General features: G+C 68.0%; 56 protein-coding genes and 1 pseudogene (2 of these 57 cut by a window edge). 31 read left to right on the top strand and 26 right to left on the bottom strand.

All coding sequences use genetic code 11. The annotated features are described in order from the left end of the window. The 3 genes in view from EV138_RS33275 to EV138_RS33285 are tightly spaced (at most 20 nt apart) and all read right to left on the bottom strand, a layout consistent with a single transcriptional unit that may run on beyond the window. Positions 1-806, bottom strand: the 5' portion of a protein-coding gene (locus EV138_RS33275; protein WP_133983921.1) for a carbohydrate ABC transporter permease. It extends 115 nt beyond the left edge of the window; 806 of the gene's 921 nt are visible here — the first part of the coding sequence; its start codon is at positions 804-806; the stop codon falls past the left edge of the window. A 4-nt stretch (positions 807-810) separates the two neighbouring features. Beyond that, the gene (locus EV138_RS33280) at positions 811-2,127 is read right to left on the bottom strand and encodes an ABC transporter substrate-binding protein (RefSeq protein WP_133983923.1); all 1,317 of its coding nucleotides are present in this window, start codon (positions 2,125-2,127) and stop codon (positions 811-813) included. 20 nt (positions 2,128-2,147) lie between these two features. Beyond that, entirely contained in the window at positions 2,148-4,937 is a 2,790-nt protein-coding gene (locus tag EV138_RS33285) for a family 78 glycoside hydrolase catalytic domain (protein WP_133983925.1), read from the bottom strand. 180 nt (positions 4,938-5,117) lie between these two features. Here EV138_RS33285 and EV138_RS33290 point away from each other — a divergent pair, with 180 nt between their 5' ends. After that, positions 5,118-5,993, top strand: a complete 876-nt coding sequence (locus EV138_RS33290) for an AraC family transcriptional regulator (RefSeq protein WP_133983927.1) — start codon at positions 5,118-5,120, stop codon at positions 5,991-5,993. Here EV138_RS33290 and EV138_RS33295 read toward each other — a convergent pair. Next, complete coding sequence (locus EV138_RS33295; RefSeq protein WP_133983928.1) at positions 5,966-6,664, bottom strand: TetR/AcrR family transcriptional regulator; 699 nt, start codon at positions 6,662-6,664, stop codon at positions 5,966-5,968. The genes EV138_RS33290 and EV138_RS33295 overlap by 28 nt on opposite strands. Positions 6,665-6,754: 90 nt before the next feature. Between EV138_RS33295 and EV138_RS33300 the strand changes: the two genes are divergently transcribed. Continuing rightward, positions 6,755-7,990, top strand: a complete 1,236-nt coding sequence (locus EV138_RS33300; RefSeq protein WP_255513789.1) for an FAD-dependent monooxygenase — start codon at positions 6,755-6,757, stop codon at positions 7,988-7,990. On the opposite strand, the gene EV138_RS33305 is transcribed toward EV138_RS33300, so the two are convergent. After that, positions 7,909-8,367: a PGPGW domain-containing protein gene (locus tag EV138_RS33305; RefSeq protein ID WP_238158542.1), complete on the bottom strand. Its 459-nt coding sequence runs from the start codon at positions 8,365-8,367 to the stop codon at positions 7,909-7,911. The genes EV138_RS33300 and EV138_RS33305 overlap by 82 nt on opposite strands. A 99-nt stretch (positions 8,368-8,466) precedes the next feature. After that, positions 8,467-10,602: a peptidoglycan DD-metalloendopeptidase family protein gene (locus EV138_RS33310; protein WP_133983935.1), complete on the bottom strand. Its 2,136-nt coding sequence runs from the start codon at positions 10,600-10,602 to the stop codon at positions 8,467-8,469. A gap of 226 nt (positions 10,603-10,828) precedes the next feature. Between EV138_RS33310 and lpdA the strand changes: the two genes are divergently transcribed. Continuing rightward, positions 10,829-12,226: a dihydrolipoyl dehydrogenase gene (gene lpdA / locus EV138_RS33315; RefSeq protein WP_133983937.1), complete on the top strand. Its 1,398-nt coding sequence runs from the start codon at positions 10,829-10,831 to the stop codon at positions 12,224-12,226. Positions 12,227-12,277: 51 nt separating this feature from the next. On the opposite strand, the gene EV138_RS33320 is transcribed toward lpdA, so the two are convergent. The 4 genes from EV138_RS33320 to EV138_RS33335 are packed head-to-tail and all read right to left on the bottom strand — an operon-like array spanning position 12,278 to position 14,931. Further along, positions 12,278-12,841 carry a hypothetical protein gene (locus EV138_RS33320; protein ID WP_133983939.1) on the bottom strand — a complete coding sequence of 188 codons (564 nt, stop codon included), beginning with the start codon at positions 12,839-12,841 and terminating at the stop codon, positions 12,278-12,280. Further along, a complete protein-coding gene (locus EV138_RS33325) occupies positions 12,828-13,670 on the bottom strand; it encodes an alpha/beta fold hydrolase (protein WP_133983941.1) in 843 nt (280 codons plus the stop codon). The genes EV138_RS33320 and EV138_RS33325 overlap by 14 nt, the downstream gene beginning before the upstream one ends. A 57-nt stretch (positions 13,671-13,727) precedes the next feature. Continuing rightward, complete coding sequence (tsaA, locus tag EV138_RS33330; RefSeq protein ID WP_133983943.1) at positions 13,728-14,135, bottom strand: tRNA (N6-threonylcarbamoyladenosine(37)-N6)-methyltransferase TrmO; 408 nt, start codon at positions 14,133-14,135, stop codon at positions 13,728-13,730. Between the two features lie 28 nt (positions 14,136-14,163). Next, positions 14,164-14,931, bottom strand: a complete 768-nt coding sequence (locus tag EV138_RS33335) for a metallophosphoesterase (RefSeq protein WP_133983945.1) — start codon at positions 14,929-14,931, stop codon at positions 14,164-14,166. Between the two features lie 152 nt (positions 14,932-15,083). Here EV138_RS33335 and EV138_RS33340 point away from each other — a divergent pair, with 152 nt between their 5' ends. From EV138_RS33340 to EV138_RS33360, 5 genes are all read left to right on the top strand, one after another. Next, positions 15,084-16,442, top strand: coding sequence for a dihydrolipoyl dehydrogenase family protein (locus EV138_RS33340; protein ID WP_133983947.1), 1,359 nt, complete (start codon positions 15,084-15,086; stop codon positions 16,440-16,442). 45 nt (positions 16,443-16,487) lie between these two features. Then, the gene (locus tag EV138_RS33345) at positions 16,488-17,510 is read left to right on the top strand and encodes an energy-coupling factor ABC transporter permease (RefSeq protein WP_133983949.1); all 1,023 of its coding nucleotides are present in this window, start codon (positions 16,488-16,490) and stop codon (positions 17,508-17,510) included. Beyond that, entirely contained in the window at positions 17,507-18,274 is a 768-nt protein-coding gene (cbiQ, locus tag EV138_RS33350; protein WP_133983951.1) for a cobalt ECF transporter T component CbiQ, read from the top strand. Before EV138_RS33345 ends, cbiQ begins: the two co-directional genes overlap by 4 nt. Then, positions 18,271-19,041, top strand: a complete 771-nt coding sequence (locus EV138_RS33355; RefSeq protein ID WP_133983953.1) for an energy-coupling factor ABC transporter ATP-binding protein — start codon at positions 18,271-18,273, stop codon at positions 19,039-19,041. Before cbiQ ends, EV138_RS33355 begins: the two co-directional genes overlap by 4 nt. A 128-nt stretch (positions 19,042-19,169) precedes the next feature. Further along, entirely contained in the window at positions 19,170-19,955 is a 786-nt protein-coding gene (locus EV138_RS33360; protein ID WP_133983955.1) for an SGNH/GDSL hydrolase family protein, read from the top strand. Positions 19,956-20,188: 233 nt separating this feature from the next. Here the strand turns inward: EV138_RS33360 and EV138_RS33365 are convergent, their stop codons facing one another. Then, positions 20,189-20,749, bottom strand: a complete 561-nt coding sequence (locus EV138_RS33365; protein WP_238158543.1) for a MarR family winged helix-turn-helix transcriptional regulator — start codon at positions 20,747-20,749, stop codon at positions 20,189-20,191. Positions 20,750-20,804: 55 nt separating this feature from the next. Here EV138_RS33365 and EV138_RS33370 point away from each other — a divergent pair, with 55 nt between their 5' ends. From EV138_RS33370 to EV138_RS33380, 3 genes are all read left to right on the top strand, one after another. Further along, entirely contained in the window at positions 20,805-21,527 is a 723-nt protein-coding gene (locus tag EV138_RS33370; RefSeq protein WP_133983957.1) for an SDR family NAD(P)-dependent oxidoreductase, read from the top strand. A gap of 54 nt (positions 21,528-21,581) precedes the next feature. Next, on the top strand, positions 21,582-22,631 hold the full coding sequence (locus EV138_RS33375; protein WP_133983958.1) for a LacI family DNA-binding transcriptional regulator: 1,050 nt from the start codon (positions 21,582-21,584) through the stop codon (positions 22,629-22,631). Positions 22,632-23,152: 521 nt separating this feature from the next. Continuing rightward, on the top strand, positions 23,153-23,455 hold the full coding sequence (locus tag EV138_RS33380) for a hypothetical protein (RefSeq protein ID WP_133983960.1): 303 nt from the start codon (positions 23,153-23,155) through the stop codon (positions 23,453-23,455). A gap of 61 nt (positions 23,456-23,516) precedes the next feature. On the opposite strand, the gene EV138_RS33385 is transcribed toward EV138_RS33380, so the two are convergent. Beyond that, entirely contained in the window at positions 23,517-23,864 is a 348-nt protein-coding gene (locus EV138_RS33385; RefSeq protein ID WP_133983962.1) for a YciI family protein, read from the bottom strand. A gap of 71 nt (positions 23,865-23,935) precedes the next feature. Further along, the gene (locus EV138_RS33390) at positions 23,936-24,628 is read right to left on the bottom strand and encodes an NAD(P)-dependent oxidoreductase (RefSeq protein WP_133983964.1); all 693 of its coding nucleotides are present in this window, start codon (positions 24,626-24,628) and stop codon (positions 23,936-23,938) included. 76 nt (positions 24,629-24,704) lie between these two features. Here EV138_RS33390 and EV138_RS33395 point away from each other — a divergent pair, with 76 nt between their 5' ends. Beyond that, positions 24,705-25,304, top strand: a complete 600-nt coding sequence (locus EV138_RS33395; RefSeq protein ID WP_133983966.1) for a TetR/AcrR family transcriptional regulator — start codon at positions 24,705-24,707, stop codon at positions 25,302-25,304. A gap of 136 nt (positions 25,305-25,440) precedes the next feature. Here EV138_RS33395 and EV138_RS33400 read toward each other — a convergent pair whose 3' ends face one another. Beyond that, positions 25,441-25,899, bottom strand: a complete 459-nt coding sequence (locus EV138_RS33400) for a carboxymuconolactone decarboxylase family protein (protein WP_133983968.1) — start codon at positions 25,897-25,899, stop codon at positions 25,441-25,443. Between the two features lie 99 nt (positions 25,900-25,998). Here EV138_RS33400 and EV138_RS33405 point away from each other — a divergent pair, with 99 nt between their 5' ends. The 4 genes and pseudogenes from EV138_RS33405 (at position 25,999) to EV138_RS33415 (ending at position 29,736) form a co-directional block, all read left to right on the top strand. Next, positions 25,999-27,354: a hypothetical protein gene (locus tag EV138_RS33405; protein WP_133983970.1), complete on the top strand. Its 1,356-nt coding sequence runs from the start codon at positions 25,999-26,001 to the stop codon at positions 27,352-27,354. A gap of 379 nt (positions 27,355-27,733) precedes the next feature. Next, positions 27,734-28,396 (top strand): annotated as a pseudogene (locus EV138_RS38645) (ice-binding family protein); the annotation flags it as partial. Positions 28,397-28,464: 68 nt separating this feature from the next. Further along, positions 28,465-28,917 (top strand): hypothetical protein, encoded by a 453-nt coding sequence (locus tag EV138_RS38340; protein WP_238158545.1) that lies wholly within the window; start codon positions 28,465-28,467, stop codon positions 28,915-28,917. A gap of 90 nt (positions 28,918-29,007) precedes the next feature. Further along, positions 29,008-29,736, top strand: coding sequence for a class F sortase (locus EV138_RS33415; RefSeq protein ID WP_133983975.1), 729 nt, complete (start codon positions 29,008-29,010; stop codon positions 29,734-29,736). Between the two features lie 13 nt (positions 29,737-29,749). On the opposite strand, the gene EV138_RS33420 is transcribed toward EV138_RS33415, so the two are convergent. From EV138_RS33420 to EV138_RS33430, 3 genes are all read right to left on the bottom strand, one after another. Then, positions 29,750-30,535, bottom strand: a complete 786-nt coding sequence (locus tag EV138_RS33420; protein WP_133983977.1) for a sugar phosphate isomerase/epimerase family protein — start codon at positions 30,533-30,535, stop codon at positions 29,750-29,752. A gap of 146 nt (positions 30,536-30,681) precedes the next feature. Further along, on the bottom strand, positions 30,682-31,836 hold the full coding sequence (locus EV138_RS33425; protein ID WP_133983979.1) for a mandelate racemase/muconate lactonizing enzyme family protein: 1,155 nt from the start codon (positions 31,834-31,836) through the stop codon (positions 30,682-30,684). Next, positions 31,833-32,819 carry a hydroxyacid dehydrogenase gene (locus EV138_RS33430; RefSeq protein WP_133983981.1) on the bottom strand — a complete coding sequence of 329 codons (987 nt, stop codon included), beginning with the start codon at positions 32,817-32,819 and terminating at the stop codon, positions 31,833-31,835. Before EV138_RS33430 ends, EV138_RS33425 begins: the two co-directional genes overlap by 4 nt. 106 nt (positions 32,820-32,925) lie before the next feature. Here EV138_RS33430 and EV138_RS33435 point away from each other — a divergent pair, with 106 nt between their 5' ends. The 4 genes from EV138_RS33435 to EV138_RS33450 are packed head-to-tail and all read left to right on the top strand — an operon-like array spanning position 32,926 to position 36,187. Then, positions 32,926-33,831: a LysR substrate-binding domain-containing protein gene (locus EV138_RS33435; RefSeq protein ID WP_133983983.1), complete on the top strand. Its 906-nt coding sequence runs from the start codon at positions 32,926-32,928 to the stop codon at positions 33,829-33,831. Between the two features lie 34 nt (positions 33,832-33,865). Next, positions 33,866-34,819: an SDR family NAD(P)-dependent oxidoreductase gene (locus EV138_RS33440; protein WP_133983985.1), complete on the top strand. Its 954-nt coding sequence runs from the start codon at positions 33,866-33,868 to the stop codon at positions 34,817-34,819. After that, positions 34,812-35,666, top strand: a complete 855-nt coding sequence (locus EV138_RS33445) for a putative protein N(5)-glutamine methyltransferase (RefSeq protein ID WP_133983987.1) — start codon at positions 34,812-34,814, stop codon at positions 35,664-35,666. The genes EV138_RS33440 and EV138_RS33445 overlap by 8 nt, the downstream gene beginning before the upstream one ends. Positions 35,667-35,689: 23 nt before the next feature. Further along, complete coding sequence (locus EV138_RS33450; RefSeq protein ID WP_133983989.1) at positions 35,690-36,187, top strand: GNAT family N-acetyltransferase; 498 nt, start codon at positions 35,690-35,692, stop codon at positions 36,185-36,187. A 135-nt stretch (positions 36,188-36,322) separates the two neighbouring features. On the opposite strand, the gene EV138_RS33455 is transcribed toward EV138_RS33450, so the two are convergent. The 3 genes from EV138_RS33455 to EV138_RS33465 form a co-directional block, all read right to left on the bottom strand. Then, positions 36,323-38,527, bottom strand: coding sequence for an elongation factor G (locus EV138_RS33455; RefSeq protein WP_133983991.1), 2,205 nt, complete (start codon positions 38,525-38,527; stop codon positions 36,323-36,325). A 171-nt stretch (positions 38,528-38,698) separates the two neighbouring features. Beyond that, the gene (gene pyrH / locus EV138_RS33460) at positions 38,699-39,412 is read right to left on the bottom strand and encodes a UMP kinase (protein ID WP_133983993.1); all 714 of its coding nucleotides are present in this window, start codon (positions 39,410-39,412) and stop codon (positions 38,699-38,701) included. Positions 39,413-39,460: 48 nt separating this feature from the next. Next, the gene (locus EV138_RS33465; protein WP_133983995.1) at positions 39,461-40,099 is read right to left on the bottom strand and encodes a maleylpyruvate isomerase N-terminal domain-containing protein; all 639 of its coding nucleotides are present in this window, start codon (positions 40,097-40,099) and stop codon (positions 39,461-39,463) included. An 87-nt stretch (positions 40,100-40,186) separates the two neighbouring features. On the opposite strand from EV138_RS33465, the gene EV138_RS33470 reads away from it, so the two are divergent. Next, positions 40,187-41,140, top strand: coding sequence for a cyclase family protein (locus EV138_RS33470; protein ID WP_202867034.1), 954 nt, complete (start codon positions 40,187-40,189; stop codon positions 41,138-41,140). A gap of 61 nt (positions 41,141-41,201) precedes the next feature. Here EV138_RS33470 and EV138_RS33475 read toward each other — a convergent pair whose 3' ends face one another. Continuing rightward, positions 41,202-42,158, bottom strand: coding sequence for a tyrosine-type recombinase/integrase (locus EV138_RS33475; RefSeq protein WP_133983997.1), 957 nt, complete (start codon positions 42,156-42,158; stop codon positions 41,202-41,204). Between the two features lie 125 nt (positions 42,159-42,283). Continuing rightward, positions 42,284-42,829 carry a putative immunity protein gene (locus EV138_RS33480; RefSeq protein ID WP_133983999.1) on the bottom strand — a complete coding sequence of 182 codons (546 nt, stop codon included), beginning with the start codon at positions 42,827-42,829 and terminating at the stop codon, positions 42,284-42,286. 61 nt (positions 42,830-42,890) lie between these two features. Between EV138_RS33480 and EV138_RS33485 the strand changes: the two genes are divergently transcribed. Together EV138_RS33485 and EV138_RS33490 are read left to right on the top strand one after the other, a co-directional pair. Next, the gene (locus EV138_RS33485; protein WP_133984001.1) at positions 42,891-43,406 is read left to right on the top strand and encodes a putative immunity protein; all 516 of its coding nucleotides are present in this window, start codon (positions 42,891-42,893) and stop codon (positions 43,404-43,406) included. 131 nt (positions 43,407-43,537) lie between these two features. Next, a complete protein-coding gene (locus EV138_RS33490) occupies positions 43,538-44,140 on the top strand; it encodes a dihydrofolate reductase family protein (protein ID WP_133984003.1) in 603 nt (200 codons plus the stop codon). Between the two features lie 50 nt (positions 44,141-44,190). On the opposite strand, the gene EV138_RS33495 is transcribed toward EV138_RS33490, so the two are convergent. After that, positions 44,191-45,012: an NmrA family NAD(P)-binding protein gene (locus EV138_RS33495; protein WP_133984005.1), complete on the bottom strand. Its 822-nt coding sequence runs from the start codon at positions 45,010-45,012 to the stop codon at positions 44,191-44,193. Between the two features lie 82 nt (positions 45,013-45,094). Between EV138_RS33495 and EV138_RS33500 the strand changes: the two genes are divergently transcribed. The 4 genes from EV138_RS33500 (at position 45,095) to EV138_RS33515 (ending at position 49,204) form a co-directional block, all read left to right on the top strand. Further along, entirely contained in the window at positions 45,095-46,012 is a 918-nt protein-coding gene (locus tag EV138_RS33500; RefSeq protein WP_133984007.1) for an AraC family transcriptional regulator, read from the top strand. Between the two features lie 54 nt (positions 46,013-46,066). Continuing rightward, complete coding sequence (locus EV138_RS33505; protein ID WP_202867035.1) at positions 46,067-47,500, top strand: serine hydrolase domain-containing protein; 1,434 nt, start codon at positions 46,067-46,069, stop codon at positions 47,498-47,500. A gap of 151 nt (positions 47,501-47,651) precedes the next feature. Beyond that, a complete protein-coding gene (locus EV138_RS33510; protein ID WP_133984665.1) occupies positions 47,652-47,975 on the top strand; it encodes a YciI family protein in 324 nt (107 codons plus the stop codon). After that, positions 47,972-49,204, top strand: a complete 1,233-nt coding sequence (locus EV138_RS33515) for an RNA polymerase sigma factor (protein WP_133984009.1) — start codon at positions 47,972-47,974, stop codon at positions 49,202-49,204. The genes EV138_RS33510 and EV138_RS33515 overlap by 4 nt, the downstream gene beginning before the upstream one ends. A 16-nt stretch (positions 49,205-49,220) precedes the next feature. On the opposite strand, the gene EV138_RS33520 is transcribed toward EV138_RS33515, so the two are convergent. Continuing rightward, positions 49,221-49,901 (bottom strand): hypothetical protein, encoded by a 681-nt coding sequence (locus EV138_RS33520; RefSeq protein WP_133984011.1) that lies wholly within the window; start codon positions 49,899-49,901, stop codon positions 49,221-49,223. Between the two features lie 117 nt (positions 49,902-50,018). On the opposite strand from EV138_RS33520, the gene EV138_RS33525 reads away from it, so the two are divergent. Both EV138_RS33525 and rox read left to right on the top strand, forming a co-directional pair. After that, complete coding sequence (locus tag EV138_RS33525; RefSeq protein ID WP_133984013.1) at positions 50,019-50,726, top strand: VOC family protein; 708 nt, start codon at positions 50,019-50,021, stop codon at positions 50,724-50,726. A 7-nt stretch (positions 50,727-50,733) separates the two neighbouring features. Further along, the gene (rox, locus tag EV138_RS33530) at positions 50,734-52,191 is read left to right on the top strand and encodes a rifampin monooxygenase (protein ID WP_238158546.1); all 1,458 of its coding nucleotides are present in this window, start codon (positions 50,734-50,736) and stop codon (positions 52,189-52,191) included. A 184-nt stretch (positions 52,192-52,375) separates the two neighbouring features. On the opposite strand, the gene EV138_RS33535 is transcribed toward rox, so the two are convergent. Beyond that, entirely contained in the window at positions 52,376-53,431 is a 1,056-nt protein-coding gene (locus EV138_RS33535; protein ID WP_133984015.1) for an aldo/keto reductase, read from the bottom strand. 130 nt (positions 53,432-53,561) lie between these two features. Between EV138_RS33535 and EV138_RS33540 the strand changes: the two genes are divergently transcribed. Together EV138_RS33540 and EV138_RS37515 are read left to right on the top strand one after the other, a co-directional pair. Next, on the top strand, positions 53,562-54,506 hold the full coding sequence (locus tag EV138_RS33540; RefSeq protein ID WP_133984017.1) for a helix-turn-helix transcriptional regulator: 945 nt from the start codon (positions 53,562-53,564) through the stop codon (positions 54,504-54,506). A 166-nt stretch (positions 54,507-54,672) separates the two neighbouring features. After that, positions 54,673-55,656 (top strand): LppU/SCO3897 family protein, encoded by a 984-nt coding sequence (locus EV138_RS37515; RefSeq protein WP_166678844.1) that lies wholly within the window; start codon positions 54,673-54,675, stop codon positions 55,654-55,656. Between the two features lie 42 nt (positions 55,657-55,698). On the opposite strand, the gene EV138_RS33550 is transcribed toward EV138_RS37515, so the two are convergent. Continuing rightward, on the bottom strand, positions 55,699-56,236 hold the 3' portion of the coding sequence (locus EV138_RS33550; RefSeq protein ID WP_133984019.1) for a helix-turn-helix domain-containing protein. It continues 5 nt past the right edge of the window; 538 of the gene's 543 nt are visible here — the last part of the coding sequence; its start codon lies beyond the right edge, outside the window; its stop codon occupies positions 55,699-55,701.

Consider the following 56,236-nt stretch of genomic DNA (forward strand, 5'->3'; position numbering starts at 1 on the left):
TACTGCTTGTAGATCACCGACGCGATGACATCGGAGGTGAACCCGGGGCCACCACGGGTCATCGCCCAGATCAGCTCGAAGGACCGCAGCCCACCGATCAGCGACAAGATGATGACCGTGACGGTGGCCGGCCTGGACAGCGGCAGGACGATCCGGCGGAACGTCTCCCACGAGCTCGCGCCGTCCACCCGCGCGGCTTCCAGGTACTCGCGCGGGATCGACACGATGCCGGCGATGTAGATCAAGGTGGCCAGCCCGACGCCCTTCCAGATGTCGACGGCCGCGACCGACAGCAACGCGTACTTCGGATCCGTCAGCCAGCCCGGTCCGTCGATGCCGAGCGCCGACAAACCCCCGTTGATCAGACCGTGATCGGGATTCATCAGCACGGTGAAGGTGATGCCGACGCCGATCGTGGAGACCAGGACCGGGAAGAACACCACCGACCGGAGGTAGCCGCGGGCAACGATCTGCGAGGTGAGCAGCACGGCCAGCAACAACCCGAGGACGACCTTGGACCCCGACGTGACGACGGCGAAGATCAGCGTGTTGGTGAAACCCTTGACCAGTTGCGGCTCGGAGAAGAACAGCTTGAAGTTCTCCAGGCCGATGAACTTCGATTCGAACAGGCTCCAGCGGGTCAGGCTGAAGTAGAGCGAGGCGAAGGTCGGGACGATGAACAGGACGCCGTAGATGATCGCCGAAGGCAGGTAGAACCAGCCCGAGTACGGCGTGTAGACCTTGGCCGCGGACGCCCGCGTCGCCGCGGGCGTCTCGGCACGGGTACGGATCGAGGTCAGCGTCACGACCTCACCAGCCCGCCAGCCCGAGCTGCTGGGCCTGCTTCTTCACGTCTTCGTCGTACCGGGCGGCGCCGTCCTTGGCCTTGCGGATACCGGAGCCGACCTCGACGGTGATCTGCTCCAGCGACGGGCCCTTGACCGGCGACACGAACTCCAGCGCGAGGCTGGACGCGCCCTGCTTGTCAAGGTACGGCTGCATGTCCTTGATCGCCTGCGGTACGTCGGCCGGCAGGTCGCAGCCCTTGACGGCGTACGGGCCGGTCGGCGCACCCGCGGCGGTCTGGGACTTGCAGCCGTCCGGGCTGGCGATGAAGGCGAGGAACTTCTTCGCGGCGTCAAGTTTGGCGCCGGTGGTCGTCTTCGGGATGTAGTTGGCGCCCGGCGTCCACACGGTCAGGCCGTTCTTACTCGCGTCGTCACCAGGCAGCGCGAACAGGCCGACGTTCTTGGCGGCGTCGGGGTAGGTGGCGACCATGTTGGCGACCACACCGGACAGGATCGGGTACTGCGCACCCTTGCCCTGGGCAAGCATCCGCAGACCGTCCGGCAGCTTCGCCGAGGCGAAGTCCTTGTTCTCGTAGCCGGCGTCGTGCACGGCCTCGGTGTGCTCGAAGCCCTTCAGCGCCGCCGGTGAGGTGGCGTACTTCGCCTGGTTCTTCGTGTACTTGTCGGCGAAGTCCGGTTCGACGGCCGCGACGTTGTGGAAGTCGCCGAGCACGAACAGCTGCGAGGTCCAGGTCTCGCCGTAGGTCTGGATCACCGGCGGGATCCCGGCCGCCTTGATCTTCGCGCTGTTGGCCATGAACTCGGCCCAGGTGGCCGGCGGCTTCAGCCCGAGCCGGGTGTAGATCGGGATGTTGTAGAGCACCGCGCCGCCCATGAAGCCGCCGACCGGTACGCCGTACACCTGCCCGTCGGCGGTCACGGTCTTCTTGAAGTTCTCGTCCAGGTCGCCGATGTAGCCCTGGTCGCTGAGCGGGACCAGGTTCTTCTGCGGGGCGATCGCCTGGAACAGCGACCCGGTGTTGTAGTTGAACACGTCCGGCATGTCGCCGGTGGACAGCCGGGTCTTGACGATGTTGTCGCCCTCGGTGCCGGCCGGGCGGGTCTCGGTCTTGATGGTGATGTCGGGATTCTTCGCGGAGAAGTCCTTGACCAGTTGTTCGGCCGTCTTGACGTCCTGGTCCTGGTTGCCGATCAGGTAACTGATGCTGACCTTGCCGTCGCCTCCGCTGTCACTGGATCCGAGGCTGCCGGCGCTGCAGGCCGTGAGGGCGAGCAGGCCGATCAGGGCCAAAGCTGTCGATGGTGGGCGGATCGTCATGATGGGACCTCCAGAGACGGTTACTGCGTGGCGAGCAAGGAGTCGAGGCGGGTCTGTACTGCGTCGATGTCACCGCTGGCGTGCCAGCCTCCGGCGACCTGGACGAGAGTTGTCGCGGGCGCGTCGAGGTAGCGCTCGAGCCGCCCGGCGAGCTGGGCGTCGTCGGTGATCACACCCGCTTCCACGGCCGTCTCGATGAGGGCGTTCCAGCTGGCTTCGTGGTCGATGAACTGCCGGATGGTGGCGTCGGCGGGAAGCGCGGCCGGTTCGGCGTACGGATCGTCGACCGTCCACTCGTGGTCTCCGTGCCGTACCTCGATCGGCTCGCTGCTCCCGGGCAGGTGCACAGTCGCGGTGCTGCCGACCGGCACGGTGACGGCCAAGTGGAAGGAGCCGCCGTTGCGTTCCCACGCGACCCGGGCTTCGCCGTACGGCGTGAGGTGGCGCGCCGCCGCACGGGTGAGCTGGGATGCCGGCAGTGGGTGCACCACGATGCTGCTGTAGCCGGCTGATCCGGGCGCGAGCCCGGCGACTCGGCGGTGCATCCAGTCCGCGACCGCGCCGAGTGCGTAGTGGTTGAACGAGGTCATCTCGCCGGGGTTGATGCTGCCGTCCGGAAGCATGCTGTCGTAGCGCTCCCAGATCGTCGTCGCGCCCATGGTGACCGCGTAGAGCCACGACGGGCAGCCGGTCTGCAGAAGCAACCGGTACGCCAGGTCGGGCTCACCGACGTCGGTCAGCGCGTCGGCCATCAACGGAGTACCGACGAACCCTGTGCTGATCCGGAAGCCCGCGGTCCGTACGAGATCCGCCAAGCGAAGCCCCGCCCGCCGACGCTGCGCCTCCGTCGGCAAGAGCGCCCACTGCAAGGCCATCGCGTACGTCGTAGGCGCATCGCTGAGCACACGGCCGCCCTCAGTCGCGTACTCCGCTGCGAAGGCGGCGCGCACTCGCGCGGCCAGGTCGGCGTACTCCTTCGAGCTGTCACCAGTCAGCTCGGAGGCTTCGGCGACGATCTGCGCGGACCTCGCCAAGTGAGCGGTCGCGAGCACGTCGGGATCGGCCTTCGCCCGGAACGGGTTGTCCGGCGGCGCGGCCGGGTCGAGCCAGTCACCGAACTGGAAACCACCGGTCCAGAGGAGATCGTCACCGGCGAGGTCGGTCATCCGGTCCACCCAGGCACGCATGCTCGGCAGCTGCCGCGCCAGCAGGTCCAGGTCGCCGGTGCGCTGGTACAGCACCCAAGGCACGACGACTGCCGCGTCGCCCCACGCCGCCGTCGACGGCGAGGCGTCCCGCAGTACGTCGGGAATCACGAAGGGGACCGAGCCGTCCTTCTGCTGCTCCGCCGCGAGGTCTGCCAGCCAGCTGTCGAGGAAGCCCGCGCTGTCGAAGAGGAAGGTCGCGGTGGGGGAGAAGACCTGGATGTCCCCGGTCCAGCCCAGCCGCTCGTCGCGCTGCGGACAGTCGGTGGGCACGTCGACGAAGTTGCCGCGCATCCCCCAGACGACGTTCTCGTGGAAGCGGTCGAGCAGCTGGTCGGACGACTCGAACCATCCCGTACGGCGAAGGTCGGAGCTGATCACCACCGCCTCGAGGTCACCAGCGGCGAGGTCGGGTACGCCGGTGACCTCGGCGTACCGGAAGCCGTGGAACGTCAACTCTGCTTCGAGAACGGTCTCGCCGGGGCCGGCCAGGACGAACGAGTCGGTCGCCTTCGCGGTGCGCAGCGGACGGACGCCGAGCTCGTCGTTCTCGAGCACCTCGGCGTGCCGGACGACGATCTCGTCGCCCGCACTCCCGCCGCGGACTGTCAACCGGACGTGGCCGACGAGGTTCTGACCGAAGTCCACGAGCGTCTTGCCGGCCGGTGAGGTCCAGATCTTCAGTGCGGGCACGACCTCGACGACGCGGACCGGCGGGCCGTCCGGTGCGACGAGAAGGGTGAGGTCCGCGTCGAGGACCTCGACGCCGGTCGCGGGTGCGGGCTGATGGGTGAGGTCGACGCGCTGGCCGTCGTACAGGTCGTCGGCAACGATCTGGCTCTCGCGGGCGGTCCAGCTGCCATCGGTGGCGAGCGTGTGGACTGTGCCGTCAGCGGTGGTCACCTCGAGCTGGGCGAGGACGGCCAGCCGGTCGCCGTACACGGCCCGTTGGCCGTGGAAGCCGAGGCGGCCGCGGTACCAGCCGTTGCCGAGCAGGAAGTCGAGCTGGTTCGCGCCCGGCCGGACGAAGTCGGTGACGTCGTGGGTCTGGTAGCGAAGGCGGTGCTGGTAGGCCGTCCAGCCGGGGGCGAGGTGCTCGTCGCCGACACGGTGGCCGTTGAGTTCCGGGACGTAGACGCCGTGGGCCGTGGCGTAGAGGCGCGCCTGCACGATGTCGTCCGGCAGGTCGATGCTGCCGCCGACGATCGGGGCGGGGGAGCCGATGGCGCCGATCTCGCGCGGGGTGACGAAGCGGGCGGTCCAGTCGCCGGGCGATAACAGACCTGCCTCGACGACGGCCGGATCACTCCAGTCGCTCCACTCGTCGCCGCCGCGGACGCGGATACGCACCTGGGCGGACTCCCGGGAGCCGAGTGGGTGGCTCGGCCAGGGCACCAGCACCTGGTCGGCGGAGCTGATGGCGTGCTTGGTCTGCGGTACGCCGGGGCGGGTGATCTCGATCTCGTAGCCGGACTGGGTGTAGTCGGGATCCGCGGCCGGCACCTGCCAGGACAGGCGGGGCGAGCCGGTCCCGAGGCCGAGAACGGGTCCCTCGTCGGTGCGATGCTCGAAGCGGACAAGGACGGGTGCGGCAGGACGCTGCATGGACACTCCCGGTATGAAACGATTCATTCAAGGGCTGTCGAAGGGCTGGGTCGAGATTTTCGGAAGGGGGTGGCGGGAAGGATTCGCCTGCCCCGATCTTGCGGCGGGTCCGCGGCCGGGGATAGTCCGCAGTGCACCCGACCTAGCACAAAATGCACTTTGGCCCCTATCGTGCGGTTGATGGAGGAGCCACCGGTCGACATCAGGAGGACCCTGGTCCATCTCGTCGACGGGTCGCTGGCGTTCGCCGGTCGCTATGTCCACGAGGGCGGGCACCCGGTGCACACGCACAGCTTCTTCGAGGTCGTCGTGGTGCTCGGCGGGCGCGGGGCGCACAACTGCCTGGCGGCTCGGCAGGAGTTGCAGGTCGGCGACGTGCTCCTGCTCCGGCCGGGGGTGTGGCACGGGTACGAGGACTGTGACCGGCTGGAGATCTACAACTGCTGCTTCTCCGCCGACCTCCTGCGACGCGAGCTCGCGTGGACGCGCGAGGACCCGCTGCTCGGGCATCTGCTGTGGACCTTGCCGTACACGGCCGAGCGCCGCGGCGTACTGGCCACTCGGCTGGATCCCGATGCCCTGGCGGAGTGTGTGGGACACCTGGACGGCCTGCAGGATCTACGGCATCGGCCGGCGAATCTGCATCACGGCGACATCATCGGCTGGCTGTCGCTGTTCCTGAGTCGGCTGGCCCGGGCGGCCGGTGACGGCCGGGTCAGCACGGGGCAGCTGCACCCCGCAGTACTGGATGCGTTGCAGTTGATGGAAGCCCGGCCCGCTTATCAGTGGACGTTGACCGAGCTGGCGCTGGAGCTGCATCTCGCGCCGGGGTATCTGGTCCGGATCTTCAAGGCCGCCACCGGGCTTCCGCCGATGGCCTACCTGTCCAGGTTCCGCGCCGAACTCGCCGCCGATCGCTTGCTGCACACCGACGAACCGATCAACCGGATCGGCGAATCGGTCGGCTGGCCCGACCAGAACCACTTCGCCCGCCGCTTCAAGTCCCACTACGGCCTCAGCGCCACCAACTACCGCTCCCGCTTCACCCGCGCCTGAATCAGCACCTCGAGGCCGTCGAGGATCCGGTCGAGGCCGAAGGTGAAGCCCTGGTTCTCGCTTCCTTCGAGCGAGGTCAGGGCGCCGGCCAGCGCTGGGAAGCGATCCGGATCGGCGGCGATCATCGTGGCGAACGCGGTGGTGATCGTCTCCTCGGTGAGGCCGGCCGTGCCGCCGGGCATCGAAACCGTCTGCAGCGCGAGGGTGCGGACGTGTCCGGACAGCACCAGGATCGAGTCGAACTGCTCGCCGCCGGTCAGGCCGGTGCCCGCCAGCGCCTGAAGCCCGCGGTCCAGCCAGGCGGCTTCGTTCGGGCCGATCGGGCGGCGGCCGATGGTGGACAGCATCAGCCACGGGTGCCTGCTGAAGCCGTCGAAGAGGTCCGTCGACCAGGCGCGCAGAGCCTCGCGCCAAGCCAGACCGGGGCGCTCCGGCGGGACACCCATGGCCAGGTCGCTCATCACCGCGATCAGCTCGGCCTTGCCGGGGACGTAGCGGTAGAGCGCCATCTTCGTGACCGGCAGTTCGGCCGCGATCCGTTGCATCGACACGGCATCCAGACCCTCGGCATCGGCGATCCGGATGGCCGCCTCGGCGATGCCGGTCAAGGTGACCGCCGGCTTGGGCCCCCGGCTCGGTGGCTGCGGGGTGCCCCAGAGCAGTTCCGTCATCGTCGTCCTTCCGTTTCCGACCGAACTGTGTCTACCATACACTTTATTGTGTCCGCCGGACACAGATTGGAGTTCGCAGTGAAGGTACTGGTGTCAGGTGCGAGTGTCGCGGGGCCGTCGGTGGCGTTGTGGCTGGGGCAATGTGGCCATCAGGTGACCGTGGTGGAGATTGCGCCGGCCTTGCGCCGCGGTGGTTACGCGGTGGACTTCCGGGGTGAGGTGAACAAGGCCGTGCTGCGCAAGATGGGCGTGCTGGAAGACCTCCGGGCCGCGCAGACGGGCGGGACGGCGATGCGGTTCGTCGACGCGTCGGACCGGCAGGTGATGCGGCTGCCGGTGGAGTTCGCGGGTGGCGAACTGGAGGTGTTGCGGGCCGATCTGTCGCGGATCCTGTTCGAGCACAGTCGCGACATCGCGGAGTACCGCTTCGGCGACTCGATCGCGAGCCTGGCCGAGCACGCCGGGGGAGTGGAGGTGCGCTTCAGGAGTGGCATCGAGGAGACGTACGACCTGGTGATCGGTGCGGACGGGATGCATTCCGCGGTACGCCGGTTGGCGTTCCCGGCGCAGGCAGTGACCGAGCGGCATCTCGGGTACTACGTGGCGGGCTGGGAGGTGCCGAACACGTGGGGTTTGACCGGGGACACCTTGCTGTACAACGTGCCTGGGAAGCTCGCGAGTGTCGGGCCCGATCGCCGGGATCCCGGGCTCGCGCAGACCTTGTTCGTCTTCAAGTCGCCCGTGCTGAGCTACCACCGGCATGATCTGGACGAACAGAAGGCGATCCTGCGGCGCGCGTTCGGCGGGCTCGGCTGGCGGGTCCCGGAGCTGCTCGATGCGTTGCCTGCAGCAACGGAGTTGTACTTCGACGCGATCGGGCGGGTGCACGTGGATCGGTGGTCGACTGGGCGGACGGTTCTGCTCGGGGACGCCGGTTACGGCGCGACCTTCGGTGCACTGGGGACCGGTACAGCCGTCGTCGGCGCCTATGTCCTGGCAGGGGAGCTGGCGGCTGCCGATGGCGACTACGCGGCCGCGTTCGCGCGGTACGAGGCTCGGCTGCGCAAAGCGGTTCAGGCGACGCAGGACGGCAGCCGGGCCGGTCAGTTCATGGCGCCTGCGAGCCGGTTGGGGATCGCCGCTCGCAACCGGATGCTCAACACCCGCTTCTTCCTCGACCAGATGCTGAAGATGGCTCAGCGGATGAGCAACCTGATCGACCTTCCGGCGTACCCGGAGCTGGATCAGCTCAGCAGTGGGAGCTTGCGCAGGAACGACTCCCAGGAGTCCGGGAACCAGCCCGGGACGCCGAGGACGGCCAGGTAGAGCCAGATGGCCACCACCACGCAGACGACCAGGGCCAGGGTGCCGAGGGCTTTCAGCCAGGCCGGCTGACGGCCGGTCCAGGCGGTGAGTTGTTTGACCCAGTCCTTGACCTTGAGCAGGACGCGCTGGGCCCATTCGAACTCGCTGGCCAGGACGGCGAGGCCGGCGATGAACAGCGGGATACCACCGGGACCGGGCAACCACCCGGTCAGCGGAGCCGCGATGATGAGCAGGGTGCCGAGCACACCGACGCCGATCCGGTAGAACAGCAGCTTGCGCGGGTTCGCACGGATCTTGCGCCGCCACTCCCAGCGATCGTCCTGGGCGTCCAGCGTGATGTTGTCGTCCGTGCGGTCCGGACTGGTCTGCTCGGCCACATCCAAAGCCTACGTGGTCGAAGGACTAGGTCCACGGAAGCGTCGACAGACCCGCCTTTCCTGAGCTCAGCCACCCGCCGGGCTCAGGCTGTCGGCGGTTCAGGCGTTGGCCGGCTTGCCGAACTCCCAGTGCCACGGCTCTTCGCGCCCGCCGCCCTGGTTGGCCCAGGACGGGTGCACCCAGCCGAAAGCAGGGGCGTGGGACAACATCCATTGGTACTGCGCGGTCCCGAAGTGGTCGATGCCGCCGCACAGGTCGACGGCCACCCCCCAACCGTGGTTCGACGTACCGGGCAGGGCGGCCAGGGACGGCTTGCGACCGTACAGGTCGACCTGCGAGGCGTACGAGCGATAGGAGTCCGTGATGCACAGCGTCTTGCCGAACTGGCCCTTGTAGGCGCTCGCGAGCTGCTGGTACGCCGCGGCCGCGTCGCAGCGCAGCATGTGGCCCGAGCCGCCGCTGATGCCGCACAACTTGTCGGCCGGGATCATGCCGTTGCTGTAGCCACCCCAGCCGGTGCTGGTGCTACCGGTCGCGAGGAACGGCATCGGGTTCACCGTGTCACCGCCGAGGTGGACCTCGAAGTGCAGGTGCGGCCCGGTCGAGTTGCCCTCGGTGCCGACGGCACCTATCTGTTGGCCCGCGACGACGTGCGCGCCGTCGGCGACGGTGATCGTGCTGAGATGCGCATACAGCGTCTCGAGCCCGTTGCCGTGGTCGATCCGGACCAGGTTGCCCGCCCACGCCGGGTGCTCGATCCGCACCGTTCCGGCGGTGACCGCGCGAACCGTCGTACCGACCGGGGCCACGAAGTCCTGGCCGGTGTGGAAACCGGAGGCCCACAGCGGTCCGGCCTGGCCGAACGGCGTACCGATCTCGTACTGGCCTTCGGAGATCGGCCACGTCCAGGCACCGGTGCCGACGTCGTAGGAGGTGGCGGTGTTGCCGCAGCGGAACTGGTACGCCTGGGTGGTCGACGCGGGCGGCCGCTGGGGTTTGGTCGGCTGGCCGAGCGTCGGGCGCAGGGCGGCGTACAGGTTGTCGGGGACGTTCGTGACGGTGACGGAGCCCTTGGCCTCGTCGGCGGCGATCATCTCGTTGCCGTCGAGGGCGACGCCGATGTGGAACAGGCCGATCGACCGGTTGCCGATCAGCAGCAGGTCGCCCGGCTGGATCGATGCCGTCGGCACCTTCTGGTAGTTCGGGTAGACCTTGCTGATCAGGTTCGGCAGTTTCGCGTACGGCTGCCAGGCGACCCTGGCCGCGCCGAGGCAGCCGAACTTGTCGGGGCCGGTGGCGCCGACGCCGTACGGCTTGCCGAGCAGGCTGAAGGCCTGGTTGACCGCGCGGATCGTCTCGGCGGACAGCACTCGGACCGTGCGGCCGCCGGAGACGACGGAGGCTGCGCCGGGGACGTTGTGGCCGGCGGCGACGTACGGCTTGAGGCCGGCCGGGAGCTTGGCGGGGTTCCTCATCGTGCCGGCAGCGGGAGGGATCACCTTGGTCGCGGCGAGGTCGGTCAGGTAGGCCTGCCACTTGGCGAAGGCTGCCGCGTTCCGGCTGTTCTGCAGTTGGCTGGACATCTGACTCGCACCGGCCAGGTCGGCCATCTGGTCCTGCATGGCGACCGAGGCTTCGGCGGCCTTGCTCTTCACCTCGAGGCCGAGGGTGCGGGCCGTTTGAGCGGCCTGATCGGCCGCCGCGCGCTTCCTGGCCGCGTCGTCGGCCGCGGTGCCCGCAGCGTTCTGCGCGGCGGTCGCCGCCTGGTACTGCGAGACCTGGGTGCTGCCGAGCTGCCGGATGGCCGCTTGGCGGTCTGCGATCTCCTGCAGGTTCTCCGCGATCGGAGCGAGCGACCACAGCATCGACTCCGTGCCGATCACTGTGGGGATGCCCAATTGGTAGGCCTGCGCGGTGACGAGACCGAGCTTGCGGCGCTCCACGTCGGAGACGCTCTTCTTGCCGGCGGCGTACTGCTCGGCCTTCTTCGCTGCTGCTTCGGTGGTCTGGACTGCCTTCAGCGCGTTCGTGTAGGCGATGGTCGTCTTGGCGAAGTCCGCCTGGATCGCCGCGGCTTCGGCCTGGAGTTGCTCGAGCGACCGCTTCACGTCGGTGACGGAGGCGGGCGGTGGAGGCGTGGGGTCGTCGGCGTAGGCGGCGTACGAGGGCAGTGCGACGACTGCCACCAGTGCGCCGATCACGGCGAGCCGCAGTCTGCGGCGATTCCCCAGCATCAGGCCCCCATCGTTGCTCCCAGGAAGCGCCTCACGCGTGCACGGAAGGAGAGCAGCCCCCGCGCCCGGCCCAGCGTATGCGGGTACGGGAGCAGAAGGAAGGCCTTGTCACCGACAGTGACGATGAGGCAGGACACACTCCGTTTTGGTGACCGCCGTCACGCGCCGCCCGGGAGGGGTCGGCCGGTGGCGCGGGGCACTGGTGCGACCGACTAGCATTTCCACCATGGCCTCGCACTTTGACGTTGTTGTCCTCGGCGCCGGCCCGGGTGGGTACGTCGCGGCGATCCGCGCCGCCCAGCTCGGGCTCAAGACCGCCATCATCGAGAAGAAGTACTGGGGCGGTGTCTGCCTGAACGTGGGCTGTATCCCGTCCAAGGCACTGCTTCGCAACGCCGAACTGGCGCACATCTTCAAAGCCGAGGCGAAGACCTTCGGCATCAGCGGCGAGGTGACCTTCGACTTCCCGACCGCGGTGCAGCGCAGCCGCAAGGTGGCCGACGGGCGCGTCAAGGGCGTGCACTTCCTGATGAAGAAGAACAACATCACCGAGTACGACGGCTGGGGCTCGTTCGTCGACGCCAACACCCTGGACGTCTCGCTGAACGACGGCCAGTCCGAGACCGTCACCTTCGACAACTGCATCATCGCGACCGGCGCGACCACCAAGCTGCTGCCGGGCACCCAGCTGAGCGACCGGGTCGTCACCTACGAAGAGCAGATCCTCACCGAGGAGCTCCCGGGCAGCATCGTCATCGCCGGCGCCGGTGCGATCGGTGTCGAGTTCGCGTACGTGCTGACCAACTACGGCGTCGACGTCACGATCGTCGAGTTCCTGGACCGGGTCGTGCCGCTCGAGGACGCCGAGGTCTCCAAGGAGCTCGCGAAGGCGTACAAGAAACTCGGCGTGAAGGTGCTGACCGGCACCCGGGTCGACTCGATCGACGACTCCGGCGACAAGGTCAAGGTCACCGTCACCGGCAAGGACGGCAACCAGCAGACGCTGGAGGCCGACAAGGTGCTGCAGGCGATCGGCTTCCAGCCGCGCGTCGACGGCTACGGGCTGGACAAGATCGGCGTCAAGCTGACCGAGCGCGGCGCGATCGACGTCGACGGGTTCCTGCGCACGAACGTGGAGAACATCTTCGCCATCGGCGACGTGAACGCGAAGCTGATGCTCGCGCACGCGGCCGAGGCGCAGGGCGTGATCGCGGCCGAGACGATCGCCGGGCACGAGACGATGGAACTCGACTACGTGATGATCCCGCGGGCCACGTTCTGCCAGCCGCAGATCGCCAGCTTCGGCTGGACCGAGGAGCAGGCCCGGCTGGAGGGCTTCGACGTCAAGGTCGCCAAGTTCCCGTTCACGGCGAACGGCAAGGCCCACGGCCTCGCCGACCCGAACGGCTTCGTCAAGGTGATCAGCGACGCGAAGTACGGCGAACTGCTCGGCGCCCACCTGATCGGCCCCGAGGTCACCGAGCTCCTCCCCGAGCTCACCCTGGCCCAGAAGTGGGACCTGACCACCAAGGAACTGGCCCGCAACGTCCACGCCCACCCCACCCTCTCCGAGGCCCTTCAAGAAGCCTTCCACGGCCTCGAAGGCCACATGATCAACTTCTGATCCCAGCCCGAAACCACGAACGGCCACCGGCTCCCCGGTGGCCGTTCGTCGTCATACCGGCCGTAGCCAGCTGCTGATCACGAGGTGCGGCCCGTACCGCGCACGCAGCTGCCCGGCCTGCTCCTCCGCAGCGGCGGCAACCACCAAGTGGAGTATCCCGCCCAAAGCCGACGACTGAAGAAGCTGGTCTCCGAGGTCGGTGCGCAAACTCTGCCGGAGCGTTTGAAGAGCCACTGGTTCCACCGGCACGAGCTCTGCCTCGTCAGGGGTCACCCTTCGCTCAGCAAACCCTCGGCCCTCCTCGCCCGGCATCGGCGGCTCGGTCAGAGTGAGAGCTTCACCGTCGTAGGTCCCGGTCAAGCGCAGCGTCGGCGTCATCACGGTCGTGTTGTGGACGACGGCCCCCTCGACCGTGCGCGGCTCCAGTCCGTTGACCGTTACGCCGGACCCTCCCGCGGGCGGGAGCGAGAGCTGGATGGTCCTACAGGCGAGCGGCGGACGCGGTGGCACCAGAAGCACCGGCGCATCGACGGTCCACAGTTGCCTCTCCATCGCACTGCCGTCCGTAGCTCCTAGCTGCTCCATTACCCGATAGTTGCCGTCAGTGACCTGCAAGGAAAGTGCTGACCTTCTTCACGAACTGAGTCGGGTCGTCGAGCCACGGGTAGTGGCCGGTTTTGGGCTGGACGGCGTACTGGGGGTTTGGGAAGACGTCGGCCAGGGCGGCTACCGCGGAGGGTGGGGAGTTGAGGTCGTACTCGCCGGCGAGGAGGAGGACCGGGTGGGGGAAGGCGGCCAACGCCGCGCGGGTGGTGGGTGGGTCGAAGGCGCCGTCGGAGACGAAGACGGCGAAGGCATCGGTGTTGCGGTGGTCCGCTTCGCCGGCGTGGTGGGCTTCGGCTGCCGCGTCCCAGCGGCCGTAGAAGAAGGGGGCGATGGACTTCATAGCGTCGGCCGTTGCGTTGCCGGCCATCATCGCGTTCAAGGCTGCTGATGCCTCGGGGTACCAGGGCTCGTCCTGGCGGAGCTCTGCGATCGCGGCCCGGGCGTCGCCCGGGACCTCGATGCCAGTGGCCAGGGCGCTCGGGGTGATGAGGGCGAGTTTGGCCACCCGGGCGGAGTGCTTCTCCAGATAGCGCTGCGCCAGGTTCGTCCCACCCGAGTGCGCCAGCAGGTCCAGTTGCTCGAGGCCGAGGTGTTGGCGCAGTGCCTCCACATCCCCGACGAGACGGTCGCACCGGTACGACGCGGGGTCTGCCGGTACGGCGGATCGCCCCGTTCCCCGCAGCTCGAACAGCACCAGTTGCCGATGCGCGGACAGCCCGCCGAGATCACCGAGGTACACCGTGTCCTGCATCCCACCGGGGATGCAGATCAGAGGTGGTCCCTCGCCGACCAGGTGGTAGCAGAGTTCTGTCCCATCGGGCGCGACAAAGGTAGGCACAGTCGCCCACCCTGTCAGCGCGCTCGAATCCCGTGCAACCGGATTGCGGCGACCAGCTCAGCGTTCGTCGCCCAGCACCGGTTTCACGTCGACGATCGGTGTGCCGTCGAGGGCTTCCAGGTCGCTGACCTGGATTCTGAGGCCGTCGATGGTGAGGATCCTGACGCGGTGCAGACCGACCGGGTTCGGCCGGTCGGGGGAGCGGGTGCTGAAGACGCCGGTCACCGGACGCGTGGAGTCGCCGCGGGGACGGACCGCCAGGACGGAGCGGTCGGCACGGTCGAACCAGGTGATGAGGAGGACCTCGTCCCCGACGGACAGGTGACTCAGCCCGTCACTCACCTCAGGCGTGAAGACGACCCATGCGTCCGGGCCGCCTTCATCTCCTTGACGGGGCGCGGTGGCCCGGTCGGTGAGCGGGGATTCCACGTGGCCGATCGGCCGCAGGACAAGCTGGTCTGACATCGAACTCAACCTCCGAATCGGTTAACCCTCAGCTCCAGGTTGACGGTAGGAAACGGTAAAGCGTGACGAGAGGTTGATCCGGAGTGTGGAGATGCAGCGCGAGGCCGGTCGGTGCTGCGAGGTCGACCAGGCCGGCGGCAGCGGCCGGTTCGAAGGGCAGCGGGGCCGTCGACCGGGTGCCGGGGGCAACGAGAAGCGGATGACCGGCGAAGGTGGTGGCGACGCCGTTGTGGACGTGGCCTGCGAGCAAGGCGGTGATCGGCTTGCCGCGCAGTACGTCGGCGAAGGCGTCACCGGACTTGAGGATCCACTGGTCCAGCACGGGGTGGTCCAGCTTGTTCGGCGGGTGGTGGAAGGCGACGAACAAAGGACCGTCGACCGGCTCGTCCAGTACGTCGGACAGCCACGCGAGCGACTCCTCGCTCAGCAGCCCGTAGTCCTCGCCCGGCACCGACGTGTCGAGCAGGACGAACCGCGCCGCACCGACGTCGTGCACCTGGTGAACGGGATGACCTGAACCGGCCGGCGTTCCGACGTACGACGCGAGGCCGGTCCGCAGCGGCGCGCTGACATCGTGGTTCCCAGGCAGCGCCAGCACCGGTACGTCGAGCGCCAGCTCGGCCGCGAACTCGGCGTACTCCTCGGCCAGCCCGTGGTCGGCGAGATCGCCGGTCACCAGGACGACATCGACCGGCCGGGAGAACTCGCGCAGGTAGGCCGTCACCTGACGCAGCCGGTCACGGGCATCAGCTGAACCGTCCAGGTGCGGGTCACTGAGATGGGCGATCACGAACATCAACGGCCTCCACGGCTCGAACTAATGGCAGACCGTCAACCTACCGTTAGACCAGCTCGCTGCCACCCGAATATTCACCGGCTGCCTCACGGCCCACTGACGCGCCGGGCCCAGACTTGGTCGGGCCGCCGAGGTCTGCGAGATTTGGCGGCATGGCTGAACAGGTGGATGTGGTCGTGATCGGGCTCGGCGTCGGTGGCGAGGAGGCGGCCGGCCGACTGGCCGAGGCGGGGCTGACCGTGGTCGGGCTGGATCCCCGGCTGGTCGGCGGCGAGTGCCCGTACTGGGGCTGCGTCCCGAGCAAGATGATGATCCGGGCCGCGAACCTGATCGCCGAGACCCGCCGCGTCGACGGCATGGCCGGCAAGGCGACTGTCGAGCCCGACTGGGCACCGGTCGCGCAGCGCATCCGCAAGGAGGCGACCGACGACTGGAACGACCAGGTCGCGGTGGACCGGCTGGTGAAGAAGGGCGTCACCTTCCTGCGCGAGCGCGGGACGATCACCGGCCCGGGTCGCGTGACGGCGGGCGATCGGGAGTTCGAGGCCTCCCGTGGCATCATCGTCGCGACCGGGACCGTGCCGTCGATCCCGCCGATCGAAGGGCTCGCCGGTACGCCGTACTGGACGAACCACGAGGCGATCGAGGCCGACACGCTGCCGGACTCGATCATCGTGCTCGGCGGCGGCGCGATCGGCCTCGAGTTGACCCAGGTGTTCGCGCGCTTCGGCGTACAGGTCACTGTGGTGGAGGGACTCGACCGGGTGCTCGCGCTGGAGGAGCCGGAGTCGAGCGAGCTGGCCCAGGCGGCGCTCGAGCGCGACGGCGTGACGTTCCGTACCGGCGTACAGGCCAAGCAGGTCGGCTACGACGACGGCACCTTCACACTGACATTGAGCGACGGCAGCACCGTTTCCGCCGAGAAGCTGCTGGTAGCAACGGGTCGGCGGGTGGACATCAAGGCGCTCGGTCTGGACACGGTCGGGATCGACCGTGACGCGCGGAGCATCGCCGTCGACGAGCACGTCCGCGCGGCCGACGGAGTCTGGGCGATCGGCGACGTCACCGGGGTCGGGGCCTTCACCCACACGGCGATGTATCAGGCGAACGTCGCCGTTTTCGACGTACTCCGAGCCGAAGGCGCGCCGCCGGCCGACTACCACGCGATGCCGCGCGTGACCTTCACGGATCCGGAGATCGGCGCGGTCGGGCAGACCGAGAAGCAGGCGCGCGACGCCGGCCTCGACGTCAGCACCGCGATCAGCCAGATCCCCTCGTCGTCGCGGGGCTGGATCCACAAGGCCGGCAACGAAGGATTCATCAAGCTTGTCGTCGACAACGACCGCGGCGTGCTGGTCGGGGCGACGAGTGCGGGCCCGACCGGTGGCGAGGTGCTCGGCGCGCTCGCGGTCGCCGTGCACGCAGCGGTCCCGGTTCACTCTCTGCAACAGATGATCTACGCATACCCGACCTTTCACCGTGCGATCGGAGATGCACTCAAAGCTCTGTAGCCCGCTCTGTTGCGATCGAGTCGCAACTGGCACCAGAATGTGGGCATGCACGTTCCCGACGGCTTCTTCGACGCGCCCACCTCGATCGCGACCGGACTGATTGCCGCCGGAGCCGTCGGGTTCAGCCTGCAGCGGGCCAACCGGGAGATCCGCGAGACCGGTCCCGCGCTGGCCGGCCTGACCGCGGCGTTCGTGTTCGCCGTGCAGATGGTGAACTTCCCGGTCGGCGCGGGCACGAGTGGGCACCTGCTCGGCGGTGCGCTGGCGGCCGCACTGGTCGGCCCGTGGACCGCGGTGCTGGTGATGTCGACCGTGCTGCTCGTGCAGGGTCTGCTCTTCGCCGACGGTGGCCTGACCGCGCTCGGGACGAACATCACCTTGATGGGTCTGGTCACCGTTGTCGTCGGCTACTTCGTCACCCGCGCGCTGCTGAAACTGCTGCCCAAGCGGGTCGGCAGCGTCGTCCCGGCGACGACGGTCGGCGCCTTGGTCTCGGTGCCGATCGCCGCGCTGGCCTTCACCGGTCTGTATGCGATCGGTGGCGCGGTCGACATCCCGCTCGGCAAGCTCGCGACGGCGATGGTCGGCTGGCACATCCTGGTCGGCATCGGCGAAGCGGTCATCACGGCGGCAGCTCTGAGCGCGGTGGTCGCGACCCGGCCCGATCTCGTCTACGCCGCTCGCCATCTGCAGCCGGACCTCGTCCTGGTCGATGCCGACGGCAACAGTTCCACGGTGTCACCGGATCGCCCGATCGCCGCCCGGCCTGCGGGCCGCAGCCTCGGAGTCGGCATCGCGGCCACCTTGGTGATCGCCGGTGTGGTCAGCCTGTTCGCCAGCGCGCACCCCGACGGCCTGGAGTTCGTCGGCGCGAGGCTCGGATTCGAGGGGGCGGCCAAGAGTTCAGCGGTCGCGGGCAGCCCGCTCGCGGACTACGGGGTCAGCGGGATCGGCAACAGCCAGGTGTCCGGCGCGCTCGCGGGCATCATCGGCGTACTCGTCACGATCGCTGTCGGGCTGCTGATCGCCAAGCTGGCGTCGCTGCGGTCCGCCCGCGCCCGCTCGTGAGCGGGTCGGTCGGCGACGGCCTGCTGGTGCCGGGGGACAGCCGCATCCACCGCCTCCCCGCGCAGGTGAAGATCGTCGCGCTGTTCGTCTTCGTGCTCGCCGTCGTCGCCACCCCGTCCACAGCCTTCTGGGCCTTCGCCCTGTACGCCGGAATGCTGGCCGGCTGCGTTCTGCTCGCCGGACTCCCGGCGCTGGTCGTGCTCAAGCGGCTCGCCGTCGAGACGCCGTTCGTCGTGTTCGCCCTCCTGCTCCCGTTCGTGGCGACCGGCCCGCGGGTCGACGTACTGGGCCTTTCGCTGTCCGAATCGGGCGTGCTCGGCTCCTGGAACGTGCTGGCGAAGGGAACCCTCGGTGTGGTCGCCGCGATCGTGCTCTCGGCCTCGACCGGTCCGCGCGATCTGCTCGCCGGACTGGAACGGCTGAAGTTGCCGTCGACCTTGATCGCGATCCTGTCCTTCATGGTCCGCTACCTGAGCGTCGTGTCGGATGACCTGCACCGGATGCGGATCGCCCGCGAATCGCGCGGCTACCAAGGCGGTCGCGCCGGACATCTCAAGGCCGTCGCCGGGGGAGTCGGCGCCCTGTTCGTCCGCAGCTTCGAGCGCGGCGAGCGGGTGCACCTCGCCATGCAGTCGCGCGGCTACAACGGCCGGATGCCGTTGCTTTCCCAGACCGGTGCCGCGCAGGCGCAATGGTTGCAGGGCCTGGCGCTCTCGCTGAGTGCTGTCGTCATCGCCGTGACTGCGAGGGTGGCCGGCCTGTGAGCGGTCCCTCGATCCACGTCGAACGTCTGGTCTTCGCCTATCCCGACGGCCGGCAGGCCTTGTTCGGCGTCGACTTCACCATCCAGCGCGGCGAACGGGTCGCCCTGCTCGGCCCGAACGGCGCCGGCAAGACGACGCTCGTGCTGCACCTGAACGGCATCCTGGGTTCAGTCGCGGGCGGCACCGGCAGCGGCCGGATCCAGGTCGGCGGCTCGGACCTCCACCGCGAACACCTGCCCGAGGTACGCCGGAAGGTCGGCCTGGTCTTCCAGGATCCCGATGACCAGCTGTTCATGCCGACCGTGCGCGACGACGTCGCCTTCGGACCCGCGAACCTCGGCCTGCGCGGACAGGAACTGGACGACCGCGTCCACGAAGCGCTGGTCCAGGTCGGGATGCAGGACCACGCCGACGTCGCCCCGCACCACCTGTCCTACGGGCAGCGCCGCCGGGTCGCCGTCGCGACGGTGCTCGCGATGCGCCCCGAAGTACTGGTGCTGGACGAGCCGTCGAGCAACCTGGACCCGGCCAGCCGGCGCGAACTGGCCGACATCCTCAATGGGCTCGACGTCACGCTGCTGATGATCACCCACGACCTGCCGTACGCGTTGCAGCTGTGTGAGCGGAGTCTGCTGATGGACGCCGGCCGGATCGTTGCCGACGGCGCCACTCGCGACCTGCTCGGCGACGCCGACCTGATGGCGGCGCACCGGCTCGAACTGCCCTACGGTTTCGACCCGCTCTCGGTGCCGGGCCCGGAGAAGTAGGCGTACGACGGCTACCAAATTCGCCAACTGGTGGTGAATTTCTCACCGAGGTCTTGTTTGTTACTCACTGGTCAGGGATGGTGACTCTCAGTTCACCGCACCCCTCTCAGTGCAAAGGCGGTCCGCCCATGAAACTCATCGCCGGCTTCGTCAGCGCGGCAGTCGTCGCCACCGCGCTCCTCAGCCCGACCATCGCGCAAGCGGCCGCCCCGGAGTACGTCGCCCTCGGCGACTCGTACGCCTCCGGGGTCGGCACCCGGGTCTACACCTCGGAGAGCGGCTCCTGCCAGCGCTCCACCCAGTCCTATCCGTACCTCGACGCGGCCCGGATCGGCGCGCACCTGACCTCGGTCGCCTGCTCCGGCGCCCGGGTCGCCGATGTGTCGGCCAAACAACTCACCCCGCTGAACAGCGGGGTCCGGTTCGTCACCGTGCAGGTCGGCGGCAACGATGCCGGGTTCTCGTCGGTGATCACCGAGTGCGCGCAGCCGGCCTGGCTGAGCAACTGCGACGGTGCGATCAACACCGCGCAGGCAACGATCAACAACACGATCCCGAGCCGGCTGAACGGGCTCTACGCAACCATCCGCAGCCGGGCGACGACGGCGAAGGTGGTCGTGGTCGGTTACCCGCGGCTGTTCAACGGCATCGACTGCAACGCGGCGACCTTCTTCAGCGGCACCGAGATGACCCGGCTGAACCAGACCGCCGACCTGCTTAATGCCAAGATCTCGGCCGCGGCGAGCGCTGCCGGGTTCAGTTTCGTCAACCCGACCACGGCGTTCATCGGCCACGCGGTCTGCGGCAGTCCGGAGTGGATCAACGGCCTGTCGAACCCGATCAGCGAGTCGTACCACCCGAACTCGACCGGCCACCAGGGCTTCGCCAACCTGGTCCAGCCGCAGTTGAGCTGACGCGGCCCGAACTGCGCGGCGCCTCCGGACGTGGTGTGATGCAGGGGTGCCGCGCAGGCCCGCCGCCGCTTCGGCGTACCGGGTAGCGCAGTGGCCTGGACCGTCCGCTGTCCGAGGCCGGCCCCGGAGGGGTGGCCGACGTCGGACGCCGGACGGTTCGCCGGTCCTGCTCCGAGTAGCCGCAACCCGGGGCCCCAGCGACACGTAGCCGGGGCCTCGGGCCTGCTCACAGACTACTCAGGTTTGGCCGCGGCAGCCGGAGCGAGCTTCTGCTGGACGTCGTCGAGCAGGTTCTGCAGCCGGCCGGCCAGCAGTTCGCGATCGCCGGGCGAGAGCGACGCGACCAGTTCGGATTCGCGAGTGAGTACCTGGTCGACCGTCCGCTCGACGAGGTCGTGTCCAGCCTTGGTCAGGGTCACGAAGACCGCCCGCGACCCGTTGCCCTCCGTACGCCGGGCGACCAGCCCGGCCTGCTCGGCGCGCCCGACTCGCTGGGAGATCGCGCCGGCGGTGACCAGCGTTCGCCTGGTCAGTTCACGGGTGCTCAGCTCGTACGGCGGTCCGCTGCGGCGCAGGACGCTCAGGAGATCGAGGGTCGCGGGGTCGATGCCAAGGTCGGCCAGCAGCCGGCGCCGGTCGTCGGCGAAGAGCTTGGCGAGTCGCCACAGGGGAGTGACGATCTCGATCGAGTCCGTGGGGGTGCCCGGGCGTTCGCGCTCCCAGGCACGCGCGATCTCGGCGGCCGGGTAAGGGCTCGGCATGTCGAGTGGATAGCGATCCCTTGGGGTACTCACTCTGGTGATGGTACGTTTAGGGCTAAACGTTTAGACCTAAACGAGGGAGTTCGGCGTGTCGAGAACGATCGTGGTGACCGGGGGAGCGACGGGGATCGGCCGGGCCGTGGCCGAGCGGTTCGTAGCCGGCGGTGACGACGTGGTGATCACCGGGCGGCGTGTCGAGGTGCTGGAGAAGGCGGCCGCGGACCTGGGCGTGCGGGCCGTGGTGTGCGACGGCACGGACCCGGCGCAGGTGGAGCAGTTCGCCGCCAGGGTGCCGGCGCGGGTCGACGTACTGGTGAACAACGCCGGCGGGAACACGGACTTCGCCGCCTCCGACCCATCCGGTGACCTCGCTCGATTGCGCGCGAACTGGCTGGCGAACCTCGAGGCCAATGTGCTCACGGCGGTTCTCATGACGACCGCCCTGGCCCCCAAACTCGCTGACGGCGGAGCCGTCATCCACCTCGGCTCGATCGCCGCGGCCAAAGGCGCGGGTTCGTACGGCGCGTCGAAAGCCGCTCTGGCGACCTGGAATCTGGACGTCGCCGCCGACCTCGGCCCGCGCGGCATCACCTCGAACGTCGTCGCTCCCGGCTTCACCGCCGAGACCGAGTTCTTCCGGGGCCAACTGTCCGGCAGCCGCCGCGAAACGTTGCTACAGGCAACATTGATCAAGCGGGAGGGCACTCCGTCGGACATCGCGGAGACGATCTGGTTCCTCGCCTCACCAGGCGCCCGCCATCTGACCGCCCAGGTCCTGCACGTCAACGGCGGGGCCCTCCCCACCCGCTGACCGTCCCCACCCCTCCGCGGACGGTGGTCTTTCCTCGTCGGTGACAATGGGCTCATGCGTGCCACCGTCAAGGACGTCGCCAAGCTGGCCGGGGTCTCACCGAAGACGGTGTCGAACGTGATCAACGGCGTCGTCTTCGTCCGCCCCGAGACCCGCGCCAGGGTCGAGCGGGCGGTCAGCGAACTCGACTACGTCCCCAACATGAGTGCCCGCGGCTTACGCAACGGCCGCTCGGGCATGATCGGCCTGGCCCTGCCCGACCTGCTCCGCCCGTACTCCGCGGAGATCACGCACCTCGTCGTCGAGCTCGCGCACGAGCGCGGCTGGGGAGTCCAGATCCAGCAGACCGCCGCCGAGCCGGAGCGCGAGTTCGAGCTGCTCTCGAAGGCACGCGCCCATCTGGTCGACGGGCTGATCCTCAACCCGATCAACCTCGGCGACAGTGCCGTGATGACCGCGGGCCCGCTGCCGCCCGTAGTACTGATCGGTGACGTCGATCAGGACGTGGTGAGTCAGGTCGCCATCGACAACGTGGGTGCCGCGCGGGACATGGTGCAGCACCTGCTCGACCAGGGGTGCCGTCGTATCGCGGCCGTCGGTACGCCGGAGTCGCCCAGTGGTTCGAGCGGCGCCGGCACCCTCGGCGGCTCGGCCACCATCGCCGGTACGGCGGCAGCCCGGCTCCGGACCACCGGCTACCACCAGGCGCTGGCAGACGCCGGCATCGAGCCCGACCCCGAACTGGAGGTCGCCCTCGATCGATGGAGTCCGGACGGCGCCAACCTCGTGGTCAGCCGGTTCCTCGCCGGCCATGAGCCACCGGATGCGTTCTTCTGCTTCACGGACTCGATCGCGATCGGCACGCTGTCGGCACTGTGGGCCGCGGGCGTCGCCGTACCGGACAAGTGTCTGGTCGCCGGCTTCGACAACATCCTGGAGAGCCAGTACGCCGTACCGCCGCTGACCACGATCGACTTCGACCGGCGGGCTTTCGTCCACTCGGCCCTGGAACTGCTCGCCGAGCGGATGGCCGACAAAGACGCGGTACCACGGCGGGTCCTGATCCCGCACCGCGTCGTCGCTCGCGCCAGCACGACTCGGTAAATCCGGAGTGGTAAAGCGATCATTTGTCCGCAAACGTTTGCGTCGGCGATTGCATCCATTGTGAAGCGCTTCTTCGCGCGGATTCCGGGGGCCGGCACCTGGTTCGACGACGCATTCGACGACAGCTCTTCGGCCGATAGTGTTGCCATTCTCACGCCGATAGCTGCCACGATAGCGATCTCGGGTTCATCAGCGCCTGCGGCACCTTCCGCACCGGTTGGATCGCGCCCGGCATCGTTTCCAGTTTTCCCACGGCAAATCAGCGAAGGAATTGCCGGGTCCAGGTTTCGGTGGTCGGCACTGCGATGGACAACAGTTTCGCCTACCGGGATTCCCGTGACGATCCCTTGAAATGATCGGCACCGTGAGCAAGGCTTCTCCGATCACCTTTGCGTCGTGAGGAGCGGGGTGTGCCAACTGTGCGCAGGTCTGCGCAGTGAGGATGTTGCGCGGCACTGTGGGCAGTTGTGTGTTCTGTCAACCAATGCCCGGGGGAACGAGAAGGGGGAACAGTGTCAGCGATGAAGCAGCTCGCCGAGCAGTGCCGTGGTGTGAGGAGTCACGGCACGACGCAACTCGGTAGGGCTTCGATCCAACCCGCGGTCTGTACCGGCATCCACGAGGTGAGCTCGTCGACACCGTCCGGACGGCCGCGCCGAGTCGCGGTGCTGAGGCTGAGCAACGGTCTCACCACCACGCTGCGTCTGGCTGAGGGTGCTCCGGCACCCGATCGTGGCGCGACAGTGTTCGTCCAGGGTGGCCGCGGGATGGGCGACCAGCCCGCATCAGGTGGGGTCACCCTCGCGTCGGGACTGACCAGCTGAAGTCAGTGGCTCGCCGGTCTCAGGTCAGCGCCGAGCTGGGACCGGCAAGCCTCTGGAACGGCTATTCCTCCTCCTCCGGGACCTCGCGGATCTCGATCGGGGAGTACGGCGCCTCCGGCAGCCTGGCGGCGATCTCGGTCGCCCGGTCGAGGCTGCACTCGAGCAGGTAGTAGCCCGCGAGCACCTCCTTGGACTCGGTGAAGGGTCCGTCCGTCACCGTCGACACACCGTCGTGGAGCTGGACGATCCGCGCGTTCCGCGTGGTGAGGCCGTGCGACTCGATGAACTCACCGGCCGCCTTGGTCTCCTCGAACAGCTCCCGGTGCCGTTCCATCACCGCATCCATCCCGTCGGCCTTCAACGCGGCCCAGGTCTCGTCGTTGCCGTAGATCAGCAACATGTACTTCATCTGCTCTCCTCCATCGGCCGGCTGTACCGGCGCATCGGCTGGTTGCACCGGCGACGTCGGAGCCGGCAGGTCTACTTCGACATGATGGCCTCCTGCCAGATCAACTTGGCCACGTTCGGCTTCACCGCGGTGGTGATGACCGCCATCGTCCGCCGGACGTAGGTGTCCTCGCTCAACTGCGCCAGCATCGCCGCCGCCAGATCCTCCCGGGCGGTGAACAAACCGTCGGCCTGGTCCTCGGCGACCTCGTACCGCGTGACCGCCTGGTTGCTGAACAGCCCCGACGGCCGCGCGATCGTCCAGTCGAGCCCACTGGCACGGACGAGCTCTTCCATCCGGCGCATGTCGTCGTGGGTGGTCCTGACGACGATGCGGTTCACCAGTGGATCCAGGACGTGGTTGAAGAAGAAGGCGTTGCTCGGCCGCCAGCCGGGCTCGAGGATCACCGAGCTCACCACGAGCAGTCGCTTCACGCCGTACTCGTGCATGGCGTCGACGATGCTGCCGGCCGCGGTCGAGTAGAGGCTGACCGGCTGCCGGCTCGGCTTGCCGCCGACCACTGAGAAGACCGCGTCGCTGCCGGCCACGGCCGCCCGAACCGCAGCCCGATCAGCCACATCGGCCTGTACTACGGTCAGTCCCGCGCGTGGCCGCACCTTCTCGGGGTGGCGAACCGCGGCCACCACCTCGTGACCGGCGGCCAGTGCTTGCTCGACCAGTTCGCGGCCGGTCGAACCGGCCGCGCCGAAGACGACGATGCGCATCTCACTCCCTTGCTGCCCCGGACGATCCGGTGACGTCCTTGACACTGCGCGGGGGAGGAGACAATATTCAACGCTGATGAATAAATCCCGAGGACGACCACGCGGCAACCCGGACACCAGGGCGCGGATCGCGGAGGTGGCCTACGACCTGTTCCTCGAGCACGGCTACCGCGGTACGACGGTCCGCCGGGTCGCGGCCGCCGCGGACGTGGATTCGGCGTTGATCAGCTATCACTTCGGGTCGAAGCAGGGGTTGTTCGGCGAGGCGATGCAGTTCCGCTGCGGGAAGTCGCCGGCGATGGCGCGTGCGATGCAGGGCGACCAGGCGGGGTTCGCCGATCGGCTGCTCGAGGCGGTGCTCGAGATGTGGGCCGACACCGAGCCGCTGGCCGAGCTGACCAGGATGGCACCGCAGGACACCGACGTACTCCAGGTGCTGCAGGAGTTCCTCGAACGGGAGATCCTCGGCCGCATTGCTGAATTTCTCCGCGGCCCCGACGCGACCGACCGGGCCACCGCGGCCGTCGCCGTCATCGGCGGCCTGATCTTCACCCGCTACCTGAACCCCCTCCGCCCGGCCGCCGCCCTGACCGACGCCGACGTACGCCGAATCCTCGCCCCAGCACTCCGAGCCGCCCTCAACCCACCACGCACCCGCCGACCGCTCAACGCCTGACAACTCGGCGGCCGCGGCAAGCCCCGGACGGGCTCATTCCGGGCAAGCCCCAGACGGTTCCTTCCCGGCAACCCGGACAGGCTCCTGCCCGGGTTGCCGGGCAGGAGCGGTTTCCTTCGGGGATCTGCCGGGGTGGTCAGGCCCAGGTGGCGCCGGCGGGGGCGCGGACCGTGGTGTTGAGCCGGTTGAACAGGTTGGTCAGGCTGATCATCAACACGATCGCGGCCAGTTGCGACTCCTCGAAGTGCTTCGCGGCCTCGGCCCAGATCTCGTCGGTCACGGCGTCGGGCCGGTCGGCGAGCCGGGTCGCCGCTTCCGCCATCGCCAGTGCGGCCCGCTCCGCGTCGGTGAACAGGTCGGACTCACGCCACGCGACGACCTGGTGCAGGCGCTCGTCGGTCTCGCCGTTCTTCTTGGCCGAGTGGATCCCACCGAAGATGCAGGCACTGCAGCCGTTGATCTGGCTGGCCCGCAGGTGGACCAGTTCCAGCACTGTCGCCGGCGCCCCGCTCTTGTACATCGCCTTGTAGATGTTCTGGATCCCCGTCATCGCGTCCGGCAGGATCTCCGCGGGGTTCTTCATCCGTGCAGTCATTCTCGTACTCCCTGGTTCGTCTGAGCTTGCACTGCACTGACGGATCGGCCGCGGAAGATGTGACACAACTTCTCCGGCGAAGTGCGCATCGAGTCAGATGTGAAGCAGATCAACAGATGGCAGCCCTCATCGCTGCGCAGACTGACCGTGACCGCCGCGCTGGCTGTGACCCTGTCGGCGTTCGCCGTGCCGGCCCTCGTCGTTCCAGCCCACGCCGCAACGACCGCCGACCCGGCACCGACCGGTGTCACCGTCGCCTGGGCCGACGCGGCACACACCCTGATTCGCGTGACCTGGAAGGAAACGGGATCCCAGCCGAACGTGATCACCTCCCAGTCGCCACTGGGTGGATCAGAGAAGCGGTACACGACCGCCACCGCGCCGAACCAGGTCGACGTACCGGCCGCCGGTCTCGCCACCACCGCACCCGGGCAGGCCGCAGTACGGATCGCTGTGTTCGTGGGTACGGAAGCCGGCGGGACCACCAGCCCGGCTGGGCTTTCCGCGCCGTTCGACACCCTGGATGGGCCGAAGGCGTTGATCGACTCGATCGCTCCTGTTGCCGCGGGCAAGTTCCTGGTGAAGTGGCATCCGGCGGTGGTGACCGACCCGAACCCGGGCGACCCGCTCGACCTGCCGGCCGTCGCACCGCAGTACGAGATCCGGGCGAACTACAACAACTTCAACGACTACGCGGTCGTGGCGCCGAAGACCACCGCGACCACGGCAACGTTCACTCAGCTCACCGGGCCGTCCTTCCGGTTCTCCGTCTTCACCTACAACGAGTGGGGGATCCAGTACTCCGACACTCAGCGAATCGACTACGAGAAGTGGGTCCGGGCGCTCATCCCGGCAGCCGCCGACTACGGCACGCTCACGACCATCACGGGGACGATCGAACGATGGAAGCAGGCCTGCGATCCGGGGCCGTGTTGGTCGATGCCGATGTCGGAGGACCCGCGTCCCGTCGTACTGCAGGCGCGCGCCACGACCGCGTCGGCGTGGTACACCGTCGGCAGTACGAAGACCGATGCCGTGGGCAACTTCAAGATCTCACCTCCCACGCTGGGCAGCCGGCAGTACCGGATCGTCGTACCGGACTTCTTCAACCATGAAGGCTTCGGCTACGGCTTGGTCAGCAACACCGTCACCACGGCAGCCCGGCCGCGGGTCAGTGGCCGGTTCCTGGATCCGACGGCCGGCTACGGCCAGAAGGTCACTGCGCACGTGGCGATCGCTCCACCTGCGTCCGTGCCGTCGACGCTCCAGCGATGGGACGGGACAGCGTGGCGCAACCTCAAGTACGTCCAGCTCACCAAGGGCGCCGGCAACTACACCTTCACCGCCACCCAACGCGGCCGCGTCGCCTACCGCTTCCTGGTCCCCGCCTTCACCTACGCCGGCCGCTCCCTGACCTGGCAGGTCTCCAACACCTTCGTCCTCACCACCAGCTAGTTGAGCCTGCGACAGCAGGCGAATGCGGCTCTGTAGTTGAATTCGGCAACCACTACGAATGGTTGCCGATCGCACCCGTCGAGTTATTGACAGGCCGGATTCGGTGACATAACGTCAGTTTCAGTTACGAATTGTGATCGGCGAATGCGGCCTCTCTGGACTGCTGCCGGTCGAACGGGGTGCGAACGCGTCATCAACTCGCGGCAGGACTGGGGATTCCTGCCGATGGCGGTCTCCCGATGTCCTGTTGCCGGCCCCTGCCCGGCCCTCGAGATGTCGTCCGGTGAGCCACGGACCCTCCTCCGCGAAAACAGCAGTGCGACTCGCCACGCCTCCTGTCGGATCAGGGTGGCTCATCGACGGATTCGAGGAATCGATCATGAAGTTCTTCAGGTATTGGCCGGCCGGGGGCCGCTGGCGACTGAGCGCGCTGGCGGTCGCGGCGGCGGTCGCAGTCTCCGGGGGTGGCTTCCTGGTCACCGGACGAGACGCGCAGGCCGCGGCCGTCGTGGTGCCGCTGGGCACTGCGCGGAGTTTCGTGGTCCTCGCAGGGGCGGGGATCACCAACACCGGGGCGACCACCCTGAACGGCGACATCGGCAGCTTCCCCAACCCGGCCATCACCGGCACCGGGACGATGACGATCACCGGCGTGAACCACGCCGGGGACAGCGTCACCCAAGGGGCGAAGGACGACCTGGTCACGGCGTACGACGTCGCGGCGGGGGAGAAGCCGCCGTCGCCGATCACGGACGACCTGGGTGGCAAGACGCTGACCCAGGGTGTCTACAACTCCGCCGGTTCGATCGGGTTGACCGGGACACTCACCCTGGATGCCGAGGGCGACGCGGGGGCGGTCTTCGTCTTCCAGGCCGGATCGACGCTCACCACGGCCTCCAGCAGTCGCGTGCTGCTGACCAACGGCGCCCGGTCCTGCAACGTGTTCTGGCAGATCGGCAGCTCGGCGACGATCGGTACCGCGACAAGCTTCCGCGGCACCATCCTGGCGCTGACCTCCATCACCCTGCAGACCGGAGCCACCGCGATCGGCCGCATGCTGGCCCGCAACGGCGCCGTCACCATGGACACGAACACCATCACCAGACCAAGGTGCACCCCCACCCCGCCCACCAGCCCACCCACGTCACCGCCAACCTCGCCGCCCACAACACCACCGACTTCGCCGCCCACGACCCCGCCGACAACCCCACCCACAACACCGCCGACGACCCCGCCAACCACACCTCCGACGACCCCGCCAACCACACCACCGACAACACCTCCAACCACCCCGCCAACCACACCACCGACAACACCTCCGACCACCCCGCCGACGACGCCGCCAACTTCTCCGCCAACTTCTCCGCCCACGACTCCGCCGACAACACCACCCACGTCGCCGCCCACCTCGCCGCCCACGACACCGCCGACGTCGCCGCCCACGACCCCTCCGACCTCACCGCCGACGTCCCCACCGACGTCACCGCCCACCTCGCCGCCGACGGTCTCGCCGACGCCTCCGCAGGTGACGAAGACGCCGCGTGGTCCGGTCGGCACGGGTGACGCCTCCGGCTGGTCGATGTGGCTGATCGAGCCTCCGTTGAGCCTGTGGTTCAACTGGATCACGCCGGTCACGCCGTGAGAACCGGCGCAGTGGCTCTGCTCGTCGCCGCGACCCTCGCACTGGCCGGTTGTAGTACTGAGCCGGGCACGGGGCCGACTCAAGCCGGCCGGACCTGGGCCGACGATCTGTCGGGCGAGCCCACTGCGCCGACCACCGTCCTCACGCCCACTCCAAAAGCACTCACCGGCAGCCGGTCGACGGGCACACCTCAACGCACGACGACCGGAACCACCCCAGTACGCCGCCCGGCGTCGCCCACCAACCCGTCCCAGCCACTACCCCCCGGTCTGGGACACCGGTGGCCGACTCCGATGCGGCCGTCCACCCCGATCCGGGTTGTCATCCCCGCGATCGGGGTGGATTCGGGCCTGATCCGGCTCGGCCTGAAATCCAACGGCGGTCTGCAGGTGCCGCCGGACGGATTCCCGGCCGGCTGGTTCACCGGTGGGCCGACACCGGGCGAGAAGGGGCCGGCGGTCGTCCTCGGCCACGTCCACTGGGCCGGCCGGCCGGGCGTCTTCGCCAGGCTGCGCGGCCTGCAGCCGGGCGACAAGATCACGATGACCCGGCAGGATCGCTCGGCGGCCGTGTTCCGGGTGGTCACGGTCAGGCAGTATCCGAAGTCGACCTTCCCGAGCGCGGCCGTGTACGGCGATCTCGACCACGCGGGTTTGCGGCTGATCACCTGCGGCGGTCTCGACCGGATTTCCGGTAAGTACGAGGCCAACCTCGTCGTCTTCGCCGACCTGATCGGCTAGCTGTCCACGGCCGTCAGCAGGACGACCGGGCGGCCCGCAGATCTTGTTCCAGACGGTCTTCGACCGAGACGGACAGATCGGAGTACTGGCCGGTGAGGCAGATCGGACCGGTGTAGTTCTGGGCCGCGAGTTGGCGGAAGACCGCCGACCAGTTCGCGAGGCCGTCGGTGGCCTGGACGAACCAAGGCTTCCAGGCCCCACCGATGTCGCCCGTCGCGTCGGTTCGTGTGTAGATCACGTTCTTCAGGTTGACCATCGCCAAGCGGTCGGCGACCAGAGGCAGCGTGACCGCCGGGTCGTCGCCGGCGAGGATGTCGTGAGCGGCGTCCCAGATCACCCGAAAGCGCTCTCTGGGCAATCCGTTCAGCAACTGGAGCACGCCGAGCGACGACGCCACGAACCGCCCATGGTGCTGCTGAACCCCGACCTGTACGCCGTACTGCTCGGCGAACCCGGCTACCTCTTCCAACCGTTCCCGCGTACGCCGAACCGACGCCGCGTAGCCGTCGTCGCCGAGCGGCGCCATGATCCGGATCAGCGGCACACCCGCTTCGGCGCAGGCCGAGAACACGCTCTCTGACAGCTCACTGGCGATACTGATCGGCTCGACTCCCTCGGCACGCAGTTGCCCGACGAACTTCGGTAACTCCGCTTCGGCGCTCGCTGGCGTGACGTAGGCGGTGTCCCTGACCGGGATCTCGGCCCCCGTGAAGCCGAGACCCGCGACCAGCCGCCCGAGTTCGTTGCCGGGGAGACCGGCCCAGGGTTTGGTGAAGACGGACCACAGATATCGAGTCATAGGTCAGCGGCCTCCGAGCCCGCTCATGGTGATGCCTTCGGCGAACCAGCGCCGCGAGGCCAGTTCGGTGTTCATCTGTGACTCCGGCCGGGGCGGTCGGTTTGAACATGGTGTGGCGGGACAGCTCGGTGTTCATCGGCGACTCCTCAGCTGAAAAGCAGGTCGATCGACTCGGCGCGGATCCGCTCCTCGTCGACTAGGACGCCAAGACCGGGCGCGGTGGGGACCGTGGCGACGGCCTTGGTGACGGTGAGACCTTCGACGTACAGGTCGGCGAGCAGCTCCGGGCCGTTGAGTTCGGCCGGAAGTGCGAGTTCGAGCTGGCTGAACAGGTGCAAGGCGGCGGCGAATCCGATACCGCAGTCGGTGAGTCCACTCGCGAGAATCTCCAGACCGCTGGAGAGCGCTACCTGAGCGGTCTTGAGCGCGTTCCGCAGGCCGCCGGACTTGCAGATCTTCACCACGACGAGATCGGCCGCCTGGAGCTGGATCGCCCGGGCCAGATCCTGGGCGGTGAAGCTCCCCTCGTCGATCGCGATCGGCAGGTCGATCAGCCCGCGCAGCCGCTGCATCGCCAAGGTGTCGGTGCTCGGCACCGGTTGCTCGACGCAATGGATCGTCCCGACGTCGCGCGTCCGGTCGAGCAGGTGCTTGAGGGCGCTCGGCCGGTAGGACTGGTTCGCGTCCAGCCACAGCGGTTTCGCTCCGGCTACCTCGGCCACCGCCTCGATCGCCGCGGCATCCACATCGGGATCGCCACCGATCTTCACCTTGTACGCCGAATAGTCGGCCGACTGCTGCGCATGCTCCCGGACGACCTCGGCTGCCCCGACGCCGATCGCAGAACAGAGCGGGATCTCGTCGTACACCTTGCCACCGAGCAACGCATGAACCGGTACGCCGGCCAGCTTGCCGGCCGCGTCATGCATCGCCAGGTCGACGGCGGCCCGGGCGAAGGGAAACCCGTTCGACACTGACGGGCTGAGCCGCTTGCTCGCGGTCGAGTGGAACAACTCGACATCGAAGGGTGTCAGCTCCAGCAGGATCGGCTCGAGGTGCCGCTTGATCACCACGGCGATCGTCTCGGCGGTCTCGTAGCTCCAGCTGGGGAGCGCCCTCTGCTCTCCCCACCCGACCACGCCGTCCTCGGTCGTCAGCTTCACGAACACGACCGCCGTCGCCTGATCCACAACCTGGTCGGGGGAGCCGACGGCACCGCTGCCGAGCACGAATTTCCGCGCGAACGGCACGGCAACGGGAAAGACCTCGACCGACCTGATCCTGGACGTTTCGGCGGTCATGCGGCGATCGACCAAACTGCTGGATCGACGAAGCTCGGGCCACGGATTCCGTCATCCAGCCACTTGACGACATCAGCGAGTACGTAACCGGCCAGTGCGAGATGCCCTTCGGTGGTGTCACCCGCGATGTGCGGAGTCAGCAACAAGTTGCTCGCAGCAAGCACTTCCGGCCCGAACTCCGGCGGCTCCGGGTCGTAGACATCCAGCGCCGCGAACAACCGCCCGTCAAGACACTGCTCCAAGAGCGCTTCCTGATCGATCGCCGGACCGCGCGAGGAGTTCACCACGATCGCCTGGTCCGGCAGCTGCTCGATGAGTTTGCGCGTCACCAGCCCCCGCGTCTCGGGAACGTCCGGAACATGGATCGACACGAACCGGCACCGCAGCGCCTCTTCCAGCGACGCGATCCGTACGCCGAGCTGCTTCGCCCGTTCGTCGCTCAAGTAGGGGTCGTAGACGAGCACGTCACAACCGAAAGGTTTGAGCAGAGTGATCAGCGCACGCGCAGTCGAACTCGCACCGAGGATGCCGACCGACTGGCCAGCCAGTTCACCGCCTCGGAACGTGCTCTGTTTCCACCCACCTTGGCGAACGGCTTGGTCGAACCGGGAAAGCCGCCGGACCAAGGTGAGCATCGAGGCCAAGCAGTACTCGCCGACCGACCAGGCGATCCGTGGTCCGGCCGAGAACACCGCGACCCCCTGCTCGAGAATCGCCGGATCGATCAGCTTCTTCACCGACCCGGCCGCATGCGCAACCACCTTCGGCCCCGCGCCGCCGGACCACCAGGCCTTCTCGAGCTGCGGCGTACCCCAGCTGGTCAGTACGACGTCGCAGCCCACCACGAGCTTCTCCACGGCGGCCGGAGAGAGATCTGCGCCGGCCCAGCTGACCTCGAACCGGTCGTCGAGCAACTGCCGGGCATCGGGTCCGCAGACATCGGCGACCCGGTCCGGCGTCATCACCACGGCTAGCTTCGGCAAGCTGACTCCTCGATCGACGGGGGGTTCGGCACCCCTGACGGTATGCGCTTTCCGTTATGCTCGTCCAAGCCCGTTTCCGCATCGATCGATACCGTGAGGGCATCGCATGGACCTCTCCCTCCAGCAGTTGAAGGGATTTGTCGCGGTCGCCGAGGAACAGCACTTCGGCCGTGCCGCCGAGCGGCTGTCGATGACCCAGCCACCGCTGACCCGGCAGATCCAGGGCCTGGAGCGCTCTCTCGCGGTCTCGCTGTTCGACCGGACCGGCAGGGGAGTGCGGCTGACCGCCGCGGGCACGGTGTTCCTCGAACACTGCCGCCGGATGCTCGCTCTGCTCGAGATCGCGCCCGAGGCCACCCGCCGGGCGGCCGACGGCCAGACCGGAACCCTGCGGATCGCGTTCACCGCGATCGGTGCGTACGCCGTACTGGCCGACTTCCTCACGACGGTCGGCAAACGCACGCCTGCCGTGACTTCCGAGTTGACGGAGCTGGTGAGTGCTGATCAGTTCGAGGCACTGGCCGGGCTGAAGATCGACATCGGCTTGGTGCGACCGCCCATTCCCGAGCAGTTCGAGTCTTTGCTGGTGCACTCCGAGGATCTCGTCCTCGCCGTACCGGCCGCGCATCCACTCGCCCTCGGGGACGGCCCGGCGTCGCTCGCCGAGGTGACCGACGACTACATCGGCTACAGCCCCGAGGGATCGCGCTATCTCCACGACATCTGCGCCGCGATGATCGGCATGAACCGGTACGCCGTCAGCCAGCTCGCCTCGCAGGTACCGACCATGCTCGCGCTGGTCCGGGCCGGTCTCGGCTGCGCGCTGATTCCGCGCTCGATCATGGCGATGGGAGTTCAAGGCGTCCGGTACCGCGAACTCGACGCGGCCGACGCCCATTCGGTCACGCTGCACGCCTGCTGGAGCCCGGACAATCCGAATCCTGCCCTGCAACGGCTGGTGGAATCGCTCCTGCGGAACCCACACCTGGACGCCTCGCCGAGTGGCGATTGACCTAGAGCCGACTCTAGCTCGTAGGGTCGTCAGCATGACGACCGCACAGAAGAAGCTCGGATCCGGATTCGGCTACCGGAGTACCGCGGACGAGGTGCTCGAGGGGATCGACCTCAGCGGGAAGCTCGCGCTGGTGACCGGCGGATACTCGGGACTCGGCCTGGAGACGACGAAGGCACTGGTGAAGGCGGGCGCCCAGGTCGTCGTACCGGCTCGTCGGCCCGAGAACGCGAAGGAAGCGCTCTCTGGTGTCGCCGGCGTCGAGGTGGACGCGCTGGACCTGGCCGATCTGGAGAGCGTTCGCTCGTTCTCCGAGCGGTTCCTCGCCTCCGGCCGGAGCCTCGACCTGGTGATCGACAACGCGGCGATCATGGCCTGCCCGGAAACGCGGGTCGGACCCGGCTGGGAGGCACAGTTCGCGACCAACCACCTCGGCCACTTCGCCCTCGTCAACCGGCTCTGGCCGGCGATCGCCGCCGACGGCGGTGCGCGAGTGGTCGCGGTGTCGTCGACAGGGCACCGGCGGTCGGATATCCGCTGGGACGACCTGCAGTTCGAGACCGGCTACGACAAGTGGGCGGCTTATGGGCAGGCGAAGACGGCCAACGTGCTGTTCGCGGTGCAGCTGGATGCCCTGGGCAAGGACTCGGGTGTACGCGCGTTCGCGCTGCATCCGGGCGGGATCATGACGCCGCTGCAACGGCACCTCCCGCGCGAAGAGATGGTTGCGGCCGGCTGGATCGACGAGAAGACCGGCGAGTACAACGAGGCCTTCAAGACACCCGAGCAGGGTGCCGCAACGCAGGTGTGGGCGGGGACGTCGCCGCAGCTCGACGGGCTCGGCGGTGTGTTCTGCGAGGACTGCGACATCGCCGAGGTGTCGACCGACGACGCGCCGGGCGTTCGCCCGTATGCGATCGATCGGGACTCTGCCGCCCGGCTGTGGACCGTTTCGGCGGAGCTCACCGGAGTGAACGCCTTTGCCTGACGGGATCGTCGCGAGCCTGCGCGCTGCCGGTTGCGTGTTCGCGGAGGACGAGGCGGAGTTGCTGATCTCCAGTGCCCGCGACGAGGCCGACCTGGCTCGCATGGTCGAGCAGCGCGTGGCCGGACTACCGATCGAACACGTGGTCGGCTGGGCCGAGTTCCACGGCCTGCGAATAGAGGTCGACCCCGGCGTCTTCGTGCCACGCATTCGCACAGAAGCTCTTGTCGCTGAAGCGATCGCACTGCTGCAGGATCGCGGCGGCGAGCAACGGCCAGCAGCCGGCCAAGAAGGCGGCGGCGCGGCGGGTGGCGATCGGGGTGGCGGGCGGGTCGTAGTACTGGATCTTTGTTGTGGTTCCGGTGCGTTGGGCGTTGCCGTTGCTTCTGCTGGTGGTGATGTCGAGTTGTACGCCGCTGATGTCGAGCCTGCGGCGGTGCGGTGTGCTCGGCGGAACGTGGAGCGGGTGGGCGGACAGGTCTTCGAGGGGGACCTGTTCGATCCGTTGCCTTCGGCATTGAAAGGCCGGATCGACGTACTGCTCGCGAACGTGCCTTATGTGCCGACCGATGAAGTTCGGTTGCTGCCGGCGGAGGCACGCCTCCATGAGCCGCTGGTCACTCTCGACGGTGGATCGGACGGGCTGGAAGTCCTGCGCCGCGTCAGCGCGGAGGCTGCCGCTTGGCTGGCGCCGGGAGGCCACGTCCTGGTCGAGACCACCGAAGACCAGTCCGCCATCGCCACCGCGATCTTCCATCGCGACGGCCTGACAACCCGCGTCACCACGGATCCCGACTACGCCGCGACCGTCGTCATCGCCACACTGCCCGGTGCTACGACGACTCGATGAACCCCACGAACTACGGTGGCTCGATGAATCCCACGATCAGACCGGCTTCGATGGATGACCTCGACGGCGTAGTGGCTTCGACCGCGGCGCTGTTCGCCGAGGACGCGGGAGAGCGCGATCCGCTCCGCAATCCGAACTGGCCGGAGCAGCACGGCACCCAGTGGTGCCGGGAGCTGCTCTCCAACCCGAACGCCCTCGTTCTCGTGGCCGTCGCGGGGGCAGGAGTCGGCGGCCACCTGGTGGGAAATCTCTACGACCCGTCGGACATGTGGACGGTCGCCCGAGCCGAGCTGGTCAGCATGTACGTCCGCCCGGAACTCCGAGGCCAAGGCGTCGGCGGACAGCTGGTGGATTCCTTCGCCGAGTGGGCGCGCAGTCGCGGCGCGGCGAGTCTGCAGGTAACGGCGTACGCCGCGAACGCCGCCGCGCTCGCGCTGTACCAGAGCCGAGGCTTCGCTCCACTCTCGATCACCTTGACAGCCGACGCCGGTGAACCGCCAACGCCGACCAACCACGGCTGACCGGTTGCGCCGGGTCGGCTGATCGCACAGATCGCCGGTTGATCAGTGTCAACCGTTCGGTGCCCAGGTCGGAGAAGGCGCTCGAGCGGCCCCCGGTGCCTGGCGGTGGGGGCTCCCATCGCCAGGCTGGGCCGATCAGACTCGGCGGAGGACATGGAGGAGGTACTCGCGGCGGTTGAGCGGGTTGTGGTCGGTGCGGGCGCGGGTGGGAATCGGGCCGGTGACGGGGTGGTAGCGGTCGAAGGCTGATTCGAGGACGCTTTCGCCCCGGGTCAGCGCGGGGAGTTGCTGTTCGAGCTTGTAGACGGCGGCTGCTGGGATCTCACCTTCGAGAACGGAGGTCGTCGCGGCCAATGCCGGCACTTGCGGGATCGCGCGCAGTCGAGACAGCGCCGCCAGGACAGCCCGGGTCGTATCGGTGGGGATCTCCAACTGGAAGCGGTGCATCGGCTCGAACACCGTCGTACCGGCTGCTCGGAGCGCGTCCATCATCACCAGCGGTGTGAGCTGCCGGAAGTCTCCGGCGGTGCTCGACATGCTCTTGTCGAACACCGCGTGCGCATGACTCTGGCGCGCCGAGTACCCCGAATGCGTCATCGCGACTGTGCAATCAGGGATCTGCCAGCCGTAGACACCCTGCTGCAAGGACTCGTGCACGGTCTCCTCGACTGCCTTGATGAACGCGTACGGCATCGATCCGAGCTCGACCTCGAGCCGGAACGTGACGCCGGAGTTGACCGGCGCCGGTTCGACCCGCAGACCGACGGTCGCCAGGAACGGATTCGGGTCCACCTTGTTGAACTCGACCGCCGCACCGACACCGTTCAGCCGCTCGATGCAGATCGTCGTCGACTCGCGGAACGTGACGTCGATCCCGAACTCGCCGGCCAGCGTGGTCTGGATGACCTCCTTCTGCACCTCGCCGTACAGTGACACGAACGTCTCCTGCCGGATGTCGTCCTGCCGCAGGTTGATCAGCGGATCCTGCTCGGCGAGCTGGGAGAGCGCGACCTGCAGGTTTCCTTTGTCCGACAGCCGAACCGGCGCGATCACCGTCTCCAAGGTCGGGGGAGCGAAGTAACCGCTCTCCCCACCACTGCTCCCGCTCCCGACTTGGCTGCCTACAGCACCTGTCGCAGATCCGCTCTGGTTGCTGGCGGCACCTGTCGCGGATCCGCTCTGGTTGCTGGCGGCACCTGTCGCGGATCCGCTCTGGTTGCTGGCGGCACCTGTCGCGGATCCGCTCTGGTTGCTGGCGGCACCGCTCGTGTCCTTGCTCTGGACGCTGGTGGCACCGATCGTGCCTCCACTCTGGTTGCTGGCGGCACCGATCGTGTCGCCGATCTGGATGCCGGCCAGACCCCACAGCTTGGCGATCTGGCCGGCCGACACCTCAGCCTGCGACAGCGCCGAGCCGTTGCCGAAGACACTGATCGCGGTGACCTTCGCCTCCTGATCACCCCGGTATCGCAGCCTGTCCCGAACGCGGATCGTGCCGGAGAACATCCGCACGAACGCGATCTTCTCTCCCGCCGGACCACGTTCCACCTTGAAGACCGACCCCGCGACCGACCCGTCGGCCACGCCTTCGGTAGCCGGCAGCAGTTCCCGGATCCCCGCGATCAGCTCGCCCGTCCCCGCGCCGGTGATCGCCGAACCGAAGTACACCGGATGCACCAGCGCCCGCTTCGTCTGCTCGGCCAGCCGGCCGCGCAGAGCGTCGTACGAGAGCGCTTTCTCGTTCTCCACATACGTTTCCAGGAGTTGCTCGTCGTGCTCGGACAGCAGGTCGATCATGGCGAAGGTGAAACCGGTGTCGTCCCGCCCGTACGGCGTGAACCCGGCCGCCGGCGTACCGAGTGCGCTCGTCGACCCCATCGCGATGACCTCGCTCGCGAGCTTGTCGGTGAGGTCCTTCACCAACTCCTCGCCGCGCGCACCGGAGCGGTCGAGCTTGTTGACGAAGATCACCGTCGGGATCTTCAGCCGCCGCAACGTCCGCATCAGCACTCGCGTCTGCGCCTGGACGCCTTCGACCGCGGAGATCACCAGCACGGCACCGTCCAGTACGCCGAGCGCCCGCTCCACCTCGGCGATGAAATCCGGGTGCCCCGGAGTGTCGATCAGGTTGACCGTGATGTCGTCGATCGCGAACGACACCACCGCGGACTTGATCGTGATCCCACGCTGGCGTTCCAGCGCGAGCGAATCGGTCTGAGTGCTGCCGTCGTCGACGCTGCCGACCTCGTCGATGACCCCGACGGCGTACAGCAGCCGCTCGGTCAGGCTCGTCTTACCGGCGTCGACATGCGCCAGAATTCCCAAATTGAGTGTTCGCACCGAACTCCATGTCCCTTGAACAGGTGAACTTTCCGCTCAGTCCAGACATGAAGTGAGATCGCACGACTGCGCTCCTTTGACGAGACGAACACGTACTACGACCCAACGAGTACAACAGACCCGCCCCAACCCCACCAACCGATTTTCGGCCGGCGCGGGCCCAGGGGCGGGTCAGCTGATGGTGGTGCCGATGGGGGAGCCGGTGGTGATGGCGGCGGCGGCGCCGGGGCGGTCTATGTCGAAGACGTGGAGGGGGAGGTGGTGGTCGCGGGCGAGGATGAAGGCGGCCTGGTCCATCACGCCGAGGCCCTGGTCGATGACCTGCTGGTAGGTGAGGTGGTCGAAGCGCCGGGCGGTCGGGACCTTGTTGGGGTCCGCGTCGTACACGCCGTCGGTGCCGTTCTTCGCGACGAGGAGCGCGTCGGCGTCGAGTTCGACGGCTCGCTGCACGGCTGGGTAGTCGGTGGTGGTGAACGGCTGACCGTTGCCGCAGCCGAGCAGGACGATCGAACCCTTCTCCAGATGCCGCAGCGCGCGAAGCCGGATGTACGGTTCGGCGAGGTTGTTGATCGGCAGTGCCGTCATGAGCCGTACGTCGGCTTCGCCGAGCTCGTGCAGTTTGCCGCGCAGCAGGACGGCGTTGATCACCGTGCCGAGCATGCCGATGTTGTCCGCCTCGACCCGGTCGATACCCCAGTCCTCGGCCCGGTTACCGCGAAAGACATTGCCCCCGCCGACGACGACAGCGACCTCCACGCCGGTGTCCCGCGCCGCGATCACCTCGCGGGCCAGATGGTTCAGCCGATCCTTGTCGAACCCGAACCCGGCCGACCCCGCGATCGCCTGACCGGACAGTTTGATCACCAAGCGGCGGTACTTCGGCATGCCGGGCTCCTCGTCTCAGGCGGATGGCGCTGGTGAAGAGTAGTCCGGTCAGAACGCGGTGATCGACGCGGGGGAACGCTCCACGCGGCTGAGCGCCCGCAGTACCGGAGTCTGGCCGTGGCGACGCATCGCCAGCCTGGTCAGCAGATCGACGACGGTCTGCACGGCACGGTCCGGGAAGACGGGTGTCGGTACGCCGATGCTGACGGCGAGGTCGTCGGCGTGCACCGCGAGCTCCATCATCCGGGTGACGAGCATGTCGTCGAGCGTCAGCGACCACGGACCCCACAGCGAGATCCGTACTGCGCGGTCGGGCGCCGTCGAGAGATCGCTCTCCAGTTGCCTGATCGCGGCGTCGAGCTGGTCAGCGAGGAAGGCGGGACCGTCGGTCGCGAGCTGATCGCCGCCGGCGCGGATCCGGACACTGATGTCGTCGTCGAGCCCCGCGTCGATCCACTGCACGCGCGCGTAGTGGTCGAGCAAGGTGATCGTCGGCTCGGTCGGAATCGGCTCGCGGATGATCTGCGGGATCGCCAGCACCTGGAACGCCAGATGACCGGCCAGCCCGCCGACGCTGAATTCGGCCAGGGCGCTGGCCTTCGTCCAGGCGGACTCTACGGACGGCTCCCGCAACAAGGTGGCGGCCAGCCGCGCCACAGCGAGGAAGTCAGCACGGATGTCATTCATCCGTGCATTCTCTCCGCTGGCCCGGTGATGTGGTGTCATGCCAGTTCAGCGGGCTTCGAACCGCGTGACAGAGGAGTTGGAGCAGAGATGACGGCTGGGCGACCTTTGCCGACGCAGGACGAGGTGCTCGGGTACTTCGAAACGCTGTCCAACTGGGGGCGGTGGGGTGACGACGACGAGCGCGGCACGCTGAACCACATCACTGACGACGTCCGGCTGGCCGCGGCGACGGCCGTGCGGCATGGCAGGAGCGTGTCGTGCGGCTGGGAGATCGCCGTACCGGAGGAGATGGAGCGGTCGACGACGGCGTGTCCTTGTGCCGCCGACATGCCGGGTGCCGAGCACATGCCGGCGGCGTTCCACAACGACCGGCGCTGGGGCTTTTCGAACGAGCGACTCGGCATCCTCTTTCACGGCAACACGATCACCCACCTCGATTCTCCTTGCCATCTCTTCTGGGACGGCAAGATGTACAACGGCCGGTCACATTCGCTGGTCGACGCCGCGACCGGATCGGCGTGGGCGGCTGTCACGGCGGCGGCGAACGGGATCGTCACGCGTGGCGTGCTGCTGGACGTTGCGAAGGTCCGCGACGTGCCTTGGCTGGAGCCGGGGCAGGGCGTGTTCCCGGACGATCTTGAAGAGGCCGAGCGCCGCCAAGGTGTGCAGGTTCAGCCGGGTGATGCCGTACTGCTGCGGACCGGCTACGGCCGCGCACGCCATGAAGACGGTGTGGCCGGCGGTATCACGCAGGCCGGTTGGCACGCGTCCTGCCTGCCCTGGCTGCATGAACGCGGAGTCGCGCTGATCGGTGCTGACACGCCCCAGGATGTTCAGCCGTCGGGGTACGACGAGGTGTTGATGCCGATCCATGCCGTCAGCCTCGTCGCGATGGGGCTGTGGCTCCTCGACAACTGCGACCTGGAGGAGTGCGCGGCGACGGCTGCCGAGCTCGGCCAGTGGGACTTCCAGCTCGCAGTCGCACCAGTGCGCTTCGCCGGTACGTCGGGCAGCCCCGTCAACCCGATCGCCACTTTCTGACCGCTGCGCCCTGGTCACAGCCGGATCGCCAGAGCCGTCCGTCCTTCACGGACAACGGTTGTCAGGGATCGACCATCTGGTCCAGCGTCCGGTAGGTGCGGTTGCTCGCCGCGGCGGAGCGTTGCTCGCGGCCGGTGGCCTCGATGTAGTTCTGGCTGGTGGCGAGGCTGGCGTGGCCGAGCAGCGCCATGATCTCCGACGCGGTGGCGCCGTCCTCGGCGAGCCGGGTCGCGAAGGTGTGCCGCAGGGCGTGCAGGTTCGCACCGACGGGGACGCGATCGTGCAGGCCGGCCCAGCGGTAGCAGGACTTCACCAGGTACTCGAGGCCGCCGCGGCCGATCGGCTCGCCGTCGCGGTCGAGCAGGAGCTTGCCGGAGCGGCCGAATCGCTTGCGGGGAAAGCGGCGCGCGCACGATTCGACGTACGTGGCGATGATCTTCTCCATGATCGGCTCGACCGGGATGGACCGGTCGCGGCTGCCCTTGCCGTGGATGTGCAGCCGCATCTCGCCGGGTCGGCCGGCCAGCGAATCCGCCGTCAGTGTGCGCATCTCGGCGGAGCGGAGGCCTGCGACGAGGCCGAGCGCGATGACGAGCACGTCGCGCTCGGGCCAGGGGTCGCGGGCACGGCGTGCGCCGTCGGCCGCTGCCTTGAGCAACTTCTCCGGAGTGTCTTCACCGCGCAACGGCTTGGGGGAGAGGGGAGGGGTCTTGGGTCTCGCGACGGCTCCCATCGGGTTGCCGGTGAGCAGTCCGTCGGACACACAGAAGGTGAGGAACTGGTTCCACGTCGACCAGGCACGGAGTACGGAACTCTTCGCGTGGGTGTCGGCGAACGCACCGAAGGCATCGCGCAACACCTGGGCCGTCAGCTCGGTCACCTCGAGGCAATCGGCGTCCGGACCGAGCAGGGCGGTGATGCCCGCCAGATCACGACGATAGGCAGCAGTCGTGTGGGGGGAGTCCTTCCGCGGCCGCCGAGCCGCGAAGAACGCTGCCTGAGCATCGAGAACCTTCATGTCGCAAGGTCTACAGCAGGCCGCCGACAATTCCGTCCGAGTCCCCCGGCGCAACTGTTGCTGTCAGCAACTACTTGCCGAATTCATGCATAATGCCAATTATGCATGACTCAGAGCACCCCTTCTCAGCCCCGATCGGGGGAGTTGCGAAGAGTTGTGTCGAGTTGACGGAGCAGTTCGCCGACGCGTCCGCCACCGGCTGGGGCCGATGGATAACGGCTGAGGACGTCCCGTACTGCGGTGTCGGCGAGCGATTCGCAGAAGGCTATGTGTGCGGCGGCGTCGCCAGCCGAAAGCTCGAGGGCTCGAACCGCATGAGCCGCTGAGCCGAGGATGTGTTTGACCTGGGTCGCGTTGGCCAGCGGGTGGAGGAATGCAGCACCACAGGCGTGACCGGCTGCTCGGGCAGCGTCGCTTGCTGCGGCCTGCCCGGCGTCGCGAGCTTCCTGAGCGGCTTTGTGCGCGGCCCAGGCGCTGTCGCGGAGCAGTTTGGTGCGTTCAGCTCCGTCGGCGAAGACCTGGGCCGCGTCGAGTGCGGCTCCTGGGCGCTGGTCTTCAGGGCGTTCCCGGTCGAAGATCGCCAACGCCGGCCGTGCGCAGGCCACGGCGTACGCGGTGACTTCGCGGAGTTCGGACAGGGTGAGTTCTATCGTCGGAGAGTCGGCCGCCATGGCGGCATTCTGCCTCGCGACCGGTGCAGGTTCAGGTGGGTTTGTCTGGTAGGACTAGGACGTGATCCTGCCGAAAGAACGTGATCCGCGGTTCATCACCCTTCGTCGTGGCGGGACGCTCACGGACTCCGATCATCAACTGCTGGCTCTGTGGGCGGCCTCGTGTGCCGAGCATGTCCTGCACCTGTTCGAATCGGAGCAACCTTCGGACCCGAGGCCTCGCCAGGCGATCGAGCAGATCCGGGCCTGGTCCCGGGGCGAGATCAGGATGTCTGATTCGCGCGCGGCCGGCGGTCATGCCATGGCTGCAGCGAGACCGCTGACCGGAGCCGCCCGGCACGCCGCGTTTGCCGCCGGCCAGGCTGGTGTCGTGGCGCACGTTGCCGCACACGAGCTCGGCGCCGCGGCGTACGCGATCAAAGCCGCACGAGCCGCCGTCCCCAAAGCCGACGCCGAGGTCGCCGGCCGCCGCGAATGCAGTTGGCAACGCGAACAGCTTCCCGAAGAGATCCGCGAGCTCGTCCTTGACGATCAACGCCTGCGAAACGACATCTGCTGGGGCGTCTTCGAGTGCTGACCAGCCCCTCTCCAGCCCTGAGCGTAGATGTCCGATAATGGACATTATGTCAACTAGTCCTCTTCCGCCCAGGCCGAGGTGACCCCACTCGACGGACAAAGTGTCCGGAAGACAGCTGACCAGGAGGCACCATGGGCAAGGTCGTTGCGCAGGCGAACATGTCGCTCGACGGGTACGTGGCCAAGCAGGACAACACCATCGGCGGATTGTTCGACTGGTTGCAGAACGGCGACGTCGAGATGCCGACGCCCGCCGGAGACTTCGCCGTCCACCTGACGCCTCAGAGTGCTGAACACTTGCGGCAGTGGACGTCCTCACTGGGCGCACTGGTTTGTGGCCGGACGCTGTTCGAGGTGGCCGACGGCTGGCAGGGTCGCCATACTCTCGACGTCCCCGTGGTCGTCGTGACGCATCAGGTCCCCACCGAGTGGGTCGCCGCGCACCCCGACGCACCGCTCACTTTCGTGACCGAGGGCGTCGAGGCCGCCGTCGCCCATGCACAGACGCTCGCCGGCGACCGCGTCGTCGCGGTCACCGGCGGAACGATCGCCCGGCAGTGCCTGGACCTCGGGCTGCTCGACGAAGTGGCCGTCGACCTGGTCCCGATCGTGATGGGCGAAGGCAACCGGCCGTTCTTCGGCAACCTCTCCGCTGACGAGGTGGCGCTGGGCAATCCGACGGTCTGCGTCCAGGGCGACCGCGTCATCCACCTCGTGTTCCCTGTCGTGCGCTAGAAAGTCCCGGTACTCCCCTGGCGCCGCAGCCCAATTCGCAGGCAATCTTCCTAATGCCTGAAGTGGCCCTCCCCCGCAGCTCTGGCGACGTAGGTCTCGAACGAGGTGGCCGGTCGGCCGAGCGCTCGGGGAATGTCGTCGGAGCAGCTCTCGGCCCAGCCGTCGCGGATCGACACGAGGATGCTGGTCAGAAGGTGCGCGGCCGGTGCGGGAACGCCGTTCTCCCTTTGGCGCTGCGTGTAGTCCTCCGGACTGAGGTCGACGTACTCGATCCGGCGGCCGGTGGCCCGTCCGATCAGCTCGGTCGCCTCGCCGAAACTGATCGCCGCAGGCCCTGTGAGCGCATAGACCACGCCGTGATGACCCTCGGTCGTCAGAGCGGCAGCGGCCACCGCGGCGATGTCTTCGGCATCGACGAACGGTGTGCGGCCGTCTCCGGTCGGTAGAGCAAGCGTGCCGTCGGCGATCGCGCGGGCCCACGGTCCCTCACTGAAGTTCTGCGCGAACCAGTTGGGATGCAGGATCGTCCACTCCGCATCGGACGTCCGCACAGCCTGCTCGGCGGCGTGCAGTGGATGGCTTTCCTCCTCGGCACGAGCCGCGGAAAGCATCACGAACCGGCGTACGCCGGCTGCGACGGCGGCCTTGGTGAAGTCGGCCAGCCGCGGGCCGGCCTGGAGGGTCGGCTCCATCAGGTAGGCGGCGGTGACACCGGCAAGCACGGGCTCCCAGGTCGTCGGGTCGTCGAGATCGAGGCGTACGTCGGCGCCGCGGCGGGCCGCCGTACGGACTGTGTGCTGGGTTGATCGGAGTTGCCGGGCGATGCGGCGGCCGGTCGTACCGGTGCCGCCGAGGATGAGGATCGTCTGCATGTGTCCAGCCAAGCCGAGTGGTCCTCAGAGCATCCATGGGAGATCGTCGGCCGTTCCTTTGTGATCGTCTAGCCTTTCTCTGATGGACGTTCTGAGTGATCTGTTGCAACGGGCGCAGGCCACGAACGCCTTGGTCCGGCAGTTCATCGCGCAGCCGCCCTGGTCGGTGACGTACGCCGAACTGCCGTCGCTCAGCGTCGTCGCGGCGCTCGGCGGCTGCGCCACCCTCCGGATCGACGACGGCGCCCCGGCAACCCTCGCCGCAAACGACATCGCGCTGATCACTGGCGTCGGCAGCTACACGATCGCCGACGATCCAGCCACTCCGCCGCGCTACGTGATCCGGGGAAACACGAAGTACGTCGACGGGCAGGCGGTCGGCCCCGGCGAGTTCCATGCTCCTCGCACGTACGGCGATGGCCTGGGCGGGACCACGATCGTCCGTGGTGTCTACGACCTCCACGGTGCGGTCGGTCGCCGGCTGCTGGATCTCTTGCCACCCGTGGCGATCGTGGCGGCCACTGACCGGACCCGACCGGCTCTCAGCTTGCTCGCCTCCGAGACCGCTCGTGAGGAACCCGGGCAGGACGCCGTACTGCGCAGGCTGCTCGACTTCGTGCTTGTGGTCGCATTGCGCGCCTGGTGGTCCGGACCGGACGCTACTCCCCCGTCCTGGTACCAAGCGCTCACGGCACCAGGTATCGGTGATGCGCTACGCCTGCTTCACGAATCCCCGGCTCGCCGCTGGACGGTCGCCGAACTCGCCGGGAGCGTCGCGATGTCCCGCGCCACGTTCGCCGCCCGCTTCACCGAATTGGTCGGCCTCCCGCCGCTGACCTATCTCACCAGTTGGCGGCTGGCGTTGGCCGCTGACCTGCTCCGAGACCCCGCGGCGACAGTCGCCGCTGTCGCTCGCGCTGTGGGCTACGAGGACCCGTTCGCGTTCGCCGTTGCCTTCAAGCGCATCTACGGCGTCACTCCGTCGGCCTGGCGACGCTGACGCCTCGGCATCGAGCACGAGAAATGGATTGCGTGGCATTGTTACCGTTCCCGCATGTCTTCTCACCGTCCGCTCCTGCCACGCTCGACACCGGCCGGCGTGGGGATTTCGTCCCGCGCGATCGGCGCGCTGCTGGACCGGCTCGAAGCGGAGTCGATCGAATGTCACTCCCTGATGGTCGTACGCCGTGGGCACGTCGTCGCCGAAGGCTGGTGGGCGCCGTACTCCGCTGATCGGCCACACCTTCTCTACTCGTTGACCAAGTCGTTCACTTCGACGGCCGTGGGTCTCGCGATCGCCGACGGGCTGTTGTCGCTGGACGACCGCGTGGTCGACGTACTGCCTGAACACGTCCCTGACGACGTAGTTGACCAAGGCCGTCGCATCACCGTGCACCACCTGCTGTCGATGACGAGCGGACGCCGGACGGACAGCCTCGCCGAGGCCTGGCAACTGGAACCGGACGACCTGGTGAAGGGCTTCCTCCGGGTCCCGTTCACCGATCCCGAGGGAAGCAGGCACCTCTACGAGGATGCGACCACTTACCTGCTGGCCCGGATGGTTGAACGCGTCACCGGCCGGGACCTGCCGGGATTTCTCGACGAGCGCCTCTTCCAGCCGATGGGCATCGACCACGCCGAATGGGACCGGGTGGCGAGCGGCGCGGCCTTCGGATTCCACGGTCTGCATCTCACGACCGAGGCCGTCGCCGCCTTCGGGGAACTGCTGCTGCGCGGGGGTGTCTGGGGCGACCGGCAACTCGTTCCCCGCGAATGGGTGGAGCTCGCGACCAGCCGCCACATCGCAACGACCGAGCCACTCCCCAACTGGTTGCCGAATCCCGACTTCCTGTCCGGGTACGGCTACCAGTTCTGGACGTCGCGGCACGGCTACTTCGGCAACGGCGCCTACGGCCAGCTGTGCGTCGTCGCCCCGGCTCACGATCTCGTGGTCGTGATGACCTCCGCACTCGAGCGGACCGACGTGCTGCCCGGCGCGTTCTGGGATTGCCTGCTGCCCGGTCTCGATCAAGCGGGAAGCGCACAGGACGACGAGGAACTCGCCGATCGGCTGCGGCGGCTGACTCTTGCCCCGGTGACCGGTTCGGCGGCTCCGCACCGTTCGGCCAAGGCGCGACTGGACGGCTCCCCCGCGGATTCGGCGCTTCCGGACGGAACCACCGTGACGGTCGATCCTGTGGACGGCGGCTGGCAAGTGCAGCTTGGCTCGTCGCTGACTGTCGCAGTCGGACACGGTGATTGGCGGGAAAGTTCGCCGCTCGGGCGCCCAGTCGTGGCGAATGGAGCCTGGCAGGAGGACGAGTTCGTCGCCGATCTCTTTGTCATCACCAGCCCGCACCGGGTTCGGCTGGTGGTCGATGCCGATGCGGGGACGGCACAGGCGACCTGGAGCACGGTGCCCCTGACGACCTCGAGTCTGGAGCTGCACCTGCGATCACCGCTGATGACGCGACCCGACGTGGCGTAGCCCTCTGACGTTCTAGGCTCGCCTTCCGGAGTACCGGGAAGTTTTCTGGACGAGAATGCGACCGCGGTGTCGGATCGGGGTGGCGGCGTTCGTTGCAGGGGTGAACGGCAACCGGCCGCGGCGCCACTGGACCACAGGAGATGATCGAAAGATGCAGTACCTGGTTTCCGTGATCGATGACAAAGTCAATCCCGGCAGCGACGACCGGCAGCCTGCCATCAGCGAGTTCAACGAACGCCTGATCGCCGAGGGCTACTGGGTCTTCGCGGGCGGTCTCGCCGACACCGAATCGGCCACGGTGATCGACAACCGGGGCGGGCAGGCGGTGTTCAGCGACGGGCCTTTCGTGGAGTCGAAGGAGTACCTGGCCGGCGTCTGGGTGTGGGAGACGCCCGATCTGGATGTGGCGCTCAAGCTCGCCGCCGAGGCGTCGAAGGTCTGCGATCGCAAGATCGAGGTGCGGCCGTTCCGGTGAGTGGGCCCGACATCCAGGACGCGATCACGAGCGCCCACCGCGACGAGTGGGCGCGGGTGATCGCCAGTTTGACCAAACGCTTCGGTGATCTCGACATCGCCGAGGAGGCGGCGGCGGAAGCGTTCGCGACCGCTGTCGAGAAGTGGCCTGCCGACGGCGTGCCGCCCAACCCGGGCGGCTGGCTGACCACGACCGCCAATCGCAAAGCCATCGACCGGCTCAGGCGCGAGAGCAAGCGCGACGACAAGCACAAGGAGGCTCTGGTGTTGACCGACGACGACCCGCCCGAGCCTCTGGGTGCCATCGAGGACGAACGGCTCCGGCTGATCTTCACCTGCTGCCACCCGGCGCTGGCGATGGAGACCCGGATGGCGTTGACGCTGCGGATGGTCGGCGGCCTGACCGTGCCCGAGATCGCCCGCGCCTTCCTGGTGCAGGAATCGGCCATGGGACAGCGGATCACCCGCGCGAAGGCGAAGATCAAGGCGGCCCGGATCCCCTATCGGGTGCCGGCCGCGGAGGATCTGCCGGCCCGCGTCTCCGGCGTACTGGCTGTGCTGTTCCTGGTGTTCAACGAGGGCTACCTGGCGACCGGGGCCGATACCGATCCCGTGCGTCATGACCTGACCGCCGAGGCGATCCGGCTCACGCGGCTGATCCGGGCGCTCCTGCCGAACGACGGTGAGGTCGCCGGTCTGCTGGCCTTGATGCTGCTGACCGAAGCACGTCGTACGGCGCGGATCTCGGCGAGCGGCGAACTGATCACGCTCGGCGAGCAGAACCGGGGTGCCTGGGATGCGGCGTTGATCGCCGAGGGTCACCGCCTGGTGCGGGAGCGTCTGGCCGCGGGCGTCGCTCCGGGTCGCTATCAGATTCTCGCGGCGATCAATGCCGTGCACACCTCGGCTCGGGACGTGCGCGATACCGACTGGTCGCAGATCCTCGCCTTGTACGACCAACTCGCCCGCCTCGACTCGTCGGCGATCGTCTTGCTGAACCGGGCGATCGCGGTCGCCGAACTCGACGGTCCCGAGGTCGCGCTGGCGGACGTCGACCGGCTCGAGGAGAAACTGGCCGGCTATCACGCGTACCACGCGGCGCGCGCCGATCTGCTCCGCCGGCAAGGGCGCAGCGAGGAGTCGCGGGCGGCGTACGACAAAGCCATCGAACTGGCAGGCAACACCGCCGAAACCGCCTACCTCACCCGCCGCCGCGACCAACTCGGCTGATCCGCACTCCTCGGGGCTAGCGAATCGTTCGAAGCCAGGGATGGTCGGCGTCGAGGTCATGGATCATCTGTCGGAGCCAGGTCTGCTGCTCAGGTGTGAGCAGGGGCCAGGTGCGATGGAGGTCGTAGGTGTCCTTCGTGCGGCGCAGTCTTGCTTTGAAGAGCAGCACGATTTCGGGGTTGAGGTAGCGAATGCCGTCCGCCGACGTCCAGGTGACCTCTTCGATCGGACCGACATGGTCCGGGAGGAACTTGTTGGTCCAGAGTCCGTCCCGATCGGGAGTGAGCGGGAGGTCGATCACCCAGGGGGCGTTCCCGTGCTCCCGGACCCAGAGCTGGCTGGCCGGGTGGAAGACCTCCGGATGTTGATGGGTCAGCGGTCGCATGTCTCCCCCGGCGAGATTCCACAGATGCCATCGCTCCCCCACGTGCTCCCGCAGCGCAGGCACATCACACGCGAGGATCGACACGTCCACGTCGTCATGCCGGCGGCGTACTCCGGTGAAGGCGTCGATCGCCAGGCCGCCGACGATCCACCACGGGCGGGTGAAGCCGGCCATGAAAGCGGCGACGCCGGCTGTGTCGAACGGATCCCATCGCCCATAAAGGCGAGTCCAGTACTCCGTCTCCGCGGCCTCGGCCGCGGTCGGAATCAGCGGCGCGGGATTCCCGGCGGTTGGGAGGTCGGCTTCAGCCATGCCGGTCAGCTTGCTCGTAGTACGCGCTGACAGCAACGAAATTCCGGGTTTGTCCGTATGAACAGGCGCGGTTGTTATTACGTTGCGTGGTGGCGGGCTGGCGCCTAGCGTCGGTGGATGACCTCCCATTTGGTGACGCTTTGCTTCGATGCGCAGGAACCGCCCCGGCTCGCGGAGTTCTGGGCCGGGATTCTCGGGCGGAAGGTGGGCGACGACGGTGTCACGCTGCTGCCGAACGACGATCTCGAGTTCGCGATTCGGTTCACTGCCACCGATGCGGAGAAGAGTGAGCCGAATCAGATGCACTTCGATCTGACCAGCGCTACCCCCGAGGCGCAGCAGGCGACGGTGGCGAAGGCGCTCGAGCTCGGGGGGCGGCATCTCGATATCGGTCAGCGGCCGGAGGAAGGCCACGTCGTGCTGGCCGATCCGGAAGGCAACGAGTTCTGTGTGATTCCGGCGGGCAACAACTTCCTGGCCGACACCGGGACCATCGGGGCATTCTCGTCCGACGGGTCGCAGGCGGTCGGGTACTTCTGGAGCAAGGCGCTGGACTGGCCGTTGGTCTGGGACCAGGACGAGGAGACCGCGATTCAGTCCGCCGAGGGTGGATCGAAGATCAGCTGGGGCGGTCCGCCGGTGCGGGAGAAGACCGCGAAGAACCGGCTGATCTTCGAGGTCGCTCCCCTGTCCGGCACCGGCGTGGAGGCAGAGGTCGAGCGTCTCGTCTCGCTCGGCGCGACCCGGGCCGGATCCGCTGCCGACGGCGCGGTCGACATGCTCGACCCCGACGGCAACGAATTCCGCGTGCTGGCAGCGCGGTAGTACCTCTGTGGACCCTTCGCGATCCACCGTCGAGGACTCTTTGTACGACGTGATCATCGCCGGCTGCGGGCCGACCGGTGCGATGCTCGCCGCTGAACTGCGGCTGCACGAGGTGCGCGTCCTCGTTCTGGAGCAGGAAACCGAGCCGGTGTCATTCGTTCGCCTGGTCGGCCTGCATATGCGCAGTCTCGAACTGATGGCGATGCGCGGGCTGCTCGCGCGTATTCTCGAGCACGGAAGGCAGCGTCCGGCCGGCGGATTCTTCGCGGGCATTCCCAAACCCGCGCCGGAGGGCCTGGATTCCGCGCACGCTTATCTGGTCGGGATTCCGCAGCCGGTCATCGTTCAGCTGCTCGAAGAGCACGCGATCGAGCTCGGTGCGCAGGTACGGCGTGGTTGCGCGGTGACCGACGTCGCGCAGGACGACGACGGTGTGACCGTCGTGCTGGCCGACGGCGAGCAGTTGCGCTCGCGGTACCTCGTCGGCTGTGACGGGGCACGCAGTACGGTGCGGAAAGTGCTCGGTGTCGGCTTCCCTGGCGAGCCCGCGCGGACCGAGACGCTGATGGGTGAGCTGGAAGCAGGCGTGCCGCAGGAGGAGATCGCCGCCAAGGTCGCCGAGATCCAGCAGACTCAGCAGCGGTTCTGGCTCCGGCCCGCTCGCGAGGGGACCTACAGCGTCGTGGTTCCCGCTGCTGGAGTCAGCGATCGGGCGGAACCACCTACCCTGGAGGACTTCCGGCAGCAGTTGCGCGCGATCGCCGGTACGGATTTCGGCGTGCATTCGCCGCGCTGGTTGTCGCGCTTCGGGGATGCCACGCGGCTGGCCGAACGGTATCGGGTCGGGCGGGTGCTACTGGCCGGCGACGCGGCGCATATCCATCCCCCTACCGGCGGACAGGGCCTCAACCTGGGTGTTCAAGACGCGTTCAACCTTGGCTGGAAGTTGGCCGCACAGGTCCGGGGCTGGGCGCCGGAAACATTGCTGGACACGTATCAGGCCGAGCGTCATCCGGTCGCCGCGGAGGTGCTGGACAACACTCGCGCGCAGATGGAACTGCAGTCCACCGAACCGGGTGCGCGGGCGCTGCGCAGGCTGCTCACCGAGCTGATGAACTTCGACGAGGTGAATCGCTACCTGATCGAGAAGATCGCCGCGATCGGGATCCGGTACGACTTCGGCGAAGGACCCGAGCTGCTCGGGCGGCGCCTGCGTGACATCGACGTAAAACAAGGCCGTCTCTACGACCTGCTGCATCGAGGCCGCGGGCTGCTGCTGGACCGCACCGAACGGCTGACCGTCGGGGGTTGGTCGGACCGGGTCGATCAACTGGCGGATCCGGGTGCCGCGCTGGATGTTCCGTGCGTTTTGCTGCGTCCCGACGGGCACGTGGCGTGGATCGGCGACGATCAGCAGGAGCTGGACGAGCATCTTTCCCGCTGGTTCGGCGAGCCCGCCGGCTGAGTTCGGCTGAGCAGAGCGGGTGTGCTAGTGGACAGGGTGCGCTCGTGGACACGGGTGTGCTCGTGGACACGGGTGTGCTCGTGGACACGGGTGTGCTCGTGGACACGGGTGCGCTCGTTGACTCCGGTTGCGCCGGAGCACACGGCTCCGGCGTACCGGCGTACAGGGCTCCGGCTCATGAGGTTCAGGCGGCGGCGCGGTCTGTGAGTGGGCGGCGGCGCTTGGTGGGGTCGGTGAGGGCGGGCGTCTGCCAGAGGCCGTCGGACTGGTAGTGGTGCAGGTCGGTGCCGGGTGGGACGATCTCGTCGATGCGGTCCAGGACCTCGTCGTCGAGGGTCAGGTCGGCGCCCTTGAGCAGGCCGTCCAGTTGCTCCATCGTGCGCGGGCCGATGATCACCGACGTCACCGCCGGGTGCGAGGTGACGAAGGCGAGCGCCAGTTCGGGCAACGTACGACCGATGCCGTCGGCAACTTCCACGAACTGCTCGACCGCGTCGAACTTGGCCGCGTTGGCCGGCAGCGACGGGTCGAACCGGTGCGGCGTCAACGCGGCGCGCCCGGTTGCCAGGTCGACGGGCTGATCCTTGCGCACCTTGCCGGACAGGAAGCCCGAGGCGAGCGGGCTCCAGGTGAGCACTCCCATGTTCAGCCGCTGCGCGGTCGGCAGCAGTGAGCGCTCGATGCCGCGGGTGACGAGGGAGTACGGCGGTTGCTCGGTGCGGAACTTGCCGTACCCGCGGCGCTCCGCCACGTGGTACGCCTCGACGATCTCCTCGGCCGGGAAGGTCGAGCAGCCGAACGCGCGGATCTTCCCCTGGCTGACCAGATCGGTCAGCGCCGACAGCGTCTCCTCGATATCGGTGCGGTAGTCGGGCCGGTGGATCTGGTAGAGGTCGATCCAGTCGGTGCCGAGCCGGCGCAGACTCTGCTCGACCTCGTGCACGATCCACCGCCGCGAGTTGCCGCCGCGGTTCGGGCCCTCCCCCATCGGGAAATGCACCTTGGTGGCCAGTACGACGTCGTCGCGGCGACCCTGCAGCGCCTTGCCGACGATCTCCTCGCTCTCGCCGGTGGAGTACATGTCGGCGGTGTCGACGAAGTTGATGCCCTGGTCGAGGGCGGCGTGGATGATCCGGATGCTGTCCTCGTGATCGGGATTGCCGACCGCACCGAACATCATCGCGCCGAGGCAGTGCGCGCTGACCTCGATCCCGGTCGCGCCAAGCGTGCGATAACGCATCGAAACTCCTCAAGTGGTAGCAGTTCCGCCAACCTAGGAGCTAGACCTCGCTCTAGGTCAACTCTCACGAGGCCAAGAGCCTTGGGTTAAGTGCTCAGTGCGTGCGTAGTTTGTTTGGGAGGATGGGGGTATGCGTGCGGACCGGCTGGTGGCGACTTTGTTGTTGATGCAGTCGCGGGGGCGGGTGACGGCTGGTGAGCTGGCTCGGGAGCTGGAGATTTCGGTGGCGACCGCGCGGCGCGATCTGGAGGCGTTGTCGACGGCGGGCATTCCGGTTTATCCGCAGCCCGGGCGCAATGGTGGCTGGTCGTTGCTGGGTGGGGCGCGGACGGATCTCAGCGGGTTGAGTGCGACCGAGGCGCAGGCGTTGTTCCTGCTGGTCGGGCCTGCGGCTGCGGTTGCGCCCGAGGCGAAGGCTGCGTTGCGGAAGCTGGTGCGGGCGTTGCCCGACACGTTCCGGGCCGACGCGGAGGCGGCGGCCGAGGCCGTCGTGATCGATCCGGCGCGCTGGGGTGAGCACGTCAAGGAGCGGCCTGAGATGGTGCGGCGGCTCCAAGAGGCCGTCGTACGGCGGGTCAAGGTGCGTCTCTCGTACGCCGGACGCGGGCAGACCGGGTCGGAGCGGCTGGTCGATCCGCTCGGACTCGTGGACAAGGACGACATCTGGTACCTGATCGCCGGCACCGAGAAAGGTCAGCGCACCTTCCGGGTCGAGCGGATCACCGAGGCAGTAGTGACCGAACTGCCCGCGGAACGCCCGGCGGACTTCGATCTGGCGACGGCCTGGACGCGCGTCGTCGAGGAGATGGAGCGCAATCGCTCCCTGCTGACCGCGACGGTCGTGATGCAAGAGCGCTTCCTGTGGGTGATGCAGGACCGGCTCGGCCGGCACTGTGAGGTGATCGGCCCCGCGGGCGAGGGCCGGGTCAAGATCGAGGTGACCGCGCCGACTCCGCTGATGATCGCCCAGCACCTGGCCGGCTGGGGCGGACAGATCGAAGTACTCGATCCGCCGTCCGTGCAGGCGGAGCTGGCGCGCCTCGGTCAGGAACTGGTCGAGCGGTACCGCGACTGAGATCCCTGGCGAACAAGGGCCTTTCGAGCACGCACAGAGGTCGGCCGGTGACCGTTGGTGGCATTCCTGGCGGCGTGGTCACCGTTTCGTACCGGAGGGCCTCGGTGACCGCTTCGCCTGAGTATGGTGCGGTGTTCGATTTGTCCCGTACGAGCACAGGATTCCCGTGACCACTACCCCGCCTCAGTCCCCTCACGATCCCTACGCGGCGCAGCCCGGCGCCGGTGGTGGATACGGTCCCCCGCAAGACCAGTTCCCGCAGTACAGCCAGCCGGCCCCCGGGCCCGGCCAGTACGACCAGCCCCAGCAGTTCGGCCAGCCCCAGCAGTTCGGCCAGCCTGGGCAGTTCGGGCACTCCGGGCAGCAGCAGTACGACGCCGCCGGGCAGCAGGGTTTCGCACCGCAGTATGCACCGCCCGGTCAGCCTGGACACCTTGGTCAGCCGGGGCAGCCGCCGTACGACCAGCCTGGCGTCGGGCCGCAGGGGTTCCCGCAGCAGGGTGCGCACGAGCAGTTCCAGGGGATGCCCGCCTACCCGCAGGGTGCGGTCCAGTGCCGGTTCTGTGGTGGGATGCCGGCCGTCCAGGCGACCGTGCGCGGCCACCAGGGATTCCTGATCGTGATGCGGTTCCTGAAGCTGGAAGGCCCGTTCTGCCGCACCTGCGGTATCGCGACCTACCGCAACATGACGGCGAAGAGCCTGTGGCAGGGCTGGTGGGGCGTCGGCTCGGCGATCATCAACCCGATCACGATGCTGATCAACATCCCGACCCGGCTCAAGTTCAAGCAGTTGCCGGAGCCGATGCCGGGCGCTCCGGGTCACCCGATGGACCTGGGCAAGCCGCTGTTCCAGCGTCCCGCGGTCCTGGGCTTCCTGTTGCCGATCGCGTTCATCGCGCTGCTGATCTACGGCAACCAGGGTTCGCCGTCGTCGGCGAGTGCGGGTGACTGTGTGCAGAACAAGGGCACGGTCAGCAAGCCCGAGGTGAAGGTCGTCGACTGCGGCTCCAGCGACGCGGAGTACAAGGTCCTCGGCAAGCTCAGCAACTCGACGAACTCCGACGACTGCGAGAAGTTCGACGGCTACACCGTCGCGTACACCGAGCAGCACGGCTCCTCGAAGTACACGCTCTGCCTCGCCCCGAACTGACAGCCGTCCTCCGGACCGACGCTCGGCCGCCGGTCCGGAGGGTCATCGGCCAGACGTGATGCGGGCGTAGTAGGCGCGGGCGTCCTGGGTCCGGCCGGTGCCGAGGACCCGGAGGGCTTCCGCGATGTCGGGGAAGCTCGGCTCCAACAGCTCGGCTGCGCCCTGCAGCTCGGTGGCCGAGGCGACGTCGCGAAGCAGCGCTTGGATGGACGCGACAGGGTCGGCCGGCACCGGATCGGCCGCGACCTCGACAGGGTTGCCTTGGGCAACACTCAGCGTCGATGGCTGAGCCGCGCGGATCTCGATCAACCGTCGGTGCTGCTCTTCCTGGGGCAGCTCGTCCCAGCCACGCTCCCCCACCGCACCCTCGAGCTGGAGCAGTCTCGACAACACGGCCGGATTGCTGATCTTCGCCCGCTGACCGGACATCAGTTGGGAGAGCATGGGGGCGGACAACCCGAGGATCGCGGCCAGCTGGGCCTGGGAGAGGTCGAGCCGGTCCAGCAGCCGGCGGAACCTGTCCCTGAGGAACTCGCCGTACCACTCGACCTGCAGGTCGAGGTTTCGCGTGTGTACGTCG

Origin of the sequence: Kribbella voronezhensis (assembly GCF_004365175.1) — a bacterium.
Taxonomy (GTDB): Bacteria; Actinomycetota; Actinomycetes; order Propionibacteriales; family Kribbellaceae; genus Kribbella; species Kribbella voronezhensis.

Excerpts from the sequence above, each read along its gene's own strand:
- EV138_RS33475 (WP_133983997.1), bottom strand. The coding sequence starts at position 42,158 with ATGAAGGTTCTCGATGCTCAGGCAGCGTTCTTCGCGGCTCGGCGGCCG.
- EV138_RS33490 (WP_133984003.1), top strand. The coding sequence starts at position 43,538 with ATGGGCAAGGTCGTTGCGCAGGCGAACATGTCGCTCGACGGGTACGTG.
- EV138_RS33290 (WP_133983927.1), top strand. The coding sequence starts at position 5,118 with ATGGAGGAGCCACCGGTCGACATCAGGAGGACCCTGGTCCATCTCGTC.
- EV138_RS33340 (WP_133983947.1), top strand. The coding sequence starts at position 15,084 with ATGGCTGAACAGGTGGATGTGGTCGTGATCGGGCTCGGCGTCGGTGGC.
- EV138_RS33540 (WP_133984017.1), top strand. The coding sequence starts at position 53,562 with ATGCGTGCGGACCGGCTGGTGGCGACTTTGTTGTTGATGCAGTCGCGG.
- EV138_RS33440 (WP_133983985.1), top strand. The coding sequence starts at position 33,866 with ATGACGACCGCACAGAAGAAGCTCGGATCCGGATTCGGCTACCGGAGT.
- EV138_RS33295 (WP_133983928.1), bottom strand. The coding sequence starts at position 6,664 with ATGACGGAACTGCTCTGGGGCACCCCGCAGCCACCGAGCCGGGGGCCC.
- EV138_RS33310 (WP_133983935.1), bottom strand. The coding sequence starts at position 10,602 with ATGCTGGGGAATCGCCGCAGACTGCGGCTCGCCGTGATCGGCGCACTG.
- EV138_RS33345 (WP_133983949.1), top strand. The coding sequence starts at position 16,488 with ATGCACGTTCCCGACGGCTTCTTCGACGCGCCCACCTCGATCGCGACC.
- EV138_RS33465 (WP_133983995.1), bottom strand. The coding sequence starts at position 40,099 with ATGAATGACATCCGTGCTGACTTCCTCGCTGTGGCGCGGCTGGCCGCC.
- EV138_RS33470 (WP_202867034.1), top strand. The coding sequence starts at position 40,187 with ATGACGGCTGGGCGACCTTTGCCGACGCAGGACGAGGTGCTCGGGTAC.
- EV138_RS33425 (WP_133983979.1), bottom strand. The coding sequence starts at position 31,836 with ATGACCGCCGAAACGTCCAGGATCAGGTCGGTCGAGGTCTTTCCCGTT.
- EV138_RS33420 (WP_133983977.1), bottom strand. The coding sequence starts at position 30,535 with ATGACTCGATATCTGTGGTCCGTCTTCACCAAACCCTGGGCCGGTCTC.
- EV138_RS33395 (WP_133983966.1), top strand. The coding sequence starts at position 24,705 with ATGAATAAATCCCGAGGACGACCACGCGGCAACCCGGACACCAGGGCG.
- EV138_RS33480 (WP_133983999.1), bottom strand. The coding sequence starts at position 42,829 with ATGGCGGCCGACTCTCCGACGATAGAACTCACCCTGTCCGAACTCCGC.
- EV138_RS33535 (WP_133984015.1), bottom strand. The coding sequence starts at position 53,431 with ATGCGTTATCGCACGCTTGGCGCGACCGGGATCGAGGTCAGCGCGCAC.
- EV138_RS33375 (WP_133983958.1), top strand. The coding sequence starts at position 21,582 with ATGCGTGCCACCGTCAAGGACGTCGCCAAGCTGGCCGGGGTCTCACCG.
- EV138_RS33450 (WP_133983989.1), top strand. The coding sequence starts at position 35,690 with ATGAATCCCACGATCAGACCGGCTTCGATGGATGACCTCGACGGCGTA.
- lpdA (WP_133983937.1), top strand. The coding sequence starts at position 10,829 with ATGGCCTCGCACTTTGACGTTGTTGTCCTCGGCGCCGGCCCGGGTGGG.
- EV138_RS33520 (WP_133984011.1), bottom strand. The coding sequence starts at position 49,901 with ATGGCTGAAGCCGACCTCCCAACCGCCGGGAATCCCGCGCCGCTGATT.
- EV138_RS33400 (WP_133983968.1), bottom strand. The coding sequence starts at position 25,899 with ATGACTGCACGGATGAAGAACCCCGCGGAGATCCTGCCGGACGCGATG.
- EV138_RS33390 (WP_133983964.1), bottom strand. The coding sequence starts at position 24,628 with ATGCGCATCGTCGTCTTCGGCGCGGCCGGTTCGACCGGCCGCGAACTG.
- EV138_RS33505 (WP_202867035.1), top strand. The coding sequence starts at position 46,067 with ATGTCTTCTCACCGTCCGCTCCTGCCACGCTCGACACCGGCCGGCGTG.
- EV138_RS33380 (WP_133983960.1), top strand. The coding sequence starts at position 23,153 with ATGAAGCAGCTCGCCGAGCAGTGCCGTGGTGTGAGGAGTCACGGCACG.
- EV138_RS33525 (WP_133984013.1), top strand. The coding sequence starts at position 50,019 with ATGACCTCCCATTTGGTGACGCTTTGCTTCGATGCGCAGGAACCGCCC.
- EV138_RS33335 (WP_133983945.1), bottom strand. The coding sequence starts at position 14,931 with ATGTTCGTGATCGCCCATCTCAGTGACCCGCACCTGGACGGTTCAGCT.
- EV138_RS33495 (WP_133984005.1), bottom strand. The coding sequence starts at position 45,012 with ATGCAGACGATCCTCATCCTCGGCGGCACCGGTACGACCGGCCGCCGC.
- EV138_RS33500 (WP_133984007.1), top strand. The coding sequence starts at position 45,095 with ATGGACGTTCTGAGTGATCTGTTGCAACGGGCGCAGGCCACGAACGCC.
- tsaA (WP_133983943.1), bottom strand. The coding sequence starts at position 14,135 with ATGTCAGACCAGCTTGTCCTGCGGCCGATCGGCCACGTGGAATCCCCG.
- EV138_RS33510 (WP_133984665.1), top strand. The coding sequence starts at position 47,652 with ATGCAGTACCTGGTTTCCGTGATCGATGACAAAGTCAATCCCGGCAGC.
- EV138_RS33360 (WP_133983955.1), top strand. The coding sequence starts at position 19,170 with ATGAAACTCATCGCCGGCTTCGTCAGCGCGGCAGTCGTCGCCACCGCG.
- EV138_RS33280 (WP_133983923.1), bottom strand. The coding sequence starts at position 2,127 with ATGACGATCCGCCCACCATCGACAGCTTTGGCCCTGATCGGCCTGCTC.
- EV138_RS33435 (WP_133983983.1), top strand. The coding sequence starts at position 32,926 with ATGGACCTCTCCCTCCAGCAGTTGAAGGGATTTGTCGCGGTCGCCGAG.
- EV138_RS33285 (WP_133983925.1), bottom strand. The coding sequence starts at position 4,937 with ATGCAGCGTCCTGCCGCACCCGTCCTTGTCCGCTTCGAGCATCGCACC.
- EV138_RS33385 (WP_133983962.1), bottom strand. The coding sequence starts at position 23,864 with ATGAAGTACATGTTGCTGATCTACGGCAACGACGAGACCTGGGCCGCG.
- pyrH (WP_133983993.1), bottom strand. The coding sequence starts at position 39,412 with ATGCCGAAGTACCGCCGCTTGGTGATCAAACTGTCCGGTCAGGCGATC.